General features: G+C 67.4%; 62 protein-coding genes (1 of these 62 running past the window's edge). 30 read left to right on the top strand and 32 right to left on the bottom strand.

Features of this window, described 5'->3' with window-relative positions; genetic code table 11:
- Window positions 1-236: 236 nt before the first annotated feature.
- Window positions 237-1214 carry a D-2-hydroxyacid dehydrogenase gene (locus tag KIT25_22915; GenBank protein ID UYN94837.1) on the top strand — a complete coding sequence of 326 codons (978 nt, stop codon included), beginning with the start codon at window positions 237-239 and terminating at the stop codon, window positions 1212-1214.
- On the opposite strand, the gene KIT25_22910 is transcribed toward KIT25_22915, so the two are convergent.
- Window positions 1211-2380 carry an alpha/beta hydrolase gene (locus KIT25_22910; protein ID UYN94836.1) on the bottom strand — a complete coding sequence of 390 codons (1170 nt, stop codon included), beginning with the start codon at window positions 2378-2380 and terminating at the stop codon, window positions 1211-1213. The genes KIT25_22915 and KIT25_22910 overlap by 4 nt on opposite strands.
- Complete coding sequence (locus KIT25_22905) at window positions 2358-4763, bottom strand: mechanosensitive ion channel family protein (protein UYN94835.1); 2406 nt, start codon at window positions 4761-4763, stop codon at window positions 2358-2360. Before KIT25_22905 ends, KIT25_22910 begins: the two co-directional genes overlap by 23 nt.
- Before the next feature lie 147 nt (window positions 4764-4910).
- Here KIT25_22905 and KIT25_22900 point away from each other — a divergent pair, with 147 nt between their 5' ends.
- From KIT25_22900 to KIT25_22890, 3 genes are read left to right on the top strand one after another with little or no spacing between them, the layout of a single operon-like run.
- The gene (locus KIT25_22900; protein ID UYN94834.1) at window positions 4911-5978 is read left to right on the top strand and encodes a malate/lactate/ureidoglycolate dehydrogenase; all 1068 of its coding nucleotides are present in this window, start codon (window positions 4911-4913) and stop codon (window positions 5976-5978) included.
- Between the two features lie 33 nt (window positions 5979-6011).
- Complete coding sequence (locus tag KIT25_22895) at window positions 6012-6623, top strand: glutathione S-transferase family protein (GenBank protein UYN98033.1); 612 nt, start codon at window positions 6012-6014, stop codon at window positions 6621-6623.
- 10 nt (window positions 6624-6633) lie between these two features.
- On the top strand, window positions 6634-7050 hold the full coding sequence (locus KIT25_22890; protein UYN94833.1) for a cupin domain-containing protein: 417 nt from the start codon (window positions 6634-6636) through the stop codon (window positions 7048-7050).
- 3 nt (window positions 7051-7053) lie between these two features.
- Here the strand turns inward: KIT25_22890 and KIT25_22885 are convergent, their stop codons facing one another.
- Window positions 7054-7941, bottom strand: coding sequence for an EamA family transporter (locus KIT25_22885; GenBank protein UYN94832.1), 888 nt, complete (start codon window positions 7939-7941; stop codon window positions 7054-7056).
- A 93-nt stretch (window positions 7942-8034) separates the two neighbouring features.
- Here KIT25_22885 and KIT25_22880 point away from each other — a divergent pair, with 93 nt between their 5' ends.
- A complete protein-coding gene (locus tag KIT25_22880) occupies window positions 8035-8787 on the top strand; it encodes a DUF1499 domain-containing protein (GenBank protein UYN94831.1) in 753 nt (250 codons plus the stop codon).
- A gap of 3 nt (window positions 8788-8790) precedes the next feature.
- Here the strand turns inward: KIT25_22880 and KIT25_22875 are convergent, their stop codons facing one another.
- From KIT25_22875 to KIT25_22855, 5 genes are all read right to left on the bottom strand, one after another.
- Window positions 8791-10218 (bottom strand): HAMP domain-containing histidine kinase, encoded by a 1428-nt coding sequence (locus tag KIT25_22875; protein UYN94830.1) that lies wholly within the window; start codon window positions 10216-10218, stop codon window positions 8791-8793.
- Between the two features lie 49 nt (window positions 10219-10267).
- A complete protein-coding gene (locus KIT25_22870) occupies window positions 10268-10981 on the bottom strand; it encodes an acetoacetate decarboxylase (protein UYN98032.1) in 714 nt (237 codons plus the stop codon).
- Window positions 10982-11010: 29 nt separating this feature from the next.
- The gene (locus tag KIT25_22865) at window positions 11011-12024 is read right to left on the bottom strand and encodes a patatin-like phospholipase family protein (protein UYN94829.1); all 1014 of its coding nucleotides are present in this window, start codon (window positions 12022-12024) and stop codon (window positions 11011-11013) included.
- 17 nt (window positions 12025-12041) lie between these two features.
- Complete coding sequence (locus KIT25_22860) at window positions 12042-12824, bottom strand: 3-hydroxybutyrate dehydrogenase (GenBank protein ID UYN94828.1); 783 nt, start codon at window positions 12822-12824, stop codon at window positions 12042-12044.
- A gap of 67 nt (window positions 12825-12891) precedes the next feature.
- The gene (locus tag KIT25_22855; GenBank protein ID UYN94827.1) at window positions 12892-13539 is read right to left on the bottom strand and encodes an AhpC/TSA family protein; all 648 of its coding nucleotides are present in this window, start codon (window positions 13537-13539) and stop codon (window positions 12892-12894) included.
- Window positions 13540-13657: 118 nt separating this feature from the next.
- On the opposite strand from KIT25_22855, the gene KIT25_22850 reads away from it, so the two are divergent.
- From KIT25_22850 to KIT25_22810, 9 genes are all read left to right on the top strand, one after another.
- Window positions 13658-14545 (top strand): LysR family transcriptional regulator, encoded by an 888-nt coding sequence (locus KIT25_22850; GenBank protein UYN94826.1) that lies wholly within the window; start codon window positions 13658-13660, stop codon window positions 14543-14545.
- Window positions 14546-14659: 114 nt separating this feature from the next.
- Window positions 14660-15124 (top strand): cupin domain-containing protein, encoded by a 465-nt coding sequence (locus tag KIT25_22845; protein ID UYN94825.1) that lies wholly within the window; start codon window positions 14660-14662, stop codon window positions 15122-15124.
- Window positions 15125-15139: 15 nt separating this feature from the next.
- Entirely contained in the window at window positions 15140-16360 is a 1221-nt protein-coding gene (locus KIT25_22840) for an MFS transporter (protein UYN94824.1), read from the top strand.
- 26 nt (window positions 16361-16386) lie between these two features.
- Window positions 16387-16887: a DUF302 domain-containing protein gene (locus KIT25_22835; GenBank protein ID UYN94823.1), complete on the top strand. Its 501-nt coding sequence runs from the start codon at window positions 16387-16389 to the stop codon at window positions 16885-16887.
- A 92-nt stretch (window positions 16888-16979) separates the two neighbouring features.
- The gene (locus KIT25_22830; GenBank protein UYN94822.1) at window positions 16980-17573 is read left to right on the top strand and encodes a TetR/AcrR family transcriptional regulator; all 594 of its coding nucleotides are present in this window, start codon (window positions 16980-16982) and stop codon (window positions 17571-17573) included.
- Between the two features lie 3 nt (window positions 17574-17576).
- A complete protein-coding gene (locus KIT25_22825; protein ID UYN94821.1) occupies window positions 17577-17825 on the top strand; it encodes a hypothetical protein in 249 nt (82 codons plus the stop codon).
- A gap of 18 nt (window positions 17826-17843) precedes the next feature.
- Window positions 17844-18230 (top strand): redoxin domain-containing protein, encoded by a 387-nt coding sequence (locus tag KIT25_22820; protein ID UYN98031.1) that lies wholly within the window; start codon window positions 17844-17846, stop codon window positions 18228-18230.
- Window positions 18231-18235: 5 nt separating this feature from the next.
- Window positions 18236-18700, top strand: a complete 465-nt coding sequence (locus KIT25_22815) for a hypothetical protein (GenBank protein UYN94820.1) — start codon at window positions 18236-18238, stop codon at window positions 18698-18700.
- Between the two features lie 78 nt (window positions 18701-18778).
- Complete coding sequence (locus KIT25_22810; protein ID UYN94819.1) at window positions 18779-19402, top strand: hypothetical protein; 624 nt, start codon at window positions 18779-18781, stop codon at window positions 19400-19402.
- Window positions 19403-19844: 442 nt separating this feature from the next.
- Here the strand turns inward: KIT25_22810 and KIT25_22805 are convergent, their stop codons facing one another.
- The 6 genes from KIT25_22805 to KIT25_22780 form a co-directional block, all read right to left on the bottom strand.
- Window positions 19845-21095, bottom strand: a complete 1251-nt coding sequence (locus tag KIT25_22805) for an NAD(P)/FAD-dependent oxidoreductase (GenBank protein ID UYN94818.1) — start codon at window positions 21093-21095, stop codon at window positions 19845-19847.
- A 21-nt stretch (window positions 21096-21116) separates the two neighbouring features.
- Entirely contained in the window at window positions 21117-21590 is a 474-nt protein-coding gene (locus KIT25_22800) for a DoxX family protein (GenBank protein ID UYN94817.1), read from the bottom strand.
- Between the two features lie 110 nt (window positions 21591-21700).
- Complete coding sequence (locus KIT25_22795) at window positions 21701-21949, bottom strand: DUF2282 domain-containing protein (protein ID UYN94816.1); 249 nt, start codon at window positions 21947-21949, stop codon at window positions 21701-21703.
- A gap of 106 nt (window positions 21950-22055) precedes the next feature.
- A complete protein-coding gene (locus KIT25_22790) occupies window positions 22056-23459 on the bottom strand; it encodes an FAD-dependent oxidoreductase (protein ID UYN94815.1) in 1404 nt (467 codons plus the stop codon).
- A complete protein-coding gene (locus tag KIT25_22785; protein ID UYN94814.1) occupies window positions 23456-24166 on the bottom strand; it encodes a TVP38/TMEM64 family protein in 711 nt (236 codons plus the stop codon). Before KIT25_22785 ends, KIT25_22790 begins: the two co-directional genes overlap by 4 nt.
- A 47-nt stretch (window positions 24167-24213) precedes the next feature.
- Window positions 24214-24861, bottom strand: a complete 648-nt coding sequence (locus KIT25_22780; protein ID UYN94813.1) for a glutathione S-transferase family protein — start codon at window positions 24859-24861, stop codon at window positions 24214-24216.
- Window positions 24862-24976: 115 nt separating this feature from the next.
- Between KIT25_22780 and rpmH the strand changes: the two genes are divergently transcribed.
- The 5 genes from rpmH to yihA are packed head-to-tail and all read left to right on the top strand — an operon-like array spanning window position 24977 to window position 28544.
- On the top strand, window positions 24977-25111 hold the full coding sequence (gene rpmH, locus KIT25_22775; GenBank protein ID UYN94812.1) for a 50S ribosomal protein L34: 135 nt from the start codon (window positions 24977-24979) through the stop codon (window positions 25109-25111).
- A gap of 15 nt (window positions 25112-25126) precedes the next feature.
- Window positions 25127-25492: a ribonuclease P protein component gene (gene rnpA / locus KIT25_22770; GenBank protein ID UYN98030.1), complete on the top strand. Its 366-nt coding sequence runs from the start codon at window positions 25127-25129 to the stop codon at window positions 25490-25492.
- Window positions 25493-25545: 53 nt separating this feature from the next.
- The gene (gene yidD / locus KIT25_22765; protein ID UYN98029.1) at window positions 25546-25800 is read left to right on the top strand and encodes a membrane protein insertion efficiency factor YidD; all 255 of its coding nucleotides are present in this window, start codon (window positions 25546-25548) and stop codon (window positions 25798-25800) included.
- On the top strand, window positions 25801-27672 hold the full coding sequence (gene yidC, locus KIT25_22760; GenBank protein UYN94811.1) for a membrane protein insertase YidC: 1872 nt from the start codon (window positions 25801-25803) through the stop codon (window positions 27670-27672).
- On the top strand, window positions 27672-28544 hold the full coding sequence (gene yihA / locus KIT25_22755; GenBank protein UYN94810.1) for a ribosome biogenesis GTP-binding protein YihA/YsxC: 873 nt from the start codon (window positions 27672-27674) through the stop codon (window positions 28542-28544). The genes yidC and yihA overlap by 1 nt, the downstream gene beginning before the upstream one ends.
- Before the next feature lie 45 nt (window positions 28545-28589).
- Here the strand turns inward: yihA and KIT25_22750 are convergent, their stop codons facing one another.
- A complete protein-coding gene (locus tag KIT25_22750; protein UYN94809.1) occupies window positions 28590-29261 on the bottom strand; it encodes a 2OG-Fe(II) oxygenase in 672 nt (223 codons plus the stop codon).
- Between the two features lie 132 nt (window positions 29262-29393).
- Between KIT25_22750 and argB the strand changes: the two genes are divergently transcribed.
- Entirely contained in the window at window positions 29394-30308 is a 915-nt protein-coding gene (argB, locus tag KIT25_22745; protein ID UYN94808.1) for an acetylglutamate kinase, read from the top strand.
- Window positions 30309-30350: 42 nt separating this feature from the next.
- Window positions 30351-30923 carry a peptide deformylase gene (gene def / locus KIT25_22740; GenBank protein ID UYN94807.1) on the top strand — a complete coding sequence of 191 codons (573 nt, stop codon included), beginning with the start codon at window positions 30351-30353 and terminating at the stop codon, window positions 30921-30923.
- Here the strand turns inward: def and KIT25_22735 are convergent.
- On the bottom strand, window positions 30920-31318 hold the full coding sequence (locus tag KIT25_22735; protein ID UYN94806.1) for a hypothetical protein: 399 nt from the start codon (window positions 31316-31318) through the stop codon (window positions 30920-30922). The genes def and KIT25_22735 overlap by 4 nt on opposite strands.
- A 170-nt stretch (window positions 31319-31488) precedes the next feature.
- Between KIT25_22735 and KIT25_22730 the strand changes: the two genes are divergently transcribed.
- Entirely contained in the window at window positions 31489-31920 is a 432-nt protein-coding gene (locus KIT25_22730; protein ID UYN94805.1) for a hypothetical protein, read from the top strand.
- A gap of 7 nt (window positions 31921-31927) precedes the next feature.
- On the opposite strand, the gene KIT25_22725 is transcribed toward KIT25_22730, so the two are convergent.
- The 5 genes from KIT25_22725 to KIT25_22705 form a co-directional block, all read right to left on the bottom strand.
- Window positions 31928-33292 (bottom strand): Gfo/Idh/MocA family oxidoreductase, encoded by a 1365-nt coding sequence (locus KIT25_22725; protein UYN94804.1) that lies wholly within the window; start codon window positions 33290-33292, stop codon window positions 31928-31930.
- Between the two features lie 12 nt (window positions 33293-33304).
- On the bottom strand, window positions 33305-34105 hold the full coding sequence (locus KIT25_22720) for a phytanoyl-CoA dioxygenase family protein (protein UYN94803.1): 801 nt from the start codon (window positions 34103-34105) through the stop codon (window positions 33305-33307).
- Window positions 34106-34130: 25 nt separating this feature from the next.
- Window positions 34131-34808: a GntR family transcriptional regulator gene (locus tag KIT25_22715; protein UYN94802.1), complete on the bottom strand. Its 678-nt coding sequence runs from the start codon at window positions 34806-34808 to the stop codon at window positions 34131-34133.
- Window positions 34809-34849: 41 nt separating this feature from the next.
- Window positions 34850-35884 (bottom strand): glycerophosphodiester phosphodiesterase, encoded by a 1035-nt coding sequence (locus KIT25_22710; protein UYN94801.1) that lies wholly within the window; start codon window positions 35882-35884, stop codon window positions 34850-34852.
- Between the two features lie 841 nt (window positions 35885-36725).
- The gene (locus KIT25_22705) at window positions 36726-37277 is read right to left on the bottom strand and encodes a LemA family protein (GenBank protein UYN94800.1); all 552 of its coding nucleotides are present in this window, start codon (window positions 37275-37277) and stop codon (window positions 36726-36728) included.
- Between the two features lie 74 nt (window positions 37278-37351).
- Between KIT25_22705 and KIT25_22700 the strand changes: the two genes are divergently transcribed.
- Window positions 37352-37819, top strand: a complete 468-nt coding sequence (locus tag KIT25_22700; GenBank protein ID UYN94799.1) for a nuclear transport factor 2 family protein — start codon at window positions 37352-37354, stop codon at window positions 37817-37819.
- A gap of 11 nt (window positions 37820-37830) precedes the next feature.
- Here the strand turns inward: KIT25_22700 and KIT25_22695 are convergent, their stop codons facing one another.
- Window positions 37831-38775 carry a TauD/TfdA family dioxygenase gene (locus tag KIT25_22695; protein ID UYN94798.1) on the bottom strand — a complete coding sequence of 315 codons (945 nt, stop codon included), beginning with the start codon at window positions 38773-38775 and terminating at the stop codon, window positions 37831-37833.
- Window position 38776: 1 nt separating this feature from the next.
- A complete protein-coding gene (gene dapD / locus KIT25_22690; protein ID UYN94797.1) occupies window positions 38777-39616 on the bottom strand; it encodes a 2,3,4,5-tetrahydropyridine-2,6-dicarboxylate N-succinyltransferase in 840 nt (279 codons plus the stop codon).
- Window positions 39617-39660: 44 nt separating this feature from the next.
- Between dapD and nudB the strand changes: the two genes are divergently transcribed.
- From nudB to KIT25_22670, 4 genes are read left to right on the top strand one after another with little or no spacing between them, the layout of a single operon-like run.
- Window positions 39661-40119 carry a dihydroneopterin triphosphate diphosphatase gene (gene nudB / locus KIT25_22685; GenBank protein UYN94796.1) on the top strand — a complete coding sequence of 153 codons (459 nt, stop codon included), beginning with the start codon at window positions 39661-39663 and terminating at the stop codon, window positions 40117-40119.
- The gene (locus tag KIT25_22680) at window positions 40116-41477 is read left to right on the top strand and encodes an MFS transporter (protein ID UYN94795.1); all 1362 of its coding nucleotides are present in this window, start codon (window positions 40116-40118) and stop codon (window positions 41475-41477) included. The genes nudB and KIT25_22680 overlap by 4 nt, the downstream gene beginning before the upstream one ends.
- Before the next feature lie 37 nt (window positions 41478-41514).
- A complete protein-coding gene (locus KIT25_22675; protein ID UYN94794.1) occupies window positions 41515-42084 on the top strand; it encodes a helix-turn-helix transcriptional regulator in 570 nt (189 codons plus the stop codon).
- Window positions 42085-42087: 3 nt separating this feature from the next.
- On the top strand, window positions 42088-42924 hold the full coding sequence (locus KIT25_22670; GenBank protein UYN94793.1) for an EamA family transporter: 837 nt from the start codon (window positions 42088-42090) through the stop codon (window positions 42922-42924).
- Here the strand turns inward: KIT25_22670 and nth are convergent.
- Window positions 42921-43559 carry an endonuclease III gene (gene nth, locus KIT25_22665; protein ID UYN94792.1) on the bottom strand — a complete coding sequence of 213 codons (639 nt, stop codon included), beginning with the start codon at window positions 43557-43559 and terminating at the stop codon, window positions 42921-42923. The two genes, KIT25_22670 and nth, sit on opposite strands and share 4 nt — an antisense overlap.
- 23 nt (window positions 43560-43582) lie before the next feature.
- On the opposite strand from nth, the gene KIT25_22660 reads away from it, so the two are divergent.
- Entirely contained in the window at window positions 43583-44041 is a 459-nt protein-coding gene (locus tag KIT25_22660) for a DUF2244 domain-containing protein (protein ID UYN94791.1), read from the top strand.
- Here KIT25_22660 and dapB read toward each other — a convergent pair.
- From dapB to KIT25_22645, 3 genes are all read right to left on the bottom strand, one after another.
- Window positions 44038-44811, bottom strand: coding sequence for a 4-hydroxy-tetrahydrodipicolinate reductase (gene dapB, locus KIT25_22655; protein ID UYN94790.1), 774 nt, complete (start codon window positions 44809-44811; stop codon window positions 44038-44040). The genes KIT25_22660 and dapB overlap by 4 nt on opposite strands.
- A gap of 246 nt (window positions 44812-45057) precedes the next feature.
- On the bottom strand, window positions 45058-46569 hold the full coding sequence (locus KIT25_22650; GenBank protein ID UYN94789.1) for a M81 family metallopeptidase: 1512 nt from the start codon (window positions 46567-46569) through the stop codon (window positions 45058-45060).
- Window positions 46538-47131, bottom strand: coding sequence for a DNA-3-methyladenine glycosylase I (locus tag KIT25_22645; protein ID UYN94788.1), 594 nt, complete (start codon window positions 47129-47131; stop codon window positions 46538-46540). Before KIT25_22645 ends, KIT25_22650 begins: the two co-directional genes overlap by 32 nt.
- Window positions 47132-47143: 12 nt before the next feature.
- On the opposite strand from KIT25_22645, the gene KIT25_22640 reads away from it, so the two are divergent.
- Window positions 47144-47863, top strand: a complete 720-nt coding sequence (locus KIT25_22640) for a haloacid dehalogenase type II (GenBank protein ID UYN94787.1) — start codon at window positions 47144-47146, stop codon at window positions 47861-47863.
- A 43-nt stretch (window positions 47864-47906) separates the two neighbouring features.
- Here KIT25_22640 and KIT25_22635 read toward each other — a convergent pair whose 3' ends face one another.
- The 3 genes from KIT25_22635 to dnaK all read right to left on the bottom strand — a co-directional run bounded on the left by KIT25_22635 (window position 47907) and on the right by dnaK (window position 52262).
- A complete protein-coding gene (locus tag KIT25_22635) occupies window positions 47907-49037 on the bottom strand; it encodes a hypothetical protein (protein UYN94786.1) in 1131 nt (376 codons plus the stop codon).
- A 67-nt stretch (window positions 49038-49104) separates the two neighbouring features.
- On the bottom strand, window positions 49105-50229 hold the full coding sequence (gene dnaJ, locus KIT25_22630; protein ID UYN94785.1) for a molecular chaperone DnaJ: 1125 nt from the start codon (window positions 50227-50229) through the stop codon (window positions 49105-49107).
- Window positions 50230-50324: 95 nt separating this feature from the next.
- Entirely contained in the window at window positions 50325-52262 is a 1938-nt protein-coding gene (gene dnaK, locus KIT25_22625; protein UYN94784.1) for a molecular chaperone DnaK, read from the bottom strand.
- A 187-nt stretch (window positions 52263-52449) separates the two neighbouring features.
- On the opposite strand from dnaK, the gene KIT25_22620 reads away from it, so the two are divergent.
- Window positions 52450-53040: an alpha-ketoglutarate-dependent dioxygenase AlkB gene (locus KIT25_22620; protein UYN94783.1), complete on the top strand. Its 591-nt coding sequence runs from the start codon at window positions 52450-52452 to the stop codon at window positions 53038-53040.
- Between the two features lie 3 nt (window positions 53041-53043).
- Here KIT25_22620 and KIT25_22615 read toward each other — a convergent pair whose 3' ends face one another.
- Together KIT25_22615 and KIT25_22610 are read right to left on the bottom strand one after the other, a co-directional pair.
- A complete protein-coding gene (locus KIT25_22615) occupies window positions 53044-53637 on the bottom strand; it encodes a nucleotide exchange factor GrpE (protein UYN94782.1) in 594 nt (197 codons plus the stop codon).
- 64 nt (window positions 53638-53701) lie between these two features.
- On the bottom strand, window positions 53702-54326 hold the 3' portion of the coding sequence (locus tag KIT25_22610) for a TauD/TfdA family dioxygenase (protein ID UYN94781.1). 434 nt of this gene lie beyond the right edge of the window; 625 of the gene's 1059 nt are visible here — the last part of the coding sequence; its start codon lies beyond the right edge, outside the window; its stop codon occupies window positions 53702-53704.

Here is a 54326-nt window from a genome sequence, read left to right as displayed (position 1 = left end):
GGGTCCTGCACATCGTGCAGTCTGCACGACCTCTACAATCTCGATAACCGCGGCCTGCCCGGCGTCAACATCGTCACCACCGAGTTCGCCGAGGGCGTAACGGCGCAGTCCGAATCGCTGGGCTTCGAGCCCGCCGTGGTCTACGTGCCGCATCCGATCCAGAACCGCACGACGGCCGAGATCGAGGCCATCGCCGACCAGGCGTTTGCCAAGGTGATGGAGCACTTGACCGCTCGATGAGGCTCCTGCTGTCGGCACACGCCCTGCGTACCTGGGGCAAGCGCATCGACGGCGTCGAGTTCGTGACGGCCGAGGAGGCCCTGGCCGCGCCGGGGCCGTGCGACGCCGACATCGCCTTCATGACCCGCGAGGTGACCGGCAAGTCGAGCAAGGATAACCCGACCCCCGAGCTCGCCGGCTTCGAGACGGTGCTGCGCAAGTCGCCGGACCTGCGCTGGCTGCAGATCCATCCGGCCGGCGCCGAGCGGCCGATCTATCGCGAGCTGCGCGATCGTGGCGTCAAGGTGACGACGGCCTCGGGCGCCACCGCCGTCACCGTGGCGCACAGCACGCTCGGTGCGCTGATCGCGCTCAACCGTCGCTTCCCGCTGCTGGCCGATGCTCAGCGCCGCCACGCGTGGGAGCCGCGGCTGGGCGAGCGCTCGCCGCGCGATCTCGAGGGCCAGACCGCCGTGATCGTCGGCATGGGCCCGATCGGCCAGAACCTCGCGCGACTCCTGAAGGCGCTCGACATGACGGTGATCGGCGTGCGCCGCACGCCTGCGCTCGCCCCACTGTGGGACGGCGTTGTCGCCTACGCGGCGCTCTTCGACGTGCTGCCGCGGGCCGACTGGCTGATCCTGTGCTGTCCGGCCTCCGACTTGACGCGCGGGCTCGCCGACGCCAGGGCCTTCGCTGCGATGCCGGACGGCGCGCACTTCATCAACGTGGCGCGAGGCGAGGTCGCGGTTGAAGCCGACGTGATCGCGGCGCTGCGGAGCGGCAAGCTCGCCGGCGCCTATCTCGACGTGTTCGAACGCGAGCCGCTCGATCCCGCCTCGCCGTTGTGGGACCTGCCCAATGTCCTTGTCTCGCCGCACACGGCAAGTCACAGCCGGGGGCAGAACGAGGCGATCTTCGACATCTTCCTCGACAATCTCGCCCGCTTTCGCGACGGCCGGAAGCTGCGCAACGACGTCGACGATCTGGGTTAGTTGCGCCCGGCCTTGGGAATCGAATCGGCTGCCGGCTCGTCGGTCGTGGCGCTGGTCGGTGGCGGAAGGGGCACGACGATCATCAGCTCCTCGGCCGTGGGCGGCAGGGGAATTTCCAGAGGCGGCGCATCGTTCAGCGTGTCGGAGGGCGGTATGACATCCTGCGTCGTCTCGGCGGGCGGGGCCGGCAGGGGTGCCGGCGGCACGAGGCTGGCCGGCAGGAAGGCATCCACGACGACCGCCGAGGCGATCGGATCCTCTTCCATCGGATTGTGGCCGAGCTTTTCCAGGACCTTCAGCCGGGCGCCCTTGATGTCGCGCTGGAAGCGCGCCCCGATGGCGGGCGAGGACCAGCGATCCTTGGCGCCCCACAGGATCATCGTCGGCACGTTGAGCCGCTTGAGCGGCGTCGGGTCGAGCGGTTCCTGCGTCCTCAGGCGCTGCAGCATCGCCTCGCGGTTGCCCGGAAACCGCTGCAGGTCGCTGTAGCGCACCACGCGCTCCGGCGTCGCCTCTTTCGGATCGGCGTACATGTCCTTGAGCGAGCGCCGTATCAGCATCTCGGGGTGGAACCACAGGCTGAGCCCGCCCAGCACGGGCAGGCGAGCGACGCGCAGCGACAGCGGCGCCTCGCCCTGACGCGGGTAGCCCGCGGCGTCGACGAGGATCAGATGGGATACGCGGTCGGGCCGGGTGGCGGCGAAGGTCCAGGCCACCGCCCCACCCATCGAATGACCGACGATGGCGAAACGATCGAGATGCAGGACATCGACCAGCACTTCGACGAAATCCGCGTAGGCATCGATCGTGTACTCGTCGCGGGGCCAGGCGCCCGTCAACCCGTGGCCGGGCAGGTCGACCGATATCAGGCGCGCGCGATCCTTGAGCGCCGCGGTCCATCCTTCCCAGACATGGAGCGAGGCGAGCGATCCATGGAGCAGCACGATGGGCATTCCGTCGGGATTGCCCTCCTCCCGGACATGGGCGCGCGCGCCGCCGATGTCGAGGAAACGCGACCGCTCGTCGGCATAGCGTTCGACCAGCAAGTCCGGCGGCAAGGTCGGCGCATACGCCCAGAGCATCGCGCCGGCCAGGACACCCAGGACGAGGAGCACGATCGGCGGCCAGCGCCGCGGCGGCGGTTCAACGCGGCGGCGCGGCGGCACGATCCGTCCTCAAGGCCTCGGCGATCCTGTCGAGGTCGCGCACACGATATTCGGGAGGCGGCGGCGTCGGGTTGACGATCTTTTCTTCGATCATCCTCGCGAGGATCGCACGATTGAGATCGTTGGTCACCACGATGCGGTCTTCGAGGCGGGCGACGAAGACATAGAGCTCGAACTCCAGCCCGGTCGGCGTGACCCGCACGAAGCGCACGATCGGTGCCGGCACCCGCAACACCCGGGGATGACCGAGCGCGCAATCGCGAAGGATCGCCTCCATCTTCGCCGGATCGGTCGCCAGGGCGACGGTGATCGGCAGGTCGATGCGGCTCGACGTGTCGGAATACGTCCGGTTGACCACGGGATTCTGCAGGAAGACGCTGTTGGGCACGATGACATGCGTGCGCTGGAAGGTCTCGATTTCGGTGGCACGGATGTTGATGCGCCGCACGAAGCCTTCGTGGCCGGACACCGAAATCCAGTCACCGGCCTTGATCGACCGCTCCACGAGCAGGAGCACACCCGAGATGATGTTGTTGGCGATGTTCTGCAGGCCGAGGCCGATGCCGACCGACAGCGCGCCCAGCACGATGGCAAGGTTGGTGAAGTCGATGCCGAGCGCGCCGATGGCGACGAGAAGTGCGATCGCCACGCCGGCATAGTTGAGCCCGGCATCGACCGACTGACGCATCGGCAAGGAGGCGTCGACGGTCGGCATGACCCGGTCGCGCACGATCCGCCGCACCAGCCGCACCAGAAGCATGCAGACGGCGAAGGTGATCAGCGAAAGGGCGATGTCGCGCAGGGAGATCGTGACGCCGCCGATCTTCACGCCCATCACGACCTGCGCCATGCCGCGCAGAATCGCATCGGTGTCGACGTTCCACGCCGCGGGTATCGTGAGGGCGAGCGCCACGACAAGGGCCACGTCGATCAGCAGCAAAGCGATGTGCTGCCCGCGGAGCGTGATGTCCGCAGGGAGCCCGAACAGACGCCGGACCCATGCACCGGTCGGCGTATCGGGAGCAGCCATCGTTTCCAACAGATCGCCTGCCAACCTGTGAGCCGTCAGCGCAAGCGCCACCAGCAGGCAGGTCCATGCCAGCGCCGTATGGATGTGCGTCGCGAGCACGACATAGCCCAGCAGGGCGAAGGCGATCGACGACAGCAGCACCGCGCGCAGGCCCACGCGCGTTGCCGTCCATAAGGTGCCGCCGACGAGGAAGGGCCGGTCCGAGCCTTCTGGGCGGGAGGCCTGCCACGCGGCGTTGCCCAATACCGGCAGGGCCAGAAAGGCGAGCGATCCCGCCAGGACGAGGGCGCTCAACGACGATAGCGCCGGGTATTGGCCATCCTGGACCAGCGCCAGATAGAGGAAGTCGAGGGCGGTACCGACGACGATGAGACGGCGCAGCGCTTGTGCCAGCAGGCGGGCCGCCGGGTCGGTGAGAGGAAGCACCCGCCAGGCCGGTCGGTCGGGCGCCAGCGCCGTCGTCGTCATGCCGAGCACGAGCAGGAGAACGATCAGCCGCAACACCAGCTCGGGCAACAGCATCGCGAGCGGCTGCGGCGGATCGGTCGCGACGAGCAGGCGGCCAATCAGCCATACGGCGAGGATGGGAACGAGCACCAATCCCAGCCCGTCGATCGCCGCTGCGATCGTACGGTCGCGCTGCCCGGGCTCGTTGTGGTGGCCGCGGCCGAACCGTCGGGCGAGCGTTCGGCCCAGCCACCAAAGCACCACCGTCAGGGCCGCCCAGGCGGCGAGACCGGTCAGGTCGCGCGCGCCGTCGCGCAGCGCCCGCGGACCCTCGCGCGCCCACTTCGAGAAGGCTGACATCAAGCCCTGCATGGAAGCGGCGAACTCGGTGCCGACATTGCGCAGGACTTCGCCGGACAGGGGCGAGGCGTCGCGGCGCAGCAGGATGTTTAGGACGACCTGGCCGCGAAGCCGGGTCATGTGCTCGAGCAGCTGGTTGGCGCGGGCGATCACGACTTCACTTTGCTTGACGCGCCCCTCGCTGATCGCTGCCTGCTCGGTCAGCCTCTGGCGCTCGGCCCTGACCTCATCGGTCTCGGCCGGCCGATCCGGTCCCGGTTTCACCTCCAACGGCACCAGGAGCCGACGGATGTCGGCGAGATTGCTGCGGGCGAGTTGCGCCGCCGCGCTCGCCGCGAGCCGGACGTCGGTTACCTCCTCGCGCAATGCGTCGATCTCGCCGGCCAGTACGCCCGGCTGGGTCGCCCGGTCGGCGATCCGATCGAGCTGGCGCGTCCAGACATCGACGATCTGGCCGAACGGCCGCTGCGGAACGGTCGGCGTCTGGGCCTGCGCCATCGTGCCGACGAGCAGCAGGAGAAGAAGGCAGGCGGCCCTAAAGCGCATTTCTTTCAATAACATAGCCACAGCCGATTGTCCTTCCGACGGTGTGTTGACTCCGTCGTCCGGGCGCGGAACCTTGCGCGGCGAAAAGCTGGAAACGGAGCGGGCTTGCACATGACGGACGGGCAGGGGGTAGTCGGGGAAATCCGGGTGAAGCCGGATCGGTTGCATGCGTTCACCATGGCGATCTGCCGGGCCGACGGCAGCACCGACGCGGAAGCCAGGCTGGTGGCCGACCATCTGGTGCTGGCTAACCTGTTCGGCCACGACAGCCACGGTGTCGGCATGATGCCGGCCTACATCCAGAACACCACGACCGGCCGTTGCGTCCGTAACCATCACGCAAAGATCGTGAAGGACAATGGCGCCGTCGTTGTGATCGACGGCGGCGCCGGCTACGGCCAGGTGATCGCCAAGGAAGCGATGGATATCGGCATCGAACGCGCGAAGAAGCACGGTGTCTGCGTGGTCGGCCTCAAGAACTCCCACCACATCGGACGCATCGGCCATTGGGGCGAGCAATGCGCGCGCGCCGGCATGGTGAGCACGCATTGGGTGAACGTGCATGGCCACAAGTCGCTGGTCGCGCCCTTCGGCGGCGCCGAGCCGCGCTTCACCACCAACCCGTACTGCACGGCGGTGCCGCGCAAGGGCAAGGAACCGATCGTGCTCGACTTCGCGACCAGCCAGGTGGCGATGGGCAAGGTCCGCGTCGCCAACAACAAGAAGGCGGCGATGGAGGACGGCCTGCTCATCGATTCGCTGGGCAACCCGACGACCGACCCCGGCGTGATGTACAATTCGCCTTATGGCGCGATCCTGCCGTTCGGGCTGCACAAGGGCGGCGGCTTGGCGGTGATCTGCGACATCCTCGCCGGCGCTCTCACCGGCGGCCGCACCCACAGCCCGCGCACCATCAAGAAGGACGGCACCGACATCATCAACAACATGCTGTCGATCATCATCGATCCGGCCTCGATGGGCGGCACCGAGATGTTCGAGGACGAGGTCGAGACCTTCATCACCTGGGTGAAATCGGCGCGGCCGCAGCCGGGCGTCGCCGAGGTACTGGCGCCGGGCGAGCCAGAGCGCACGCGGCGCGCCGAGCGCGAGAAGAACGGCGTGCCTATCGACACCACCACGTGGCAGCAGCTGCTCGACGTCGCGCGCAAGGTGCGCCTCAACGACACGGAGATTCCCCAGATCGCCGGCGGCTGAGCGCCGGCCGCAAGGAGACCGACGATGGCCAAGATGAAGCTCTACTACTCGCCGGCGTCGCCCTATGCCCGCAAGGTCCGGGTCACGGCGCTGGAGGCCAAACTCGACAAGAAGATCGACATGGTGAACGTCGTGCTGTCGCCGACGGCGCCGAACGCCGACGTCGACAAGCACAATCCGGTCGGCAAGATCCCGGTGCTGTCGGTCAAGGGCATGGATCTCTTCGACTCGCCGGTGATCTGCGAATACCTCGACGGCCAGCACAAGGGCCGCAAGCTGCTGCCGCGCAAGGGCCGCGATCGCTGGGTGGCGCTGCGCCTGCAGGCGATGGCCGACGGTCTGCTCGATGCCGCATTGCTGGCGCGCTACGAGACCTTCCTGCGCCCGGAGGACAAGCGCTGGAAGGACTGGATCGACGGCCAGATGAAGAAGATCGACGGCGTGCTCGATCAGCTCGAGGCCGAGACGAAGTCGCTCAAGGGCAAGCTCACGCTCGGAACCATCTCGGTCGTGTGTGCACTCGGCTATCTCGATTTCCGCTTCGCCCATCACGATTGGCGCGCCAGTCGGCCCAAGCTCGCCAAGTGGTTCGCCCAGGTCTCCAGGTTGCCGTCGATCAAGGCGACGGTGCCGCCGCCGGCGTGATCGCACCGACGTGACGGCGGACGAGATCATCGCGCGGCTCGGATTGCGGCCGCATCCCGAGGGCGGCCATTTCGGCGAGACGTTTCGCGCCCCCGACTCTCCGCGCGGGGCGTCGACGGCGATCTATTTCCTGTTGAGAGCCGGTGAACGCTCGCATTGGCATCGCGTCGACGCCGACGAGGTCTGGCACTTCTACGCCGGCGCGCCGCTCGAGCTGGCGATCAGCGACGACGGCCGAACGATCCGACATCTGCGGCTCGGCGTCGATCTGCGCATCGGCGAAGCGCCGCAGGCCGTCGTGCCGCGCCATGCCTGGCAGTCCGCGCGATCGCTCGGCAACTGGACCCTGGTCGGCTGCACCGTCGCGCCGGCCTTCGAGTTTCGCCACTTCGAGCTCGCCCCGCCGGGGTGGACCCCGGGGCAATGAATACTATCTCTTCCACAGATCGCGCGAGGCGAGCACGGCGCCGGCCGTGACGAGCGTCGCGGCGAGCAGCAACGCGGCCGTCGGTTCGGCCAGGCCGGCGGCGATGAGCAGCGCGGTCGACAGGATCGGCGTTGCATAGGAGATCGCGCCGAGCGCCCGGATGTCGCCGCGCTTGACGGCGTGATCCCAGAGATAGAAAGCGCCGCCCGTCGGGCCGAGACCGAGCGCCAGCACGGCCAGCCAGGCGACGGGTGTCGCCGGCCACGTCGTCTGCTCGAACATCAGATGCGCGAGCAGCGACAGCAGTGCCGAGGCGGCACAGAAGGAGGCGATGGCGTCGGTCGGCGTCTCGCCGAAGCGGCGCGACAGCACCGAGTAGAGCGACCAGGCGAAGGCGCAGCCCAGCGCCAGCAGGTAGCCGAGCGCATGCTGGTCGCCGAAACTCACGCCGCGTGCCACGGCGAGCAGCACGACGCCGGCGAAGCCGAGCAGCGCTCCCACGAGGTGCGTCCAGCCCAGGCGCGCGCCGGCGAGCGGCGCCGACAGGAGCACGATGAGCAGCGGCCACAGATAGTTGACGAGATTGGCTTCGGCCGGCGGCGCGATCTGCAAGGCGGCGAAGTAGAGCGCGTGGTAGCCGAACAGCCCGCCGATGCCGAGCAGCCATACCCGTGCCGGCCAGCGCGTCAGCGCAACCCAGGCCACGCCGCGGCGCCGCGCCCTGGCAACCCCGATCGCCGCGCCGACGGCGAACGTCATGGCAACCATCTGGAACGGCGGGATCGGACCGGCCAGGACGGACAACGTCGCGAGCGCGCTCCACAGCGCGATGGCAAGCAAGCCCGCCGCCATCGCGCGGCGCTGTTCGTCCGCGGTCGCGGTCGTCGTCATGGGGGGCGCATAGAGAAGGCGCGCGCGATGTGCAAGTGGGGCGGGTAGACGTCTCCGTATGAGCGGTTACCATGCCGTGACAGCGGAGAGGCGATGTTGCTGTTCGTCCGGCCGGTCAACAAATTGAGCCACCGCCTCGCACGTCTGGCCTTCATCACGGCGTGCGTGGGCGCGATCTGCGTTGCCGTCGCGGGACCGCTCTACCGCTACGTCGGTATCGATATCGAAGGCGCGCTCGGCCTGTTTCGCTACGGCTTCTATCTTTGCGCCGGCGGTGTCGCGCTCGGGCTCGCCACCGTCCTGCCGACGCGGCCCGGCGAGCGTCGCCGTGGGTTCGTCGCCGCCGTTCTCGCCATCGTGATCGGCGCCGGCGGCGCGTGGATGCCGCTGAAGTGGTTCCTCGATGCGCGGGCGACGCCGCAACTGAACGACGTCAGCACAGATACCGCCGATCCGCCGGCGCTGGTCGTCACCTTGCAGATGCGCCGGGGGGCGCACACGCCAGCGGCCTATGCGCGCGAATTCGCCGACTTGCAGCGGGCTTTCTATCCGGAGATCCAGCCGGTGAGGCTCGCCATTCCGCCGGCCGAGGCGTTTCGGCGGGCCGATCGCGTGGCGACGGAGATGGGGTGGGACATCGTGGCGCGCGCGCCCACCGAGGGTCGCCTCGAGGCCGTCGAGACGACGCGGTGGTTCGGTTTTCGCGACGACATCGTCGTGCGCATCCGGGCCGACGGACCGGGCAGCCGCATCGACATCAGGTCCAAGAGCCGGGTCGGCCGTTCCGACCTCGGCGTCAACGCCGAGCGCGTGCACCAATTCACGACGAAGCTCAAAGCCCTATAGCCGTCAAAGCGGCAGCGTGAAGCGGAAGACCGTCCCCTGGGGGCCCGTCGCGACGAGCGCGATGTCGCCGCCATGGACCTGCACGAGATCGCGGGCGATGGCAAGACCAAGGCCGGCGCCGCCGGCGCGTCCACCGGTCGTGAAGGGCTTGAAGAGCTGCGACGCCACCGCATCGGGAATGCCGGGACCGTCGTCCTCGACATCGATTTGGACGGACTCGCCATCGGCGCGGGCGCGCACGGCAACGGCCTTGGCGCCGGCATCGAAGGCGTTGCGGCCGAGATTGGCGAATACGCGGTAGAGCAGGTCGCGATCGGCGCGCACCCGCAGGTCGGCCGAAACCTCGCTGCGCCACAGACGCACGAGGTTGGGGTCGCGATCCTCGCCCTGCTCCTGCAGTGTCACGCCGACCTCGTCGACCAGGTCGGCCAGATCGAACTCGACGCGGCGGGGCGTCGGCCGGTCGCGCACGTATTCGAGCGCATCGCTCGCCAACCGCGCGGCGCGGTCGATCGTGCCGAGGATGGTCGGCGCGAGGGAGCGGGTGCGCTCGTCGCCGATGCTGGTCAGGCGATCGGACAGGAGGCGGGCCGTCGACAGGATGTTGCGGATGTCGTGGGCGATCTTGTTTGAGGCGGCACCGACCTCGGCAAGGCGCGACTTCTGGAGCAGCGAGGCGCGAATCTCGCGCTGCAGGTTCTGGAACTCCTGGTCGACCACGCCGATCTCGTCGTTGCGCTCGGTCGGACGGCGCTCGGTGCCCCCCTCCTCGGGCGCGCGGCGGAACGACGTCATGTCGGCCGACAGGCCCTGCAGCGGGCGGATCACCAGCCAGCGCAGCGCGAGGTAAAGCAGCAGCGCGGTGAAGAGCGCGATGATGATCGACAGCGCCAGGATGCGGCCCGTGTACTCGTACATGGCGATGCGCATCGGCAGCTCGTCAACCACGATCCACACCATGGCGCCGGGCAACCGCATCGATTCGCCGCCCACCCGCATGTAGTAGGCGCCGTCTCGCGACATGGCTGCGAGGGCGTCCCAGATCAGGCCGAGCGCGTCGCGATTCTTGAGGTTGAAGCCGGGCATTTCCGGCGACGGTGCGATGTTCTTCAGCATGCGTCGCGGCTTATTCGGCTCGACCAGCACGACCGCGTCGACCCTCGCATGGTTGAGCAGCGAACGCTTGACCTCCTCGGTCACCATGTTGTCGGGCGTCGCATCGAGCGCGAGCGCGGCCAGGGTCCCCGATTCGATCAGCTGCTCGAGATAGACCAGGCGAAAGCGCGCGATCGACGGCAGGAACAGCAGGACCTCGGCCGTCATCACCGCGGCGACCACCATGCCGAGGATGCGCCAGCTCAGGCCGAAGGCAGGCGTCCGCCGCCTGGCCGGGCGGGCGGTCGACGTCTGGACGGTGATGTCGGCGGCCATGGCGCGCCGACTCTATCGGAGGTGGCCTCAGCCGCCTAGCGAGGCGCGATCAACTCTTCATGTAGTCGACCAGGACCTCACCGCCGGGCAGCGTGAGATCGGCGACGAAATGGCGTCCGCCGATCACCCTGTGCACCGGCAGATCGGCGACCGGCGCGTTGACGTGCGGCACCAGATGCAGGCGCGCGGGCCCGGCCCACGAGCCCTTCACCGTGATCTCGGTCAGGTGCAGGCCGACGAGCTGGGCGATCTTCGGCCTGCCGTCGACATCGGGAATGATCTTCAGCAGGCACTGCAGTTTGCGCAGGCTGGCGGCTGTCCTGGCCGGACGACGCGACAGGTTCTCGTGCTTGTAGGCCATCGTTCCCATGGCGACTCGCTGACCCGCATAGTCGAGCGTGCCGGTCAGCGTGTCCTTGACCAGCTCGAGCCTGGGATTGGCCAGCTTCTTGGGAAAGCCCCAGATCTCGCGCCCCGCCGCGATCGGCGGATCGTCGTCGAGATACATCTGGGACACGAAGTTGGCCGGCCGCCCCTCGAACGAACAGGGGATGACGACGCCCGATTCGGTGTAGTCGCCGAAGCCCGAGGAGTCGGGCATGCGGATCCATTCGTAGAAGACCTGGTTGGACGGATCGGGCATCAGCGGCTCCGGCACGGCGGCGCGGATCGCATCGGGGTCGCTCTCGTAGACCACGACCATGTACTCGCGATCGACGAAGCGGAAGGGCGGCAGCGGATAGCTCGGGCTCGCGGCCGGCATCGAGGAGAGACCGAGGATATCCGCCCGTTTCACAGGAACTTCTCCTTGATGTCGATGGTCGAGCGTTCGCCGAGCGCGTCGAAATGGTCGGCGATCCAGCGCTCGGCGACCTCGCGGCCGATCTGCTTCAGATGGAGCAGGAAATCCATGCGCGCATTGAGCTTGCTGGACACCCCCAACCCCCGCATCTGCTTCTCGGCCTCGATCCAGTGCACGTTGACGCGCTTGTACTGGTTGGAATCGAGCTTGCCCTGATCGATCAGGTCGGTCACGAAGGAAATCGCCCGCATCTCGCGCATCAGCGACGAATTGAAGCTGATCTCGTTCAGGCGGTTCATGATCTCGGGCGCGGTGGTCGGCACCCGGTCGGAGCCGAGCGGATTGACCTGCACGATCACCACATCGGGCGATTGCGCACCGTAGATCAGCGGAAAGATCGCCGGATTCCCCATGTAGCCGCCATCCCAGTAGGGATCGCCCTCGATGCTGACGGCCTGGAACAGGAACGGCAGGCAGGCCGAGGCGAGCAGCACGTCGGGCGTGACCTCACCCGATTTGAAGACACGCACCTTGCCGGTCTTCACGTTGGTCGCGCTGATGAACAGCTTGACGGCGCGGCAACCCTCGAGGCGGTCGAAGTCGACGGAGGCCTCAAGTACCCGCCGCAGCGGATTGTGGTTCATGGGATTGAGCTGGTAGGGCGAGAGCATGCGCGTCAGCATGTCGAAGGCGACGAAGGCGGCTGAATGGTCGAGGTTCCAGCCGCCGCCCAGCCGATCGAACGGCGTTGGCTGCAGCGGCCCATACTGCGCCGCCTGGCTGATGTTGCGCCAGAACATCTCGAGGGCGTGCCGGGCCTCGGGGCGGCCGCCGCGGCCCATGCCGTCGGCGAACACCGCCGCGTTCATGGCGCCTGCCGAGGTGCCAGAGATGGCTTCGACCTCGATGCGCTCGTCCTCGAGCAACTTGTCGAGCACCCCCCAAGTATAGGCGCCATGGGCGCCGCCGCCCTGCAGGGCGAGGCTGATGCGTTTGATCTGCATGGTCCGCTCCTCCCTGCTCAGTGCGCGGTCCAGCCGCCGTCCATCGGCAGCGCCGCGCCGGTCACCGAGGCACCGCTGTCGGAGCACAGGAAGACGGCGAGGGCGGCGAGCTCGGCGACCTCGACGAAACGCTTGTTGGGCTGATTCTTGAGCAGCACGTCGGAGATGACCTTGTCGCGTGGGATGCCATGCGCCTTCGCCTGGTCGTCGATCTGCTGCTCGACCAGCGGTGTACGCACGTAGCCGGGGCAGAGCGCGTTGCAGGTGATGCCGTCCTCGGCGCCCTCCAGCGCCGTAACCTTGGTGAGGCCGAGCACGCCGTGCTTGGCCGCGACATAGGCCGCCTTATAGGGTGAGGCGACCAGAGCATGCGCAGAGGCGACGTTGATGACGCGCCCCCAGCCCTTCTGGCGCATGCCCGGCAGCACCAGCTTGGTGGCATGGAAGGCCGAGGAGAGGTTGATCGCCAGGATGGCGTCCCACTTTTCGTCGGGGAACTCGTCGATCGGCGCGACGTGCTGGATGCCGGCGTTGTTCACCATGATGTCGACGGCGCCGAAGGTGTCGACCGTCTGGCGCACCATGTGCTCGATCGCCCTGGGCTTGCTCATGTCGGCCGGTGAATAGACGATCTTGGCGTTGGTGCGCTCGGCGAGCTCCGAGCGCGTTTTCTCGATCTGCATCGCCTCGCCGAAGCCGTTCAGCACGACGTTGGCGCCTGAGCGGGCGAAGGCCTCGGCGATGCCGAGCCCGATGCCCGACGTGGATCCGGTGACGATGGCGGTCTTGCCCTGAAGCATGTGCGATCTCCTCGATGGGTTGATCGCACCGTGCGCGCCCGCCAGGCGGCGATGAAATGCCGAGTGCCTACCGTTTCGATAGCGCGTGCACATCGCGCAGCTCGTGCAGGCACGCGAGCAGCGCTTCGGGATCCGGCCAGCGCGCCGGATCGACGTCGGCGAAGGCGTAGGCCACGCGGGCACTCGAGTCGGCCACGAAGACGGCGGGCACGGGCAGTCGGTCGAAGCGACGCCCGCGTTCGCGGTGAATGCGTCGATGACCGGGCGAGAGCTCGTAGGCGAGCCCGCACATGCGCGCCAGGCTGTGCTCGGGATCGGCGAGCAGCAGATAGCGGATGCCACGTTGCTCGGCCATCCGGGCAATCGGTTCGGGGTCGTTGGGTATGACGCCGACCGCGTGCGAGCCCAGGGCCTCGATGGCCGGCCGTGCCTCCTCGAGGGCGGCCATCGTGAGTTCGCAGTACGGACACCAATCGCCCCGGAACAGGGCGAGCACCAGCGGCCCGCGATCGAGTAGCTCGCCCGACGTTCTCGTTCGCCCCGCGCCATCCTTGAGAGAGAAGTCGGGCAGCACGTCGCCTTCGCGCAAGCCGTCCTCGACCACCCGCATCATGCGCAGCCGGTCGAGCTCGTCCTCGAAGTCGGTGCGATCGCGCGGCGGCAGCGCCGCCATGTGGCGTCGGCTGAGGTCGAGCAGGGTCCGGGAGAGCGACATTCCTGTGAAATCTGCGCCCGCTTGCAGGCCGAGGGAAATACCTTCCGGTATGGCCGACGATAGCCGCAGGCTATGATCGCTTCGGGCACAATGCAGGTGCTTTGCGGGGACCGCCGCCGTGGAAATGCATCAGATCCGTTACTTCCTGGCCGTCTGCGAGACGCTGAACTTCACGCGCGCGGCCGAGGCCTGCAACGTGTCGCAGCCGTCGCTGACCCGGGCGATCAAGGGGCTGGAGGACGAACTGGGTGGTCCGTTGTTCCGCCGCGAGCGCAACAACACCCACCTGACCGGCCTCGGCGAGATGATGCGGCCGCATCTGACGCAGGTGCTGATCGAGACGGACGCCGCCAAGGAGCGCGCCAGGAGCTTTGCCAGGCTCGACGACGTCGAGCTCAAGCTCGGCATGATGTGCACCATCGGGCCGCGCCGCTTCGTGCCGTTCCTGCAGGCCTTCCGCGAGCGCCATCCCAGGGTGAAGCTGGTCGTGCAGGATGGCTCGCACGGCGAGCTTCAGGAGCGCCTGGCCGAGGGCCAGCTCGACGTCGCGGTCTACGGCCAACCCGACGAGATCGACGAGCGCTTCCACGCGCGTCGGCTCTACGATGAGCGCTTCGTGATCGGCGTCGGCCCGGGCCATCCGTTCGACGGCCAGAACGCGGTGCGCGTCGCCGATCTTCACGGCCAGGCCTACGTCAACCGCCTGCAGTGCGAGTTTTTCGACCACGCCGGCAAGGTGTGGCGTGAGCACGGCTCGAAGGTGAAGATGGTGTTCCGCTCCGATCGCGACGACTGGGTGCAGGCGATGGCGATGGCGGGGTTGGGCTTCAGCTTCATTCCCGAGTTCGCCGTCACCATGCCCGGCCTGCGCGTGCGGCCGCTGATCGATCCCGAGATCGTGCGCACCATCCAGGTCGTCACCGTGCGCGGCCGCCCGCACCTGCCGGCGGTCGGCGCCTTCGTGCGCGAGGTCCTCGCCTATCCGTGGATCAACGCCACGGCGTAGCGCGCGGCTATCGAATCAATCGACACTCGGTATTTCAGTCGCGGCGCTCGCGCTCCGATGCTGTGTGCACCGCCGCGACCGCTCCGGTTGCGGCTCAACGCACGGAGCAAAACGATGTTCATTCGCACGCTTGCCGTTTCAGCCTTGGTCGCCGCCGGTCTCGGCATCGCCTCCCCCGCTTTCGCCGGCGAGTGCCCGGCCGACAAGATCAAGGCCGACGCCGTCAAGCCGGTCGGTCACGGTCCCAAGGGTGTCAGCGACAATATCCTGTCGATGATCGACCTCGGCGCCGAGAAGATCGCCGCCAAGGGCCACTTGATGCGCTTGCGCCGCCTCGAGATCCAACCGGGCGGCATCGTCCCCTGGCACGGCCATGCCGAGCGGCCAGCGCTGATCTACGTCGTGTCGGGCGAGATCGTCGAGCACGCCAGCAACTGCACGGTGCCGATCGTGCACAAGGCCGGCGAGGTGGCGCGCGAGACGCATGCCGTCGCGCATTGGTGGCAGAACAACGGCGGCCGGCCGGTGACGCTGCTGTCCTTCGACATCGTGGCCGATCCCAAGGATCGCAACATGTAGGTCGGAGAGGCCGCCATGGATCGCTTGCTGCGCGCATTCACGATCGCGCTGACGGCCTTCCTGACGGTCGTCGACCTGTTTGCCACGCAAGCCATCCTGCCGGCGTTGACTGCCTCCTACGGGGTCACGCCGGCGGCGATGGGTTTCGCCGTCAATGCGAGCACCATCGGCATGGCGGCGGGCGGCCTGGCGGTCGCCCTGTTCGGCCGGGCGATCGACCGGCGGCGCGGCATCCTGACGAGCCTCGCCCTGCTCTCCCTTCCGACGGCACTGCTGGCCACCATGCCGGATCTGCCGTTGTTCACCCTGCTGCGCATCCTGCAAGGGCTCTGCATGTCGGCCGCGTTCGCGCTCACGCTCGCCCATCTCGGCGAGCACGCCGGCGCCGCCGACACGGCCAGTGCCTTCGCCGCCTACATCACCGGTAACGTCGCCTCCAACCTGTTCGGCCGCCTGTTCGCGGCGGGCCTGGTCGATCATTTCGGGCTGGCCGCCAATTTCTGGGTGTTCGCCGCGCTCAATCTGTCGGGCGCGGTGCTGGTCTGGTTCACCGTCGAGCGCACGCCACCCATGAAGCAGATGGACATGAGCCACGGCCCGGCGCTCACGAGCTGGCTGTCGCATCTCGCCAATCCGGCGCTGCGCGCCGCCTTCGCCATCGGCTTCCTGATCCTGTTCGCCTTCATCGGCACCTTCACCTACGTGAACTTCGTGCTGGTGGGCGAGCCGTTCGGCATCGGCATGATGATGCTGGGCGCGGTCTATCTCGTCTTTCTGCCTTCGGTGATCACGACTCCGTTCGCCGGCCGGGTCGCGGCCCGCTTCGGCACGCGGCCGACCCTGTGGGCGTCCTTCGCCGTTGCCGCGCTCGGCCTGCCGCTGCTGCTGGCCTCGAGCTTGGCGGCATTGTTGCTGGGCCTCGCACTCGTCGCCGTCGGCACGTTCTTCGCCCAGGCGACCGCCACCGGCTTCGTCGGCCGTGCCGCCACGAGCGATCGCGGCTCGGCGAGCGGCCTCTATCTCGCGAGTTACTTCCTCGGCGGCCTGGCTGGCACCGCCGCGCTCGGCCTGGCCTTCGATCGTCTCGGTTGGACGGCGACGGTGATCGGCATCGGCTTGTCGCTGGTGCTCGCTGCGCTGCTCGCGACGCGCCTCATAGCTGCCGGCCATCGACCCGATGCCGCATCGGCATTTCAGTCGAACGGACCGCGCGCTCAAGGTGGCACCACGCGCTGACGCGTCCATCCACCACGGAGAAACCCATGCCCAACTGCCTCACCCAGATCTGCGCTGCCGCCTTCCTTGCCTTCGCGCTCGCCGCCGGCTCGGCCGCACCCGCCTCGGCCGACGGCATCAAGCCGCCGGTCGCCGCTTCGGGCATCATCGCCACGAAGAGTGCCTATGCGATGGATGAGACCGTCGCCCGCCTCAAGAAAGACGTCGCGGCCAAGGGCATCAGCTTCTTCCAGGAGATCGACCAGGCGGCCCTTGCCGCCAAGGCGGGCATCGAGCTCAAGCCGTCGGTGCTGCTGATCTTCGGCAATCCGCCACTGGGCACACAGTTCATCGCCGCCAATCCGCAGGCCGGCCTCGACTGGCCGGTGCGCATGCTGGTCTACCGCGACGCTGCGGGCGCGGTGTGGGTCGCCTACACCGACTTCGGCTGGATCGCCGGGCGCCACGGCGTGACCACGCGCGATACCCAGTTCGAGATGGCCTCGCAGGTTGCCGCCTCGATCGCTTCGAGCGTCGCCAGGCATTGAGTGATCAGGCCCGGCGGCCGGTCGGCGTCAGGGTCGGGTGAATGTCCGGAAATTTTGTAGCGAGCGATCCAAAATGGTGCTGTGATCGCGCCATGGCCCGTGCCAAGGCCTTCGACGAAACCCGTGCAATCGACGCCGCCGTCGATTGCTTCTGGCTGCGCGGCTACGAAGCCACTTCGGTGCGCGATCTTGCCGATGCCATGGGGATCGGCGGCGCCAGCCTCTACAATGCCTACGGCGACAAGCGGACCTTGTTCGTGCGGTCGCTCGAGCGGTACGCCAACCGCTCGATGCGCGGGCGAATCGAACGGCTCGAGGCCGGCCACGAGCCCAAGGAGGCGATTCGCGCCTTCTTCGCGTCGATCGTCGATCGTTCCCTGAAGGACCCGGACCGCAAGGGCTGCCTGCTGGTCAATTCGGCCCTCGACGTGGCGCCGCACGACGCCGCGATCGGCAAGGTGGTCGGCGGCTATCTCGACGAGATTCGCGCTTTCTTCCGGCGCAACATTGCCGCCGCGCAGGCCGCCAGCCAGGCGCCGAAGACCATCGATGCCGACGAAGTCTCCGGCCACATGCTGGGCGTGCTGCTCGGCCTTCGCGTGCTGGCCCGCACCGGCGCGCGCCGCAAGCTTCTCGAGGCGGCCGTCCGGCCGGCGCTCGCACTCCTCGATCAACGAAAGGAATAGACCATGTCCCTTGCCGACAAGCTCGCCGCGACGCGTACCGCCAGCGCCGGCCGCATTTCACCGGAGAGGCAGGCGATCATGCATCGCGCCACCGACGATCTGCGTCGTTCCGGCGCCATGGACCGCATCGCCAAGGTCGGCAGCACCGCGCCGTCGTTCGAGCTCGTCAACCACGACGGTCAGCGCGTGAGCTCGGCCGAACGGCTGGCGAGCGGACCGATGATCGTGTCCTTCTTCCGAGGATCGTGGTGACCCTATTGCAGGCATGAGCTGGAGGCTCTGCAGACCGTCCTCTCGGATATCGTCACGCTCGGCGCCTCGCTGGTCGTGATCTCGCCTGAACTGCCCGAGCACATCACGCCCATGGCGGAACGGCAGAAGCTCGCCTTTCCCATCCTATGGGACGAGCAGTCGCGGGTCGCCGAGGCGTTCGGCCTTGCCTTCGCGCTGCCCGACGACCTACGCGAAGTCTATCGTGGCCTCGGCATCGACCTTCCCCTGCGCAACGGCGATCCGTCGTGGCGTTTGCCGATCCCGTCGCGCTTCGTGATCGACGCCACGGGTATCGTGCGCTCGGCCGAGGCCGATCCCGACTACCGCTACCGGCCCGAACCGGAGGCGGCGCTCGAGGTGTTGCGCGACGTGGTGGAAAGGTAGCGCCGATGGTCAAGCGTCTCAGCGACCTGCCGGAGGGCGAGGCTGGCCATCTGCGCCGGATCGAATGCCCGACCTATGACGACACGCCGGCTCTCGCCGGCGCGCCGCTCGGCGCGCGCCGCGTCGCGCTGATTTCGACGGCCGGCCTGCATCGCCGCGGCGATCGGCCGTTCCAACCGAGCGACGGCAGCTACCGCATCATCCCGGGAGCGACTCCGGCCGGCGAACTGGTGATGAGCCACATCTCGGTCAATTTCGACCGCACCGGCTTCCAGCAGGATCTCAACGTCGTGTTTCCGATCGATCGGTTACGCGAGCTGGCGGATGACGGGGTCGTCGGCTCACTGGCCTCGGTGCACTATTCCTTCATGGGTGCCTTCCCGCCCGCCGCGGCGGAGCCGCATGCCCGACACCTCGCCGGTCTTCTGAAGGCCGACCAGGTGGACGCCGCATTGCTCGTGCCGGTTTGACCCGCCTGCACGCGCGCCGTCGGCGCGCTCGGCCATTTCCTCGAGCGACAGGGCATCCCGACCGTCGGCATCAGCCTGGTGCGCGAACACACCGAGAGGATCCGGCCGCCGCGCGCGCTGTGGGTCACTTTCGAGCTCGGCCGGCCGCTCGGCGTTCCCGATGACGCGCCGTTCCAGCGCCGCGTCGTCGAGGCGGCGCTCGCGTTGCTCGCTCGGACCGACGGGCCGTTGATCGCCGACTATCCCGAGCATGTCGTCGGTGACGCCGACTTCACCGGCTGGGCCTGCCCGATCGACCTGGCGCCCGCGCAAACGGAGTCGCTGATCGCAGAGATCGACCGGCTGCGTCCCTGGCACGATCGGGCGGTGGAGGCCAGCCGTCGCACGACCGTCGGCGTGTCGGGGCTCGACATGCGGGCGGCCGGCGGGCTGGTTGCGCAGGCCGTCGGCGGCGAGCTGCCGGCGGCCCAGGCCCTCAAGGAGGCGATCGACGATCTGAAGGCCTACTATCTCGAAGCCGCGGCGGCCTTTCCCGATCCGGGATCGGGCCAGTCGCGCAAGGCCTGGCTATGGGGCGAGACCCGTCTCGCCGAGGCGCTGCTGACGCTCCAGCCCAAGCTCGCCGCCAGCGCCGATCCTCAGCATCGGATCCTCGGTAACCTCACCTTGATCCCGGCGAGCGAACGGCATCGGTTGGGCTAGAGCCGTTTACCGACGTCGGGAGAGTCAGATTCGCGCGAGACGTCGGAATCGGGGGGTCGAATCGCCTTCCGATGCAGACGCCATCGGCATCGGACGGAATCCATCGACCCGATTAGGTCCTCAAGGGCGCGTCGAGGTAAAATGCGCCCATGAGCACCCTGACCACACCCGGCCGCGAGGGCCGCGCGGGATTTCCCGTATCGACGTTCTGCTTCGCCAATCGTCCGCCGACCCGTCCTCCCGACCCGTGACAGGAGGTTTCCGCAGTTCCCGCAGTTTGCGCAACGCATTCCGGCGGAGAGCAGGCACACCACCCTGAGGGCGTCTCGGGCGGGTGCCCGCGACGTCGATTGTCCGGCGACACCCCGCCGGAGGTTTGCGAGGTTTCCGAGGTTTCCGAGATCGATTTCCGCGATTTGCGCGATTTCCGCGACGGACTTTCCTAGTGCGAACCGGGCCCGGTGATCAGGCGCGCTCCTGATTGGAAGGTCACGTAGGACCACATCCAGTCGAGCATCACGACCAGGCGGTTGCGGAAGCCGATCAGGAAGGAGATGTGCACGAGGCCCCACAACAGCCAGGCGAGTGTGCCGTCGAGCTTGATCCAGCCGAAGTCGGCAACGGCGGCGCGACGGCCGATCGTCGCCATGGTGCCGTAGTTGCGATAGCGGAACGGCCGCGGCGGCGGCCGGCCGGCGAGACGTGCCCGCAACACGCGCGCGACATAGGCGCCCTGCTGCTTGGCGACCGGCGCGAGGCCTGGCAACGGCTTGCCATTGCCGTCGTCGACGCTGGCGGTGTCGCCGATGACGAAGATCTCGGAATGGCCGGGCAGCGTGAGATCGGGCTGGACGATCGCCCGGCCGGCGCGATCCTTCTCCGTATCCAGCCAGCGCGCCGCGCCGGATGCCGCGACGCCCGCTGCCCACACGATGGTTGCCGCTTCCAGGCGCTCGTCGCCGATCGCCACGCCCTGGGTGTCGCAGTTCGAGACGGGGGTGCCGAGCCGCACCTCGACGCCCAGACGTTCCAGCGACCGCTGGGCCGCGGTGCTCAGCATCGGCGGAAAGGCGGCCAGTACGCGCGATCCGCCCTCGACGAGCACGACGCGGGATTCGGCGGGATTGATCGTGCGGAAGTCGTGACGCAGCGCTACGCGGGCGAGCTCGGCGATGGCGCCGGCCATCTCGACCCCGGTCGGCCCGGCGCCGATCACGACGAAAGTGAGCAGACGCCGTCGCTCCTCGGGATCGTCCGACGCCTCGGCATGTTCGAAGGCGACCAGGATGCGCCGGCGGATCGCCGTCGCATCGTCGATCTTCTTGAGGCCGGGCGCGACCGGCTCCCATTCGTCGTGGCCGAAGTAGGAATGGCGGGCGCCGGTGGCGAGCACGAGATGGTCGTAGGCGATCTCACGGCCGTCGAGCCGGACGACGCGGCGCTGCTTGTCGATGCCGGTCGCCTTGCCCAGGATCACGCGCACGTTGCCGGCGCGGCGCAGGATGGCGCGGATCGGCGAGGCGATCTGGGCCGGCGAGAGGCCGGCGGTCGCCACCTGATAAAGCAGCGGCTGGAAGAGATGATAGTTGCGTCGGTCGACGACGGTGACGTCGGCCTCGGCGCCGGCGAGCGAATGGGCGCAGCTCAGCCCGCCGAAGCCCGCGCCGACGATGACGATGTGCGGCCGGGCCATGGCGGCGCTCCTCGCTCGGCGCTAGGCGCGCCCGAACAGGTTGAAGGCGATCAGGCGGTCAATCGACAACGCGCCGGCCCCGCGCGTCAAGACATAGGCCAGAATCGACGCCCACATCAGATGCTCCGGCCAGTTGGCCGGATAGACCAGGAACTGGATCACGAGCGTCATGGCGAGCAAGGCGGCGGCGCCGAGACGGGCGAACAGGCCGAGAACGAGCAGGACCGGTGCGGTCAATTCGACGGCCGTGCCGAGATAGGCGGCCAGTTCGGGCGGCAGCAAGGGCAGTCGGTATTCCTCGCGAAACAGCGTCACCGCCGAGTCGAAGCTCTCGGCCTTGTTCATGCCTGACCGGAAGAACACCGCGCCCACGGCAAGGCGCATGCCGAACTCGATCGGCGACAGGGGGAAGCGGCGGGCGGTGGCGCGGAGCGCCTCGAGCCGGGCGACGCGGCCGGTCGAAGCCGGCGCACCGTCCATCATCATCGATGACATGGCGTATCTCCTGAAGATTTCTGAAGGTTTCGGCGCCGGGTCCGGTCGGGCCGGCCGTGGTTGGGGCGGGGGATGCCGGCCCGATCGGCCGGGCCCGGCGACCGATGGCGTTAGCTCTTGACGACGTTCAGCGAGCCGCCGACCAGCTTCTCGCAGGTGCCCTTGGGCACGGTGAGCCAGGCGTCGCCCTGGCGATCGCGCTTGGAGGTGCCGGCGCACGATGACGTCGCGGTCTGGCAGTCGTTCTTGCCGGCCTTGGCGACGCCGTAGCACTTCTCGGCGTTGCCCTGGGCCTGGACCTGGTGGGCAAGCAGCAGCGCGGCGCTGAGCGCGGCGGCGATGGTGAGCGTGGACTTCATGTGAAATCTCCTTGAGCGACGGGTTTCCCTTTCGGGCTGAGCGCACCCTGCCGCGGAGACGTCTTTTGCTGAAATATCGATGCCCTATGGCTTCGATGCGTCGGCGCTATGGCAGGCGGCTGAGGAAGCGCACCAGACGCCGCGTCATCGGACTGAAGAGCTTCGCCGTGAAGTAGCTGCCCGCGGCGCGCTTGCTCGCTTCGCCGAGCGTCGGATAGGGCGGCACGAAGCTCGCCATGGCGGAAATCTTCATCCGCTTCGAGAGGGCGAGGCACCACGGCTGGATGAGTTCTCCGGCGTGGGGGGCCGCGATGCCCGCGCCCAGCACGCGGCCGTTGCCGGCCGTGACGACCTTGACCAATCCCTCGGTCGTGCGCTCGGCCTGGGCGCGGTCGTTCTCGGCGAGCGGCCAGCGCAGGACGCGGATGCCGTCGCCGTGCTTGTCGCGAGCGGCAGCCTCGGTCAGGCCGGCCTGTGCGATTTCCGGCTCGGTGTAGGTCGTCCAGGGCACGATCGAATGATCGAGGCGCACGGGCAGGCGAAACAGCGAGCGGATGAACAGCGACGCCTGATAGCCCGCCATGTGCGTGAAGGCGTAGAGGCCGTTGCAGTCGCCGATCGCCCATACACGGCGGTTCGACGTGCGCAGGGAATCGTCTACCGTGATGCCGCGCCGGGTGAAGGCGACTTCGGCCCTGTCGAGGTCGAGTTCCTCGACATTGGGCGCGCGCCCGGCGGCGACCAGCAGGTGCGAACCGTCGATGTGCTCGCCGCTCTCCAGCACGACCGAAGTTCCCTCGACGCGCGAGATGGTCGCGTTGTCGCGCAGATCGACGCCTTCGCGCCGCAGCCGCGCCAGCGCCACCGTCGCGAGTTCCGGATCGTCCTTCGACAGGAAGGACGCGGCCTCGAGCACCGTCACGCGCGATCCCAGCCGTCGATGGGCCTGCGCCAGCTCAAGTCCGATCGGGCCGCCCCCGATCACGACGAGATGGCTCGGCAGCACGCGATTGGCGAACACGGTCTCGTTGGTGAGGTACGGCGATGCGGCGAGGCCCGGGATCGGCGGCGTGGCCGGGCGAGAACCCGTCGCCAGGACGATGCGGCGCGGCCTGATGCGGAACCCGCCGGCTTGCAGCTCGTCGTCGCTCGCGAAGCGCGCCGTCTCCTTCAGCACGCGCACGCCGAGCTTCTCGAAGCGCTCGACCGAGTCGTTGGGTGCGATGGTGGCGATGACCCCGTGAACGTGATCCATCACGCGCGCGAAGTCGACATGCGGTTCGGTCGGCTCGATACCGAAGACGGCGCTCTCGCGCTGGGCCTGCGCCGCCTTGCCGGCGGCGATCAGCGCCTTCGACGGCACGCAACCGTAGTTCAGGCAGTCGCCACCCATGGGCCCGCGCTCGATCAACACGACTTCGAGTCCGAGCTGGGCGGCGCCGGCGGCGACGAACAGACCGGCCGAACCGCCGCCGACGATGCAGATGTCGGGCCTCAGCATGTCGGTCATGTTGCCGTCCTGCGCGGGCGCAGGCGGGCGTAGATCACCGGAAGCAGGGCGAGAACGGCCAGCCCCAGCAACGGCAACAGGATGTGCCACTCGAAGATCACGCCGAGATCCGGCGTTTCGCCGCGATCGATCAGGTTGCCGAGCCCGCTGCCGACTCCGGCGTAGACGATGGCGCCGGGGATGATGCCGATGAAGGTGGCGAGCGCATAGCGGTCGAGCTTCATGCCGAGCAGGGCCGGCACGATGTTGATCAGCCAGAACGGGAAGATCGGTACCAGGCGGAGAAACAGCAGGTAGCTGAAACTGTCGCGCCGAAAGCCCTCCTCGAGGCGCGCCAGCCGGGCGCCCGCGCGCGCGTGGAACAGGTCGCGGAAGGCGGTGCGCGCCGCCAGGAAGACGGCGATCGATCCCAATGTCGCGCCGATCACCGAGAGGGTCGCGCCGAGCCACGGCCCGAACAGGAAACCGGCCACCGGCGTGGCCAGAACGGCCACGGGAAGAGAGAAGGCCACCGCCGCCGCATAGGCCAGCACGAACGCGCACGCTGCCAGCACGGCGTTCTCTTTCACCCAGGCGACGAGTTCGGCATGGTGCCGCCCCAACATTTCGAAGGAGAGATGCCGGTCGAGCCGGAACAGAACGAAGAGCGCCAGCCCGAGCAGCAGAATCGCCACGGGGATCAGCCGGCGCCATGGGGAGGACCTCATCACACGCGATTTAGGCACGCCCGGCGACGTGCTCAAAGCACGCCCGATCAACTTGTGATGACGGGGAGGCCCGGCTCGGTGGAGAGCATGCTGGGGCGACCGGCCATTCGCGCCCACCAGGCGGCCAGCCGCGGCCAGCGCTCCAACAGGGTCCGCCCCTCGGGCGCCAGGACGAAATAGGCGATCATGGCGCCGAGATGAAGGTCGGCGAGCGAGGGTGAGGGACCCACCAGGAACCGATCGTCGCCTGCCAGCTTGTCGAGGGCGTCCAGAACCTTGGGCGCGGCGTCCAAACCCTTTCGGACCTCGTCCTCGTCGCCCGTGCCGCCGGTACGCGGCCGAAACACACCATGGGCGAAGACCTGCCGGACCAGGGGCCAATAGGCATAGGAATCGACCACCGACAGGATCTGGTCCATGCGGCCGACCGCCCTGGCATCGGCCGGCTGCAGGCTCGGGCCCGCAAAGGCGCGGTCGACATAGCGGGTGATTGCGCCCGTCTCGTAGAGGACGAAGCCGTCATGGATCAGAGTCGGCACGCGGCCGAAAGGATGGAGCCGTAGATAGTCGGCGGGCATCGCCGGGTCGAAGGGATTCACTTCCTCGTGTCCGTAGGCCAACCCCTTCTCCTCGAGGGCGAGGCGGGCGATGCGCCGATAGACGCTGAAGCGATAGCCATGCAGGACCAGGGTCATGGCGCCACTCTAGCGAGTCGCGTTGACTCGCGGCACCGGCGCGCTTATTACCCTCGCCCACGGAATTCGCCCCCGCGCCTTCGCTGCGGGGGCTTGTGTTTGCAGGAGTTGCGTCATGAAACGCACCTATCAGCCGAGCAAGCTGGTGCGCAAGCGCCGGCACGGCTTCCGGTCGCGGATGGCGACGGTGGGCGGCCGCAAGGTCATCGCCAACCGCCGCCGGTCGGGCCGCAAGCGCCTCTCGGCCTAGTTTCCGTCCTTGCCCGTGGCCCCGGCGCGTCCCGGGCGACTGCCCAATCGTCGGGACTTCCTGCGCGTACAGGCCGGACGGCGTTGTGCCATGCCAGGCTTTGTCCTCCAGGTCGCCCCGGCGCCGACGGATCCCGCGCCGGCCACGGCGCGGGTAGGTTTCACGGTCAGCCGCAAGGTCGGCAACGCCGTGGTTCGAAACCGGGTGCGCCGCCGCTTGCGCGAAATTGCCCGGCTGGTGATTCCGGCCCAGGGGCGGCCCGACCTCGACTACGTGCTGGTCGGTCGGCAGGGTGCGCTGCGGCGCGATTTCGACACCCTGCGCGCGGAGCTCGTTGAGGCTCTGAAGCGCGTCCGGGCCCTCGGCGTCGCGACGCCATGACCGAGCCCGGAAAGCTTGCGCTGGCCTCGACGAATCGCCAGTTTCCGGGCCGCATGCTGACATCGCTGGCATCGCGGTCGCTGCTGGGAGCGATCCGCCTCTATCAACTCACGCTCGCCTACTTCTTTGTGGGTGCCTGCCGCTACGAACCCTCGTGCTCGGCCTATGCGACCGAAGCGGTGTCGCGCCATGGCCCGCTCCGGGGCGGTCTGTTGGCTGCCGGCCGCCTTTGCCGCTGCGGTCCCTGGGGCGGCTGCGGCTACGACCCCGTTCCTCCGCTTTCCTGCTCGCCGGCAAAAGTTCGATAAATGGACCAGAAGAATTTCATCCTCGCGATTGCGCTCTCGGTGCTCATCATCGTCGGCTGGCAAGCTGCTTTTCCACCGGCCAAGCCGCCGCAACAGCAGCAACAGCAGCAGGCGAACGGCGCAACGCCGGCGCCCGGGGCGCCCGGTGCGCCACCGGCCCCGGGTCAGGCGGCGGCGCCCGGTGCGCCGGCCGCGGCGGGCGCCGCCCGGGGCGTTGTCAGCCTTCAGGACGCGCTTGCGCGTACCCCACGCGTCACCTTCAGCACGCCCGAACTCATCGGCTCGATCTCGCTCAAGGGCGCGCGCATAGACGATGTGCGGCTGGCCAAGCACCACGTGTCGCTCGATCCCAAGAGCCCGCCCGTGCAGGTGCTGGCGCCCGAAGGCACCGCGCATCCCTATTACGCCGAATTCGGCTGGTCGACGGCGGACTCCGCGATCAAGGTGCCGGGTCCGGACTCGGTGTGGACGGCCAGCCAGTCGACCGTCGCGCCGGGAAAGCCCGTTCGGCTCACCTGGGACAACGGCCAGGGTTTGATCTTCGCCATCGACGTGGCGATCGACGACTACTTCATGTTCGACGTCAAGCAGAGCGTCGAGAACAAGAGCGACAAGCCGGTGACGCTCTTCCCGTGGGGCCTCATCGTGCGCTTCGGTCAGCCGGCCTATGAGGGCATCTACATCCTGCACGAGGGACCCTACGGCGTCTTCAACGACAGCTTGAAGGAGTTCAGCTACTCCGACTTCGAGGACAACAAGGCGCAGCGTTTCGCCACCACCGGCGGCTGGGTCGGCATCACGGACAAGTACTGGATGGCGACGCTGATCCCCGACCAGAAGACCAAGGTCGACATCACGCTCAAGGGCTCGGGCGCGGGCGCCACCGGCAAGTATCAGGTCGACTATGTCGGTCAGGGTGTCACCGTCGCGCCCGGCGCCACCGGCGGCAACGAGTCCCATCTTTTTGCCGGCGCCAAGATCGTGCGCGTGATCGACGGCTACTACGAGAAATACGACATCACGCGCTTTGATCTCACCATCGACTGGGGCTGGTTCGCCTTTCTCACCAAGCCGATGTTCTGGTTGCTCGAGTGGCTCTACGTCCATCTCGGCAATTTCGGCCTGGCGATCCTGTCGCTGACGGTCATCGTGAAGCTCGTCTTCTTCCCGCTCGCCAACAAGTCCTATACGGCGATGAGCAAGATGAAGGCGCTGCAGCCGGAGATGGAAAAGCTGAAGGAGCGCTACGGCGAGGACCGGCAGCGGATGAACCAGGAGCTGATGCAGCTCTACCGTCGGGAGAAGGTCAATCCCGCGGCTGGCTGCCTGCCGATCCTGGTGCAGATCCCCGTGTTCTTCGCGCTCTACAAGGTGCTCTACACGTCCATCGAAATGCGTCACCAGCCGTTCTTCGGCTGGATCAAGGACCTGAGTGCGCCCGATCCGGCGACGATCCTGACAGGTTTCGGCCTGTTCTCGTGGCACGTCCCGGAGATTCTGCACTTCTTCAACATCGGCCTGTGGCCCATCATCATGGGCATCACGATGTATCTGCAGCAGAAGCTGAACCCGCAGCCCACCGATCCGATACAGGCGCGCGTGTTTCAGTTTCTGCCGATTCTCTTCACCTTCATGCTGGCGCCCTTCTCGGCTGGACTGGTGATCTATTGGGCGTGGAGCAACGTGCTGTCGATCGCCCAGCAGTACTACATCATGCGCCGGCACGGCGTGCCGATTGGCAACAAGGGCGCCGTCAAGCCGGCCCCCGCCGTGGCGGCCGCTCCGGCCACCCCGGCCGATGGCGGCAGGGCAGCAGCCCCCAAGAAAGGCGGGCAGGGTACGGGCAAGGGCGGCTCGTCCAAGAAGCGGTGATGGGCGACGCGGCGGATGAGAAGCGCACGCCAGAGGAGATCGAGGCGGCGCGCAAGCTCTTCGCCGGCCCCTGCGAGTTCGTGTCGGGTGCGGCGTCGGTGGCATCGCTGCCTGGGGAGAGCCTGCCGGAGGTCGCATTCGCCGGCCGTTCCAACGTCGGCAAGTCGAGTCTCGTCAACGCGCTGACCGGACGGCGCACGCTCGCGCGTGTTTCGTCGAAGCCCGGACACACGCGGCAGATCAACTTCTTCGACCTGGCCAGCCGACTGATGCTCGTCGATCTGCCGGGCTACGGTTTCGCTCAGGTGTCGCGATCGATGAAGGAAACCTGGCAGGATCTCGCGTCGGCCTATCTGCGTGGCCGCACGACCCTGAAGCGCGTCTGCCTGCTGGTCGACGCCCGGCACGGCGTGAAGGAAGCCGACCGCGAGACCATGAAGAATCTCGACGCCGCCGCCGTGTCCTATCAGCTGGTGCTGACCAAGGCCGATCAACTCCGGCAAGCCGACATTCCGCGCGCCATCGCCGCCGCCGAGGCCGTCGCTCGCAAACACGGCGCGGCCCATCCACGGGCGCTGGCGACGAGCAGCGAGACCGGATTCGGCATTCCCGAGCTTCGGGCCGAGATCGTCACGCTGGCGAAAGCGCTGCTGGTCGCGGTCGTCGTCGGCGCCGGCCTGACGCTGCCGCCCAGGGATGCCGGCGCGTCCGAACCGCTGCCCCCGTCGAAGCCTGCCGTGGTGTTCCCGCTGGCGGACAAGCCCCTGCCCGCGCCGTCGGGTTCGGAGCGCGGCCCGGAGCCGCAGAAGCGCGAACCGGCCCGCCCGCCGAGCGGCCAAGGCCTGATGACGCCGCCGGCCGGCCGCCAGTGAGACCGCGGGCCTGGAGGTCCGCAGCCCCATGTCCGCGACATCGGTTTATGCTGCGTCGTGGAAGATGATGCCGAGCGTGAAGCGCTCGCCCGCGCGCAGGCTCGACACGCCGTGCCTCATGCCGACGCGGTGATAGCCGCGGGTTCCCCTCGCTGGTCGCTCGTTCACGGCGAAAATCACGGCGTCGCCCTGGCCGAGCGGAACGACCTCGCCGCGCGACTGCATGCGCGGCCGCTGCTCGACCAGTAGGAACTCACCACCGTCGAAGTCGCGGCCCGGGGCGCTCAGCAGGACGGTGGCCTGCAGCGGAAAGACCAAATCGCCATAGAGGTCGCGATGCAGGCAGTTGTAGTCGCCGGTACGATAGCGCAGCAGCAGAGGCGTCGGCCGCTTTTGCCCACCCTGATGGCACTGCCGCAGCCAGGCTTTCAGAGTCGGCGGGAAGCGCCTGTCGTCGCCGAGCGCCGCGTTCCAGCCGTTGGCGACCGCGGCGAGCGCGGGATAGAGCGCCTGGCGCAGACGTTCCACGAGGCCGGGCAGCGGATAGGTGAAGTATTGGTACTCGCCCTGCCCGTAGCCATGCCGCTGCATGACAACGCGCTTGCGAAATGCCTCCTCCTCCGGCCACAGGGTTGCCAGCGTGCGGCACTCGGCAGGCGAGATCAGCTCCCTGGCGACGGTGAAGCCCCGGTCGGCGAGTGAAGTATGGTCGATCATGTGGACATCCTGACGCGGCCCTCTTGCCGTGCGGACCGGCTTTCTTCTATCCGCGAGCCGCCTGATATATGATGCGAGCTTAAGCCCTCTCCCGGCCCGGAGAGGGCTTTTTCCGAGCAAGGGTGGAAACAAATGGCCGAGCCGGTCCAGACCGACAAGGAGCAAAAGCGGCTCATCCGCATGGCGGAGACCATCTCCAAGGCCCTGCCGTACATGCGTCGGCACAACGACGCCACCTTCGTCGTCAAGTACGGCGGCCATGCCATGACCGACCCCAAGCTCGGCGATCTCGTGGCGCGCGACGTGGTCCTCATGAAGCAGGTCGGCATGAACCCGATCGTCGTCCATGGCGGCGGCCCGCAGATCAACAAGATGCTGGAGCGGGTCGGCCTCAAGAGCCAGTTCGTCAACGGACTGCGCGTCACCGATGCCGCCACGATGGAGATCGTCGAAATGGTGCTGGCCGGATCGATCAACAAGGCGATCGTGGCCGACATCAACGAATGCGGCGGCATTGCCGTCGGCATCTGCGGCAAGGACGGCAACCTGATCCTCGCGCGCAAGGTTACCCAGATGCGCGACCCCAAGACAGGCGAGATGCTGAAGGTCGATCTCAAGCAGGTGGGCGAGCCGGCCAAGATCAACGTCATGGTGCTCGAGCAGCTGCGCCGCGCCGACGTCATTCCGGTGGTGGCGCCGATCGGCTTCGGCGTCGACGACGAGCTCACCTACAACATCAACGCCGACACCTCGGCCGGTGCCATCGCCGGCGCCATGAAGGCCAAGCGCCTGCTCTTCCTCACCGACGTTCCGGGCGTCCTGGACAAGAACGGCCAGCTCATTCCGGAGATGACCGTGGAGCGGGCGCGCGCCCTGATCGCCGACGGCACGATCTCGGGCGGCATGATTCCCAAGGTCGAGAACTGCATCGACGCGGTGAATTCGGGTGTCGAGGCCGCCACTATCATGGACGGCCGCGTGCCTCATGCACTGCTGCTCGAGGTATTCACCGAGTCGGGACTCGGGACGATGGTGACCCGAACCTGAATCGGCCTTGAAACGCCTGATTTCACTGCATATTTAGGCACGATGGCGAAGTTGCCCATCCTCACGGCGCCCGATCCGCGCCTGAAGAAGAAATCCAAGCCGGTCGAGACGGTCGATGCCGACGTGCGTCAACTCATGGACGACATGTTGGAGACGATGTACGCCGCCCCGGGCATCGGGCTGGCGGCGCCGCAGGTCGGCGTGCTGAAGCGCGTCATCGTGCTCGACATCGACCGCGAGGACGTCAAGACCGGGCCGCTGTTCATGGCCAACCCCGAAATCGTCGAGGCGTCGGACGAGGACGCCACCTACGAGGAAGGCTGTCTGTCGGTGCCCGAGCATTATTCCGACGTCGTGCGCCCGTCCAAGGTGACGGTGCGCTATCTCGACCGCGACGGCCAGCGTCAGGAGCTGGCGTGCGAAGGCCTGCTCGCGACCTGCATTCAGCACGAGATCGACCATCTCGACGGGATCCTGTTCATCGATCACATCTCCGCGCTCAAGCGCAACATGATCCTGCGCAAGCTCCTGAAGGCGCGGAAGGAGAAGGAACGCGACGATGCCGAGGGCAAGCCCTTGGCGGCCAAGGACAAGGAGCCGGCGCCGGCTCTCTAACCGCTCGCGGCCGCCTGCTGCGGCGGACACTGGTCATCGAGCCAGGCCTGCGCCTTCTCGGCCGAGTCGAAGAGTCGGACGGGCCGCGGGGCCGGCGCCAGGTTCAGGCAGCGCATCACGAGATCGTGGACCGCGGGCTTGGTGACGACGAAGGCAATCGGCCCGAATTCCATCACCGAGGCGTAGGCCTGCATGCGCGCGCCGAACATGAGGTAGTCCTGCTCGGTGGCCGCCTCCGGCCCGACCTCCGTGACGTCGAACAGACGCCCATAGGACAGCGCATTGGCCACGACGACGGCGTCGTAGTAGGCCTCCAGTTCCTGCAGGGAGACGAAGCCCTTGGCGGTGACGCTGATCAGGCGGTCGGGGTGGGAGATCGTCCAGGACAGCGGCATGGTAATGGGACGCTACCGTTCTTCGCGTCCTGGTTGAAGCGGATTCTGTCGAGCCTCGGTGGTGGACTCGATCGACTGTGGTAGGTGCACGATCTCGGCTGTCGTAGAATGGCTGTCGTGGGAGGAGCCTGTTCGATGGACGACTTCAAGCGCGCGGGACATGCACTCGAATGAGACGCCCCGTCCTCGTGGCCATCGCGACACTCGTATTCGGCTGCGCTGCCGTCTATCTCGGCTTCATCGCCTGGGACTCGGCACAGCCCCGACGGGAGTTTTCCGTCGTGGTGGCCAGCGCCCATATTCGCGGCAAGGTCGAGCCAGGCGATCGCACCCGCTTCGTTCAGGCCTTTGTGCAATTCGCCCGGAGCGAGGGCTTCGCGCCGCTGCCCGGGACCCCTGAGGTGCCCGAGGCGGACAAGAAGGACGTGGCTCTCGAGTACGCGAGGCGCGACTCCATGCGACTGTCCATGAAGCTGGCGCCTGCCAACGATTTCACGCTTCTCGCCTTCGACCAGGCCAATTCGGCGGCCGGCGGCCGGCTCGCGGAACGCCTTGTCAAGATGATCGAGAGCGACTTCGACGCCACCGTGCGCCTGGAGTAGCCCGAGCCTACTGGGCGGCGATCTTCGCCGCCACCGGTGCGAAGGTGCGCTCCATCTCGCGGCGCAACCTCACCGCGGTCAGGCTCTCGTCCATCGCCACGTCTGAATAGGTCAGCGACTGGCCGGCCTTGATGGGCTTCAGCAGCTTGACGTTGTGCGCCAACCCGAGCGGCAGGCTGCCGAGCGACGTCGATTTCTCCGACGGGAAGAGCTTGCCGTAGACCGTGTAGCCGCCCTCGCCGTCCAGCATCTCGCCAGGCTCGAGGTCGCGCTTGGCGGTGGCGATCACGTCGGCGTGGAAGCCGATCGGGCAACCGGTCGGTTCCTGGCGCAGCCCGACCGAGGCGACCGACATGCCGACCTCGAGCCCGATCAGATGCCAGCGCTTGTACATGACCGAGTAGCGGCCCGACGGATCGGTGCAGAGCATGTACTCCTCGAAGCAGTTCTTCTGGTACTCCGTCGCCGCCTCGAACACGACCCACACGCCCTTGCGGATCTCGTAGGGGATGGCGCGGCCGTCGCGCTCCAGCGAACTCGCGACCTCGACCTGGCCCTTGTGATGCAGCTGGCCACCCTCAGACGCCGGACGCATCACGAACGGCAGGTCCTCGACCGAGCAGGGCGGGAAGGCGAGCCCGTCCGGTGCCGGCGTAAGGCCGGTTGCGTTGGCGACTGCGGTGCTTTCGATGGCGGGCTTGGAGCCGTCGAGGAAGGAGTTGAACATCTTCGGATTGAGTCCGCCGCGCCTGGCCTGCTCCTCGTTGAGGCCCCAGTATTTCCACACCGTCTCGGGCGTCGACTGCGCGAAGTGCGGCAGCCACTTGTGGCCGCGACCGGCGGCCGTGACCTCGAAGCCCGACGTGCGCGCCCAGTCGACCAGTTCGCAGATCAGCGCCGGCTGGTCGCCGTAGGCAAGGCTGTAGACCACACCCGCCTCGGCCGCGCGCTTGGCGAGCAGCGGACCGCAGAAAGCGTCGGCCTCGACCGTCACCATGACCACGCTCTTGCCGTTGCGGAAGGCTTCGAGCGCGTGCTCCACGGCCGCGATCGGATCGCCTGTCGCCTCGACCACGATGTCGATCTCCGGGTTGGTCACCAGGGCGCGCCAGTCGTCGGTCAGATGGGTGTTGCCGTGCCTGCGCGCTTCGGCGAACGAAAGGGCCGCCGTCACACCGGGCTTCCAGCCGAGACGCGCCAGGTTCTCCCGGGCGCGCGTGGGCGAGAGATCGGCGATGCCGACCAGATGGATGCCCGGTGTCGTCGGGATCTGGCTGAGATACATGGCGCCGAACTTGCCGGCGCCGATCAGGCCGATGCGCAGCGGCTTTCCGCCCGCCGCGCGCTCCAGCAGCATGCGATGCAGGTTCATGGACTCCTCCCGTTATTCGGCGGCGGCCTTGTGGCGCGCGGCGCGCAGGACCGCGTCGTCGCTCCACGCATCGATCGGCGTGAAATCACGATGGGCGATGTAGGCCGGCCGCTTGAAGCGGCGGATGGCGTTGGAGACGGCGTTGTAGGTCACGTAGATGATCTGGCGGTCCCACGGCGACATGTTGGGCGGGCTGCCGTGCACCAGCGTACCGTGGAAGAAGATCGCCGAGCCCGGTCCGCCCTTGGGCGCCACGATGCCGCCCTGGTCGACCAGCTTGGCGATGGTGTCGTTGTCGATCACCCACAATGGATAGGACGTCGTGGTGAGGTCGTGTTTGGCCTCGATGGCGCCCTTCTTGTGGCTCTTGGGGATGAACCACAGCGGGCCGTTGAATTCGTTCACCTCGTCGACGAACACCGCGAGGTTCATGGCGCGCGCCTCGGGCATGTCGTCGTCGGCCCTCCAGGTGCCGTAGTCCTGGTGCCACTGCCAGACGTCGCCGTCGAAGGCGGCCTTTCCGTTGATCTTGAACTGGTGGATGTAGGTCTTGTCGCCCAGCAGTTGCTCGGCCGGTTCGACGAAGCGCGGGTGATGGATCAGCGCCTCGAACACCGGATGATAGGTGTGCACGGCAAACGCGGTGCGCACCACGTCGCCTGTCTTCTCGCGCACGTTCTCCTCGCGGCGCTGCGCGAAGACCTCGGGGATCGAGCCCTTCAGGAGGGCCGTTTCTTCGGCTGAGAAATAGTCGGGGAAGAAGAGGTAGCCTTCCTCGTCGAACTGCGCGAACTGCTCCTTGGTGAGCTTCATGGCGGTTCCTCCGTTGTCGTTGTCTCTAGGCGGCGCGCGAGATCGCGACGCGCAGCCGCCCGGTGAGAATGTCGGCCATTTGCTCCGCATGGCCGCGGGCGAGCGCCTCTGCGTCGGCGACGTGGCCGGCCTCCAGGGCGCGCAGGATGCCTTCGTGCTCGTCCCACACGCTGATGCGCAGGTCGCCTTCGCTCAGGGCGGCTGCCATGACGCGACGCAGGTGTTGCCAATGCGGCTGCGCCGTCTCGCCGATCAGGGGATTGCCCGAGGCCTCGTAAACGAAGAGGTGGAAGTCGATGTCCGCCTCGATGATCGATGGCACGCTGCCGCTGGCGGCCGCGCGCCGGCCGACATCGAGCAGGAGCCGGCCGCGATGGGCGAGTTCGGGCGTGTAACGTGCCGCCGCGAGCCGCGCCGCCGCACCGTCGAGCGCACCGCGCACGACGTAGAGGTTATGTGCCTTCTCGACGTCGAGCGGTGCCACGCACACGCCCTTTCGGCCGGTTTCGATCAGGAATCCCTCGCGGCGCAGGATCATCATCGCCTGCAGGACGGGCTGTCGGCTGACGCCGAATTTCTGGGCGAGCTCTTCCTGGGTGACGCGGGCGCCGGCCTTCAATCGGCCGGCGCAGATGGCGTCGAGAATGGCGTCGTGGATGCGCTCGGAGAGATCTGGCTCTGGCTGGATCGGTCGTACGGGCATGGCTTCTGTATACAGAACACAGATGCCCTGGAGTCAACCGACTAGCGAATTTTCACCCCTTTCTGGGCCAGTACGACGACGGCGCGGTCGGGATAGTCCGTGATCAGGCCGTCAACTTTGAGATCGATCAGGCGAGCCATCTCGGCGGGAGCATTCACGGTCCAGGGAATGACCTTGAGGCCCAGCGCCTGCGCCTCCGCGACCAGTTCCGCGGTCACGTTGCGCCAGAACGGCGACCAGGTCGCGCATCCCGCCGCCTTGACCAGCTTGGGAACGGAGCCGCCGTGCTGGGAGAGGTCGAGGCCGCCAAGCCACGGCGAAGGCGCACCGGCATTGCGCCTGACGGTGTCGAAATTCGACGATTCGATCGTGAGGCAGGCGGTCTCGATCTCAGGTGCCAGCTTCCGCAGCGTGATCAATGGACGCCAGTCGAAGGACTGTACCGTGGTCCGGTCTTCCGCCCGGGCCAATCGCACGGCCTCGACGGTGCGTCGCACGAAGGTCTCCGGGTCGACGGTCTCGTCGGGGCGGTTGGGATCGATCTTGATTTCGATGTTCAGCCGCACGGTCGGCCCGGCAAGTGCGTAAAGCTCGGCCAGGGTGGGAATTCGCTCGCCGTCGGCGGGCTTTTGCTCGCGATACTGCTGGGCGTAGCGGCTGTCGGGCTTCAGCCGACCGATGTCGTAGCGTTTGAGTTCGTCGAGCGTGAGCGAGCGGATGGTCGGGCCGGGCCCCTCCAGCCACTTGCCCTCGGGATCGCGCGTCAGATCGGCATTGAGGCGGCGATCGTGATAGAGCACGACGACGTCGTCCTTGGTGATGCCGAGGTCGGTCTCGAGCGTGCTGACGCCGAACGACAAGGCGGTGCGGAAGCCGTTCAATGTGTTCTCCGGGGCGAGACCGCGCGCCCCGCGATGGCCCTGCAGATCGAAGGCCGCCGCCGCGCCGGCGCTAAGCGCCCAGATTGCGCAGGCGAGCCACGCGAGCCTCGATCTCGGGATGGGTCGCCATGAGCGCCGACGTCTTGGGCGTGACACGCTGCACGGGGTTGACGATGAAGAGGTGCTGCGTGGCATGGCTCACTCCGGGAAACGGCTGCGCCGCCGCCTCGAGCTTCCTGAGAGCCGAAATGAGGCCCTCGGGGTTGCGCGTGAACTGGACGGACGTCGCATCGGCAAGATACTCGCGCTGGCGCGACACTGCCATCTGCACCGCCTTGGCGGCCAGCGGTGCCAGTACGGCGACGACCAGCAGGATGACGATCAGGATCGCATTGCCGCCGCCCTTGCGGCCGCCGCTGCTGCGCCGGCCGCGGTAGCTGCCCCATTGCAGCGAGCGCAGGATCATCTGGGCGACGAGAGCGATCAGGCCCACGGTGACGCCGACCACCGTCATGTAGCGCGTGTCGAGGTTGGCGATGTGGCCCATTTCGTGGCCGACCACGCCCTGCAGCTCGTCGCGATTGAGGGTGTCCAGGAGGCCGCGCGTCACGGCGATGGCGGCATTGGAGGTCGAGGTGCCAGTGGCGAAGGCATTGGGCACCTCGGTTTCCATGACCATGACCTTGGGCATCGGCACGCCCGAGGCGATCGCCATCTCCTCGACCACGTTGTAGAGCTGCGGTGCGTCTTCCTTGGCGATCTCCTTCGCCTCCGCCATCGACAACACCAGGCGGTTGCCGAAGGCGAGCGACATCGCGCTCCAGCCGACGCTGGCGGTCGCCATCGCGCCGGCGGCGACAACGCCGAAGCCGCTGACCGCCGGCACGGCACCTGTACCTTCGCTCTCGACGACCCAGCCGACCAGATAGCCGAACAGTGCCGCCAGCGTCGTCAACACCGCGAGCAGAACGAGCGTATTACGCCGGTTGGCCGCCTGCGCCGCGACGAAGTCGGTGGTGGCCGTGGCCATGCGCCGTCACCGCAACGCCACCTTGGGTACCTCTCGTTCGGCGTCCGGCATGTTGAACAGCTCGATCGGCCCGAAGCCCAGCGACGATGCCGCCAGCACTGCCGGGAAGCTCTGGCGGCGGACGTTATAGGCGTTGACCGAGTCGTTGTAGAATTGGCGCGCGAAGGCGACCTTGTTCTCGGTCGTGGTCAGCTCTTCCTGCAGCTGGCGGATGTTGTCGTTGGCCTTGAGCTGCGGATAGCTCTCGACCAGGGCCAGGAGCCCGCGTGTTGCCTGCGTCAGCGCCGCTTCGGCGGGCCCCGCTTGCGCCGGGCCCGACGCAGCCGCGGCCGCGTTGCGTGCCTGGATCACCTTGGCGAGCGTCTCCTGCTCGTAGCCCATGGCGTCCTTCACGACCTGCACCAGGTTGGGGATGAGATCGTGGCGGCGCTTGAGCTGCACGTCGATCTGGCTCCACGCCGTCTGTGCCTGGTTGCGGCCGCTGACCAGCCCATTGTAGACGGCGATCAGCCACAGCCCGATCGCCACGATGACGCCCAAGACGATCCAAGTGCTCATGCGGGCCGCTCCTGTCGCTCCCTTGCCGAGCCGTCGAGTTTAGTGATGATTGGGTCAACCCGGGAGGACCAAGGATGGATATCTCAGCGCTTCTGAAGGCATTCTGTTCGGCCGTCGAGCATCGCGACGGCAAGGCCTTCGCCGAGCTGTTCACCGAGGACGGCGTCTACCACGACGTGTTCTACGGCGATTTCAAGGGCCGCGCGAAGATCGCCGAGATGATCGACGACTGGTTTCATCGCACCGCCCGCGAGTTCCGCTGGGACATGCATCGGCCGGTGAGCGACGGCGAGATGCTCTACGCCTATTACACCTTCAGTTACGTCTCGACCCTGCCCGAGGCCAAGGGCAAGCGTGTCGGCTTCGAGGGTGTATCGATGATGACCTTGCGCGACGGCAAGATCGCCGACTATCGCGAGGTCGCCAATGTAGGGCCGGCCTTCGTCGATCTCGGCTTCGCGCCCGAGCGCACTGCCAAGATCCTGGCCAAGGAAGGCGCCCATCTGAAGACGCAGCCGGAATGGAAGCGGCACGCAGTCTGACTTGGCCGCCCTTAGCCGTTGTAGGTGCGGCTGCCGCTGTCGCGCAGCCATAGCCGCACCAGCAGGCGTTTGCGTTCAGGCTCTGGCCAGTCGCGGAATCCCGTGCGCTTGTGGCCGAGCGCGCGGTTGTCGATGATCTGCATCTGGCCCGGCTCGAAGTGGAAGCGCGCCGCCATGCCGGGCTCGTTGAGGATCGCCTCGAAGGCTTCCAGCGCCGCTTCGCCCTCGGCGTCGAGTGCCTGACCGGCGAGGTTGTAGCCGTTCCGCACCTGGAAGCGCGACAGGCGCGCGATCAGGCGGCCGCCATGATCTTCCAGCATCGGATGGAAGGTCGTCATCGTGTCGCCGGGCGCGTGCTCACGCTGGCGATCGAAGTAGAACGGCTCGAAGAGCCGCGGCAGCAGATCGGGATGGCGTCGCTTCATCTCCTCGCACGCGGCAGCGAAGCTCACGATGCCGCTCACGCCGCCTTCCATGGCCGTGCGCACGCACAGCAGGCCGACATAGTGCGGCGGCATGTTGTTGTAGCTGTTGTCGGTGTGGAAGTTCTGCTCGTGGTTCGTGACATCGGGCCGCACGCCATTGCCGGGCGGCCGGCCGAGATCGGTGACGTCGTAGATCGACGTGCCGTCCCACTTCTGCGCCACCGGCCGCGCCACCAGCGATGCCAGCAGCCACCAGGCTGCGCGCGCTCCATCGATCGGCCAGCGCTCGACCGGCAGGCGATCGACGATGGCGAAACCCACGCCCTCGTCGAGTTCGCGCTTGACCTCGCGCATGAAGGTGCGCGCGGCGTCGAGCCGGAAGTCCTCCGGACGCAGCAGCAACAGCGGCAACGGGTCGCGCTCGAGGGACGCGACGACTTCGTCGAGTTCGCCCAGCACCCGGGCCGGCAGCGCGATCCGCCCGGCATCCGCCGGCAGGGTGTCGCCGCGCCAGAGCAGGCGGTCGCCCACGTCAGTCGCGCAGCAGCTCGTTGATCGAGGTCTTCGAGCGCGTGCGCTCGTCGACCGTCTTGACGATGACCGCGCAGTACGTCGACGGCCGATCCGGTCCGCCGCCGATGTTGCCCGGCACCACCACCGAGTAGGGCGGCACCTTGCCGACATGGATCTGGCCCGACGCACGATCGACCACCTTGGTGGTCGCCGAGATGAACACGCCCATCGACAGCACCGCGCCGGTGCCGACGATCACGCCCTCCACGACTTCGGAACGCGCGCCGATGAAGCAGTTGTCCTCGATGATCACCGGGTTGGCCTGCAGCGGCTCCAGCACGCCGCCGATGCCGACGCCTCCCGAGAGATGGCAGTTCTTGCCGATCTGTGCGCACGAGCCGACGGTCGCCCAGGTGTCGACCATGGTCCCGGAGTCGACGTATGCGCCGAGATTGACGAAGGACGGCATCAGCACGACCGATGGCGCGATGTAGGAGCCGCGGCGCACCACCGAGCCCGGCACGGCGCGGAAGCCTGCCTTGGCGAAGCGCTTGGCGTCCCAACCCGTGGTCTTCAGCGGCACCTTGTCGAACCACGGCGCCCCACCCAGGCCGGGGAACGATGCGCCGCCGTCCATCGGCACGGAATCGTAGAGCCGGAAGGAAAGAAGCACGGCTTTCTTCAGCCATTGGTTGACGACCCATTCGTCACCGAATTTTTGGGCGGTGCGGAAGGAGCCGTCGTCCAGACCGGCGATCGCCGCCTCGACCGCGTCGCGCACCGGGCCCCTGGTCGCGCTGTTGATGCCGTCGCGCTGCTCCCACGCCGCGTCGATGGTGGCCTGAAGTTCCTTGCTCATTGTCCCCTCGGAAAACTGACGCCGGACCTTATATGCTGGCAGCAATGGCCTTCAAGCTTCCCGAATCGGTGCTGGTGGTGGTTCATACGCCCGCCCTCGACGTACTTCTGCTGGAGCGCACCGACCGGGGATCGTTCGGCAATTGGGGCGCCTGGCAGTGCGTGACCGGTTCGCGCGAGCCGGACGATCCCGATCTCGAAGCCACGGCACGACGCGAACTCCTGGAGGAGACCGGCCTGTCCGTCGGGACCCTGACCGACTGGAAGCTCACCAACCGCTACGAGATCTGGCCGCAGTGGCGCGCCCGTTATGCGCCCGACGTAACGCACAACGTCGAGCATGTGTTCGGCTTCCTGGTGCCGCGGATGACGGTGGCGACTCTGGATCCGGCCGAGCACGTCGCCCAGCTCTGGTTGCCGTGGCAGGAGGCCATGAACAAGACCTTCTCGCCGACGAATCGCGACGCGATCCGGCAACTGGCGCGTAATATGAAATCGACATGACCAAGGAAGCTTCCCGACTCGGCCAGTTCAGCTGGGCTATGTTCGACTGGGCGAACCAGCCGTTCTTCACCGTCGTCACCACGTTCATCTTCGCGCCCTACTTCGCCAATGTGATGATCGGCGATGCGGTGAAGGGCCAGGCCGCCTGGGCCTTCACGCAATCCACGGCGGCCATCTTCGTGGCGTTGCTCAGCCCCTTCCTCGGCGCCATGGCCGACGCGGGCGGGCGGCGCAAACCCTATATCTTCTTCTTCCAGCTCATGGTCGCGCTGGGCTGCGCCGCGCTCTGGTGGGCGCTGCCCGGGCGGCCCGATCTGGTGGGCATGATCGCCTGGGCGGTCGTGATCGCCACGATCGGCGCCGAAATGTCGATCGTGTTCAACAATGCCCTGCTGCCGACCATCGTGCGGCGCGAGCGCATGGGCCGGTTGAGCGGCTTCGCCTGGGGCTTGGGTTATTGCGGCGGGCTGCTCGCCCTTTTCGTCGTCCTCGCCGCCAGCATGCCGGCGATGTTTGGCCTCGCGCCCAACAACGATCGCCCGCTGTTCGGCCTCGATCCCGCCACCAGGGAACTGGAGCGGATGGTCGGCCCCGCCTCGGCGGTGTGGCTGGTCGTCTTCGTGCTGCCGATGTTCCTGTTCACGCCCGACACGACGGCGCCGCGGCGCCTGTCGCTGCTCGAGGCGGCACGGCAGGGCGCGCGCTCGCTGCTGCAGACACTGCGGCGGGTGCGCCACTACAGGAACTCGGCGACCTATCTCCTTGCCTTCATGCTCTACAACGATGGCCTGGCCGCCATCATCGCCTTCGGCGGCATCTATGCCTCTGCGACCTTCGGCTGGAGCACGGTCACGCTTGGCATCTTCGGGATCATCATCACGGTGTTCGCCATTCCCGGCGCCTTCCTCGGCGGCAGGTTCGACGACGCCATCGGCAGCAAGCGGACGGCGCAGATCGCCATCGGCGGTGTCATCCTCGCCACCATCGGCATCGTCGGCGTGACCGGGGACCGCGTCTTCTACGTCGTGCCGACCGAGCCGCTCGACCCGGCGCGCGGTCTGTTCGGCTCCCTGCAGGAGAAGGTCTTCATGGGCTGCGCCCTGCTGCTCGGCTTTTGCATGGGGCCGATGCAGGCGGCGAGCCGCACCCTGATCGGCCGCCTCGCCCCGCCCGGCATGACGGGCGAGTTCTACGGCCTGTTCGCCTTCTCCGGGCGCGCGACGGCCTGGATGGCGCCGCTCGCCATCGGCGTCATCACCACGGCCACCCAGTCGACGCGGCTGGGCGTGATTTGCGTGCTTGTATTCCTGATCGGCGGCTTCCTGTTGCTGTGGCGAGTACACGAAAAGGGGGCTTGATCGGCCATCCTGTATAGTGGATTAATATTCTATTAAAATGGATATTAATCAATTGCTCGCGGCGCGTATCCGACAGATCCGGATTGCGCGCGGTCTGTCGCTCGAAGCGCTGGCCGAGGTCGCCGGGGTCAGCCGTTCGATGATCTCGCTGATCGAGCGCAGCGAGAGTAGCCCGACCGCGGTGGTGCTGGACAAGCTCGCGACCGGGCTCGGCGTGCCGTTGGCGTCGCTGTTCGACGTGCCGGCGGCGGCGTCCGATCCGGTATCGCGTCGCGCCGATCAGGTCGAATGGCGCGACCCCGCGTCGGGGTATGTCAGGCGCAATCTGTCGCCGCCCGGCTTTCCCTCGCCGATCCAGCTGGTCGAGGTTTCCTTCCCAGCGGGGGCGCGCGTGGCCTACGAGACGGCGGCGCGGCCGGGTGTCGTGCATCAGCAGATCTGGGTGCAACAGGGCACGCTCGAGGTGTCGCTGGGCGACGTGCGGCATGAGCTGCGGGCGGGCGATTGCCTTGCCATGGTGCTCGATCGGCCGGTCACCTTCCACAATCCCACATCGAAACCCGCCCGCTACCTCGTCGTGATCGTGGCCCTGCCGGCGCACGGCTGAACGATGGATCTCGTTCACGTCGCTGCTGCGCTGCTCAGCGCTTTGCTGCATGCCGGCTGGAACGCGGCCGTGAAGCGGCACCGCGATCCCGCCGGTGCCATGACGGCGCAGATGCTGATCGGCGCCGTGTTGTCCGTCCCGGCGCTGTTGCTCACCGGCCTGCCCGATCCGGCGTCCTGGGTCTGGATTGCCGTCTCGACGCTCACCAACGTCGTCACCGTACTGGCGTTGCTGCGGGCCTACGAGCTCGGCGGCTTTGGCGTCGTCTATCCGATCGTGCGCGCGGTGGCGGTATTGCTGGTCGTGCCATTGGCCGCGCTCGTCGCCGGCGATCGCCTGGGTGTCGCCACACTGGCGGGTATCGCCATCATGGCGCTGTCGCTCATGGTGCTGTCCTACGATGCCGGCAGTGGACAGGGGATGGCGCTTCGTGCGCTTGGCTGGGCACTGTTGGCCGGGCTCGGCACCGCAATCTACGTGATGTGCGATGCGCAGGGCGTGCGGGCTTCGGGCTCGCCGTGGGCCTACGGCTTTGCCGTGTCGATCGCCAACGCCGCGGCCATGTGGCTGCGCCAGCGTCGTGCCGGCTCGCCATGGCGCCAGATGGTCGATCACGCCGCGGTCGCGGTGCCGGCGGCCTTCGCATCCATGGCGTCCTACCTGCTGATCCTCTGGGTGTGGAGTGTGGCGCCCATCGCTCCGGCGGCCGCGCTGCGCGACACCAGTGCGGCCTTCGCCATCCTGATCGCCGTCCTTTGGCTACGCGAGCCCTTCACGCGCCGGCGCATCGCCGCTGTCCTCCTGGCGGCGGCGGCGGTGCCACTGTTGCGTCTGGGTTAGAGCGCCGTCGTCTTGCCCTTGAACCGGCAGAGATCGTTCACGACGCAGCGCGGGCATTCGGGCTTGCGCGCCTTGCAGGTGTAGCGGCCGTGCAGGATCAGCCAGTGATGGGCGTGCAGGCGATAGGCCTCGGGCACGCGCTTCAGCAGATTGAGCTCGACCTGCAGCGGGCTCTTGCCGGGGGCGAGCCCGGTGCGGTTGCCGACACGGAAGATGTGGGTGTCGACTGCAATGGTCGCCTCGCCGAAGGCGACGTTCATCACGACGTTCGCGGTCTTGCGCCCGACGCCGGGCAGGGCCTGAAGTTCCTCGTGCGTGTGCGGCACGTCGCCGCCGTGCCGCTCGATCAGCAACCTCGACAGCGCGATCACGTTCCTGGCCTTTGTGCGGAACAGCCCGATGGTCTTGATGAAGGCAATCAGCCTGCGCTCCCCCAGCGCCACCATTTGCGCCGGCGTCTTGACGACCTCGAACAGCGGTTTGGTAGCCTTGTTGACGCCTGCATCGGTGGCCTGAGCCGACAGCACGACGGCGACCAGCAGCTGATAGACGTTGTCGTACTCGAGTTCGGTTTCCGGTTCGGGGATGGCATGCCGCAGCCGCTCGAAAAACTCGGGGATGACGGCTGGTTTCATCAGGACCATAACAAGCTCATAGCATGACCGGGACCGTTCACTTTTCCACTTCCCTGCGGCCGCATCGCAGTCTGTCGCCCGAGGGCTTCCGCTGGCTGATCGGCGCGGCCGTGCTGGCCAGCCTCGCGATCGGCGTGCCGATGCTGGCGGTCGGGGCCTGGCCGGTGTTCGGCTTCATGGGGCTCGACGTCCTGCTGCTCTACCTGTTGTTCCGGCACAGCTATCTCGACCTGCGCCGGCGCGAGACGGTGGTGCTCACCGACCGGGAGCTGATCGTCGAGCGCGTGGCGCCGGATGGCGAGCGCGAGGAGCATCGGCTCGATGCCTATTGGATGCGCCTGGAAATGGACGCGGACGCCGAGCGGCTGGCGGCGGTATCGCGCGGCAGCCGGCTCGTGCTCGGACGCTTCCTGTCGCCAGGCGAGCGCCGCCAGCTCGCCGAGGAGCTCGAGACGGCGCATGCCCGGCTGCGCGGCCGCTAGAGTCCCAGCACGTCCTTCATGCCGTAGAGGCCGGGCTTCCGGCCCTTGAGCCACTGCGCCGCCAGCACCGCGCCGGCGGTATAGCCCTCCCGGCTGAACGAGCGGTGGGTCAGCTCCAGCCGCTCGCCGGCCGAGGCGAACATGACCGTGTGCACGCCGACCTCCTCGCCGCCCCGCAAGGCGGCGAAGCCGATCTCGCCGGTCGGCCGCGCGCCGGTATGGCCGTCGCGGCTCTTGCGCCAGACCTTGTCGAGTTCGACCTTGCGGCCGGCCGCCGCCGCGCGACCGAGCGCCAGCGCCGTGCCGGAGGGGGCGTCGATCTTGTGGCGATGGTGCATCTCCAGAATCTCGATGTCGTAGGCGGGATCGAGCATCGCCGCCGTCTTCTCGACCAGCGCCATCAGGATGTTGACGCCCAACGCCATGTTGGCCGCCCACACGATGGGGACCTTCTTCGCGGCGTCGTGGATGGCCTTGCTCTGCTCGGGACTGAGGCCGGTCGTGCCGATCACCATGGCAACGCCCTTGTCGGCGGCGATCCGGGCGTGCGCCACGGTCGCGGCCGGCACGGTGAAATCGATCAGCACGTCGGCCCCGCTTATTGCAGCCGCAGCGTCCGCGATGGCTTTGATCCCGCCGACGTCCGAGCCGATGGCATTGCTGGTCGGCGACTCGATGGCGCCGACCAGGCTGCAGCCCTCGGTGGCGGCGATGCGGCGGATCAGCATCTGGCCCATGCGCCCGGCGGCGCCGGCGATCGCGATCTTCATGTCATTTCCCCTTGGATCGGCTGACGTCGAGCCTATGCTCTTTATGGTCGTCGAGAAATTCAAGAATCAGGACGGTAAGGCCGTCTATCGCAAGCTGCGCGATTCGAGTCGCTGTCTATGGAGATCGCTGACGTCACCCCGCTCCGGCGCCGGATCGCCGAAGGGCAGGACCTCGTGGAGTTCGAGGTCGTGCCGGCGGTCGACGACAAGACCACGTGCGAGGCGCTCGAGCCACCGCTGTAGCCCTCATTTCCAGGGATCGGAGACCTTCGGCCAGAACGGCGTCTTGCGCTTGGTGTAGGGCAGGCGCGTCACGTCGGGGTCGGCGGCGCCGGGCGAGGCGACGTAGAGGATCTCCTTCGCGATGCCCACGAAGCCGTTGTAGAAGTGCTGCGCCGATTTCACCACGACGACGCGGTAGTCGGAGGGCTCGGCGCCGACCGCTCGGAAGGCATCGGCATGGAAGGTCTGGTTGCGCCGGGTGCAGATCGCCACGTCGACATGCTCGGATGACAGCAGCGCCATGTCGCCGAGCGGCGACATCACGGGACCGTAGGGCTGGAAGACGTCGCGCGCGATCTTCTTGACCGTGACGTCGAGGTCGATCGGATCGCCGCTCACCGTGCCTGACTTGCCGCCGAGCCGCATGCGCAGGCGCGCGCCCTCGCCCGCCTCCTCGGCGACGCGGAAGGCCATCGGGTCCCACATCACGCCGAACAGCGCCGGGCCGATCTTGCGCTCGACCAGCGCCTTCAGGAGGAACGTCGAATCGCCCGGCGCGCCCGAGCCCGGATTGTCGGCCCGGTCGGCCAGCACCAGCGGGCCCTGCCCCTTCTGGATGGTGTTGGGCGAGGCGGCGCGGTCCATCGCCTCGGCGATCGACAGATACTTCGTGGCGTAGCGATCGCGGTTGGCCCATAGCTCCACGCCGAGCTGGCGGGCGAGCTTCTCGGCCTTCGTCTTGTCGCGGTCGGCGACGACCAGGGTGCGGGTGCCGACATCCTCGACATCGGCGAAAGAAAAGCCGTGGCTCAACGATACCGAGAGGATGCCGTCCCTGCCTTCGAGCGACTTCATGCGGGTGACGAACTCGCTGATCGGCGGCACCGAGGTGCGGTACTGGGCGATCATGCGGCAGTCGTGGCGCGCCATCACCGGCTTCACCTTGCCATCGACGGTATCGGCAATGATGGCGAACAGCTCGGCGGCGCGCTCCATGGTGTCGGTGTGCGGGTATTCCTTGTAGCCCACCAGCACGTCGGCGCTGTCGAGCATGAGCTGGCTGAGATGGCAGTGCAGATCGAACTCGGCGCCGATCGCCACCGTCGGGCCGACGACCGCGCGCACTTTCGAGAGCAGGTCGCCCTCGCAGTCGTCGTAGCCGCCGGCGACCATGGCGCCGTGCACGTTGATCAGCACCGCATCGAGCGGCAGCGCCGCCCTGACGCCGGCCAGGATCTCGTCCCGGAAGCCTTCATAGACCGAACGCACCGTGGTGCCGGACGGCGCGGCGAAGGTCGCCAGCCCCTCGATCACCGTCCAGCCACGCGCCTCGGCTTTCTTGCGCCAGGTGTGCAGCGGCGCGGTGAAGTTGGTCGGCTCGTGCCTCGTCGCATCGCCGCGCCAGATGCCGTGCTCCTCGTAGCCGCGCAGGCCGGTCGGGAACGGCACGAACTGGTTGGTCTCGGTGCCCAGGGCGGCGATGTAGACGCGCTTGCTCAATGGGTTACTCCCGATGGCGGTGGCAGCCCACGACATGGTCGTCGACCATGCCGGCGGCCTGCATGAAGGCATAGCAGATGGTCGAGCCGACGAACTTGAAGCCGGCCTTCTGCAGCGCCTTGGACATGGCGTCCGATTCGGGCGTGCGGGCCGGCACGTCCTTGAGGCTCCTGGGCCGGCGGCGGATCGGCTTGCCGCCGACGAAGCTCCACAGGAACTTCGCGAACGAGCCTTCGCGCTCGACCAGCGCCAGATACGCCCGGGCGTTGCTCACACTCGCCTCGATCTTGCCCTTGTGGCGGATGATGCCCGGATCGGCGAGCAGCTTCGCAAGTTTCGCCGGCGTGTAGCGTGCGATCTTCTGCGGAACGAACCCGTCATAGACCTTGCGGTAGTGCTCGCGCTTGCGCAGCACGGTGATCCACGACAGGCCGGCCTGGCAGCCTTCGAGCGTCAGGAGTTCGAACAGCGCGCGGTCGTCCCGGAGCGGCCGCCCCCACTCCTTGTCATGATATTTCTGGTAGAGCGGGTCTTCCGAAACCCAGCCGCATCTCGGCTTGCCGTCCGCCCCGGCAACCTTATCGTGCTTCCAAACCATATGGGGAAACTAATGCCCAAGGATCTTTCGGACCTCAAGGTCTGCATTTTCGACGTGTTCGGTACGGTGGTCGACTGGCGCGGCAGCCTGATCGAGGACCTGCCCGGTCTCGGTAGAAAACATGGACTGGAGACCGACTGGACGAGCTTCGCCGACGACTGGCGCGGCCTCTACCAGCCGCAGATGGCGCGCGTCCGGAAGGGCGAGTTGCCGTGGACGCGCATCGATGACCTGCACAAGGAAGCCTTCGAGATGCTCCTGAAGAAGCGTGGGCTGAGGCATCCCGGCGAGGAAGGGTCGTGGGAATTCACGCGGCTCTGGCACAAGCTCCGGCCGTGGCCCGATTCGGTGGAAGGCATCGGCATGATGAAGAAGAAATTCGTCGTCGCCACCTTGAGCAACGGCAACGTCGCGTTGCTCATCAATATGGCCAAGCACGCGGGCATTCCCTGGGACCACTGCTTCTCCGGCGAGACCTACCGGCATTACAAGCCCGATCCGCAGTCCTACCTCGGCGTGGTCGACACCATGTACCTGAAGCCGCATCAGGTCATGCTGGTGGCGGCCCACAACGGTGACCTTCGGGCGGCGCAGAAATGTGGCCTGGCGACCGGGTTCGTCCATCGCCCCGAGGAGCACGGCCCGAACCAGAAGACGGACCTGAAAGCCGACGGCGACTGGGACGTCGTCGGAGGCTCGATGGTGGAAGTGGCGAGGAAGCTCGGCTGCTGAGCTTGCTCCCTGACGGGACACCCAATGAGCCGCCCAACGAATTCTACCGGTCTCCGTCGGGGCTTTGGGGGCCGTCGAGACGGGCGACCGGTGCAAGGACCTGACGCCTGGTCGAGGCAACTCCGACAGCAAGCGTCGTGACGATCATGAGCCCGGTGACGACGATCAACGCCGTGCCGAGAGAAACCGCGGTCAACAGCGCGCTCGCGACGATGACACCGCAAGCGTTCGCGGTGCGCAGCAGGGCAAACACTTCCGGTCGTCGCTGCGGCGGGGTGAGTGTGTCGACGATGAGCGAGTAGTAGGTGGCCAAGGGCGCCAGCACGGCGCCGATGAGAACGGCTCCGACAACGGTCGCCGCGAGGGATAGATCGAGTGCCGCGAGGGCCGATCCGAGCGTCATGACGCACAGTTGGGTGAGGACGGCTCTCCGAGATGCCATGCGGTTGCGCACGCTCACCCATATCCCGCCAGCGACCGAAGCAAGGCACAGCGGCACGGTGAACACGATCGCCAGGGCCGGCTCGTAGCCGAAGTTCAGGGCCAGCGCGACCGCTCCGATCTCGATGGATGCAACGGCGGCGCCTCCGGCTGCCGCACACAGCAGCCAGAGCAGGATGGACGGTGTGAGAAGCGCGCTTCCGGCGCCGTGCACAGGGCCGATGTGGGTCGAACCCGCATGTGGGACCAGCAGCGCCGGAACGGCACCGATGGCGGCGAGCGCCAGCACGGCGAAGACCGGCGAAAGGCCGCCCAGGCCGGAGGCTGCCACCGGCGCCAGCACGAAGGTCACTTCGTTCAGTGTGGCGGCGATTCCGAGCGCGCGTGGAAACCCCGACGCGGGTGTCAGCCGGTTGAGCAGCGCGCGCAGATAGCCGAACGCCGCGCCGTTCACCAGTCCGGCGAGCGCTGCAAGCACGATGAGCCAGGTGAACGGTGCTTCGTAGGCGGCGCACACGGCAATCGACGCGAGGGCCACGGTGCGAAGGGCGACCAGCCACCTCAGGTAGGTCGCCAAAGGCAGTGTCCTGCCGAAGCGCGCCACAGGAATGGCGCCTGCCACCTGGGCAAGCGTCATGGCGAGGATCATTGCGGCGCCGCCACTGGTGTCGCCGGTAAGGCTCAAGGCGACGAACGCGAACGCAATGGGCCCGGCGGCTTGCGGGAAGTTCAACGTGGCCGACGAGATGAACCAGCGAAGCAGTGGCCACCGGCTCGACGGCCCGTCGGCCGGAGGAGCGTCAGTCGCCGCCGAACATCTCCTTCACCTTGCTGAAGAAGCCTTCGGATTCGGGGCTGGTCTTGCCGGCCTTCTCGAATTCCTTGAGCAGGTCCTTCTGCTTGGGCGTGAGGTTGACCGGCGTCTCGACGGCGATCTCGATGTACATGTCGCCGCGCTGCGCCGAGCGAACCACCGGCATGCCCTTGCCGCGCATGCGGAACTGGTGGCCGCTCTGCGCGCCGGCCGGGACGTTGATGCGCGCCATCTTGCCGTCGAGGGTCGGCACTTCAATGTTGCCGCCGAGGGCGGCCTGGATCATCGAGATCGGCACGCGGCAATGTACGTCGGCGCCCTCGCGTTCGAACAGGCCGTGACGGCGCACCGAGAGGAAGACGTAGAGATCGCCGGCGGGCCCGCCGCGCGTCCCCGCCTCGCCCTCGCCCGACAGGCGGATGCGCGTGCCGTCCTCGACACCGGCCGGGATATTGACCTTCAGCGTCTTGTCGCGCCGCACACGGCCCTGGCCGGCGCAGGAGCGGCATGGCTTGTCGATGACCTGACCGGCGCCATGGCAGACGTGGCACGTCCGCTCGACGGTGAAAAATCCCTGCTGGGCGCGCAGCCGGCCGCGGCCATGGCAGGTCGGACATTGCTGCGGCTTGGACCCGGCTTCCGCGCCGCTGCCGTCGCAGGCCTCGCACGACACCGAGCTCGGCACGCGGACCGTCGCCTCGGTGCCGCCATAGGCCTGCTCGAGGGTAATCTCGAGATTGAAGCGTAGATCCTGGCCGCGCGTGTCCACCCGGCCACTTCGGCCGCGCGGGCCGCCGAACATGTCTTCGAAGATGTCGCCGAACACCGAGCCGAAATCGAAGCCCTGGCCGCCAAACGGTCCGCCCGGGCCATTGGGACCGGCGCCGCCCTCGAAGGCCGCCGCCCCGTAGCGGTCGTAGGCGGCACGCTTCTCGGGATCCTTCAGGATGTCGTAGGCGTGATTGAGGTCCTTGAACTTCTTTTCGGCTTCCTTGTTGCCCTGATTGCGGTCCGGATGGTGCTGCATGGCGAGCTTGCGGAACGCCTTCTTGATGTCGTCCGCACTCGCCGTGCGTCCGACGCCCAGCAACTCGTAATAGTCCTGCGACATGACCTCTTACGCAGCCCCCGCTTCCCCACCGACCCATTGGAGAACCGGCCTCCCGCGTTGGCGGGAGGCCGGTTCCTTCGTCCTCGTGCGCCGGCTCAGCCGGAGCCTGTCTTCTTGTTCTTGTCGGTGACGTCCTCGAACTCGGCATCGACCACTTTGTCGTCCTTGCCCGCCTCGTTCGCGGCGTCGCCGGTCCCGCCGGCCGCGGCACCCGCCTGGGCGTCGGCCTGCTGGGCCTTGTACATCGCCTCGCCGAGCTTCATCGCGGCCTGGGCGAGCTCGTTGGTCTTGCCCTTGATGGCCTCGGCGTCCTCGCCCTTGAGCGATTCCTTCAGGCCCTCGAGTGCGCCCTCGATCTCGGCCTTCTCGGTCGGGCTCACCTTGTCGCCGAACTCCTTCAGGTGCTTGTCGGTCGAGTGCACCAGGGCCTCGCCCTGGTTGCGCGCGTCGATCAGCTCGCGCTTTTTCTTGTCCTCCTCGGCGTGCAGCTCGGCGTCCTTCACCATCTTCTGGATGTCGGCCTCGCTCAGCCCGCCCGAAGCCTGGATGCGGATCTGCTGCTCCTTGCTGGTGGCCTTGTCCTTGGCCGAGACCTGGACGATGCCGTTGGCGTCGATGTCGAACGTGACCTCGACCTGGGGCATGCCGCGCGGCGCCGGCGGGATGCCGACCAGATCGAACTGGCCGAGCAACTTGTTCTGGGCGGCGATCTCGCGCTCGCCCTGGAACACGCGGATGGTCACCGCCGTCTGGTTGTCCTCGGCGGTCGAGAAGACCTGGCTCTTCTTGGTCGGGATCGTCGTGTTGCGCTCGATCAGGCGGGTGAACACGCCGCCCAGCGTCTCGATGCCGAGCGACAGCGGCGTCACGTCGAGCAGCAGGACGTCCTTGACCTCGCCCTTCAGCACGGCCGCCTGGACCGCGGCGCCCACCGCGACGACCTCGTCGGGGTTGACGTTGCGCGCCGGCTCCTTGCCGAAGAACTGCTTCACCGTCTCGATCACCTTGGGCATGCGGGTCATGCCGCCGACCAGGATGACCTCGTCGATCTGGCCGGCCTGCAGGCCCGCGTCCTTGAGCGCCGCACGGCACGGCTCGAGCGTGCGCTGGACCAGGTCGTCGACCAGCGCCTCGAGCTTGGCGCGCGAGAGCTTGATGACGAGATGCTTGGGGCCGCTCGCGTCGGCCGTGATGAACGGCAGGTTGATCTCGGTCTCCTTGGAGTTGGAGAGCTCGATCTTCGCCTTCTCGGCCGCCTCCTTGAGGCGCTGCAAGGCGAGGCGGTCGTTGCGCAGGTCGATGCCCTGCTCCTTCTTGAACTCGTCGGCGAGGTAGCCGATGACGCGGCCGTCGAAATCCTCGCCACCCAGGAAGGTGTCGCCATTGGTCGCCTTGACCTCGAACACGCCGTCGCCGATCTCGAGGATCGACACGTCGAACGTGCCGCCACCCAGATCGTAGACCACGATGGTGCCGTTCTTGCGCTTGTCCATGCCGTAGGCCAGCGCCGCGGCGGTCGGCTCGTTGATGATGCGCAGCACGTCGAGGCCGGCGATGCGGCCGGCGTCCTTGGTGGCCTGGCGCTGGGCGTCGTTGAAGTAGGCCGGAACGGTGATGACCGCCTGCTCGACCTTCTCGCCGAGATAGGCCTCGGCCGTCTCCTTCATCTTGCCGAGGATGAAGGCCGAGATCTGGCTCGGACTGTATTGCTGGCCGTTGACCTCGACCCAGGCATCGCCGTTGCTCGCCTTCACGATCTTGAAGGGAACCAGCGCCATCTCCTTCTGGACCATCGGGTCCTCGAAGCGGCGGCCGATCAGGCGCTTGACCGAGTACAGCGTCTTCATCGGGTTGGTGACGGCCTGGCGCTTGGCCGACTGGCCGACCAGTCGCTCGCCGCTGTCGGCGAAGGCGACCATCGATGGCGTCGTGCGCGCGCCCTCGGAATTCTCGATGACCTTGGTGTCGCCGCCTTCCATGACCGCGACGCACGAATTGGTGGTACCCAGGTCGATGCCAATGACTTTCGCCATGATTCTACTCTCTCGCTAGGCGGATCGCGCCGACCCCATCACAGGCCCCGGACCGACCCCCGTTAAACGTTACCTGCCGGAAAACCCGGCTCAGGACAGGGGCTATATAGGTCCTGAGCCGCTGCCTGCAATGGCGCAGGAGGGTCGAAGTGGCGAAAATCACGTCATCGGACCGGAACCGCCCACCATGCGCCTGTTGCCCGGCTTTCTCGACCTCGACACCCAGCGCCGCCTGCTGGGAGATATCCGCCGCGCCGTGGCCGTTGCGCCCTTGTTCAGTCCGGTGATGCCGCGGTCGGGCAGCCCCTATTCGGTGCGCTTGTCCAACTGCGGTCCCTTGGGCTGGCTGTCTGACCGGACGGGCTATCGCTATGCCGCCGTCCATCCGGTGACCGGCGAGCCATGGCCCGCGATACCGGACTTGGCGCTCGGCGTGTGGCGCGCCGCGACAGGTGTTGGTTACGATCCCGAAGCTTGCCTCATCAACTACTACGGGTCGCACGCCAGGCTGGGGTTGCACCGGGATGAGGACGAGCAGGCACGCGACGCTCCGATCGTATCGATCTCGCTCGGCGACACGGCTCTCTTCAGGATCGGTGGTGCCGAGCGGCGCAGCCCGACCCGTTCACTCAGGCTGGCCAGTGGGGACGTGGTCGTCCTCGAAGGATCCTCGCGGCACTGGTTCCATGGTGTGGACCGCATCGTGGCCGGCACCAGCCGGCTGCTGCCGGAAGGAGGACGCTTCAACCTGACCCTGCGGCGGGTGACGCTTCCCTGAGAGTCAGCGTTCGTCGTTGGCGACTTCGCGCGCCGGGCCGCCCTTGGAAACCGACACCATCGCGGCGCGCAGCAGGCGACCGGCAATCAGATAACCGGGGATCAGTTCCTGGACGATGGTGCCGGTCGGCACGGTCGGATCCTCGACCTCCATCATCGCCTGATGGAACTCGGCGTTGAACGGCTTGCCCAGCGCCTCGATGCGCGCGACGCCGTGCCGCTCGAGGATGGCCAGCAGCTCGCGCTCGGTCGCGCGTACGCCCTGGATGACGTTGCGCAAGGCAGGGTCGGCCACGTCGGAGTCGCCGGGCAGCGCCGTCAGCGCCCGCCCGAAATTGTCGGCCACCGAAAGCACATCCCTGGCGAAGCGCTCGATGCCGAACTTGCGTTCCTTCTCGACATCCTGCTGGGCGCGTCGGCGGATGTTCTGGGCGTCGGCGGCGGCCCGCAGGTACTTGTCCTGCAGGTCGGCCTTTTCGGCCTGAAGCTGCTCGACGAGCTGCTCCAGCTCGCCCGGTGAACGACCGCCGTCCTGGCCGCCCGGCGGATCGACCGGCATGTCGGTCGGGACATCGCCCGCGGTCGAATCGCTGGCCATCGCAGAATCCCTAGTTCGAGTGGTTTCTTTTGCGGCCTTCACTTAGGGAGGCGGCTCGCCGGGGTCAACCCTCGGCGGCCAGCGGAGCGTGCAACCGTGTGCCGCGCACGATGATGCCGCCGCGGTCGCCGATCGCCACGCTGCCATAGCGCTGGGCGAAGACCTCGGGAAGGGGCCGCGCCCTGTCCGCCGCCAGCCACAGCCGCAGCAGATGCCGACGCCGCTCCGGCTCCGGCCAATCCTCGAACGCCGTGCGGTCATGCAGCATCGTGTGATTGTGCACCAGCTGCACGTCTCCCGGCCTGAACTCCATGAAGAGATTGAGAGTTGGATCGTTGGCCAGCGAATCGAACAAATCGAGCGCCTCGATCTGCACCGGCGAGAGGCGCGGCGCGTCGGCGAAGCGCTGGGCGGAGTCGATGTACTGGCGCTGGTAGATCGCGCTGAGGAAGCCTTCGTGCCAGTTGAACACCGGAATCTCGAAGTAGGGCTTCTGTCCTTCCGGAACCTCGCCTCGCCGGTCGGTGGCGAGTGGCTCGAACAGATGCTTCAGCAGATCGGGGCGCCGGCGGCGCATCTCGTTGAAGATCGTCGTCGAACTGACGAGCGCCGAGAGGCCCCCGCGCTTGGCCGTCTTGAGGCACAGCAGGCCGACGATGTCGCAGGAGTCGGTGTGGTAGGTCTGGCGC

The organism is Enhydrobacter sp., from assembly GCA_025808875.1.
GTDB lineage: Bacteria > Pseudomonadota > Alphaproteobacteria > Reyranellales > Reyranellaceae > Reyranella.
Note: the sequence above shows the minus strand (reverse complement) of the source record. Positions and strands in the feature narration are given on the sequence as shown.

Coding starts and splice junctions, on each gene's coding strand:
- KIT25_22915 (UYN94837.1), top strand. CDS start 237: ATGAGGCTCCTGCTGTCGGCACACGCCCTGCGTACCTGGGGCAAGCGC.
- KIT25_22905 (UYN94835.1), bottom strand. CDS start 4,763: ATGCGCTTTAGGGCCGCCTGCCTTCTTCTCCTGCTGCTCGTCGGCACG.
- KIT25_22895 (UYN98033.1), top strand. CDS start 6,012: ATGAAGCTCTACTACTCGCCGGCGTCGCCCTATGCCCGCAAGGTCCGG.
- KIT25_22885 (UYN94832.1), bottom strand. CDS start 7,941: ATGACGACGACCGCGACCGCGGACGAACAGCGCCGCGCGATGGCGGCG.
- KIT25_22880 (UYN94831.1), top strand. CDS start 8,035: ATGTTGCTGTTCGTCCGGCCGGTCAACAAATTGAGCCACCGCCTCGCA.
- KIT25_22875 (UYN94830.1), bottom strand. CDS start 10,218: ATGGCCGCCGACATCACCGTCCAGACGTCGACCGCCCGCCCGGCCAGG.
- KIT25_22870 (UYN98032.1), bottom strand. CDS start 10,981: ATGCCGGCCGCGAGCCCGAGCTATCCGCTGCCGCCCTTCCGCTTCGTC.
- KIT25_22865 (UYN94829.1), bottom strand. CDS start 12,024: ATGCAGATCAAACGCATCAGCCTCGCCCTGCAGGGCGGCGGCGCCCAT.
- KIT25_22860 (UYN94828.1), bottom strand. CDS start 12,824: ATGCTTCAGGGCAAGACCGCCATCGTCACCGGATCCACGTCGGGCATC.
- KIT25_22855 (UYN94827.1), bottom strand. CDS start 13,539: ATGTCGCTCTCCCGGACCCTGCTCGACCTCAGCCGACGCCACATGGCG.
- KIT25_22845 (UYN94825.1), top strand. CDS start 14,660: ATGTTCATTCGCACGCTTGCCGTTTCAGCCTTGGTCGCCGCCGGTCTC.
- KIT25_22840 (UYN94824.1), top strand. CDS start 15,140: ATGGATCGCTTGCTGCGCGCATTCACGATCGCGCTGACGGCCTTCCTG.
- KIT25_22835 (UYN94823.1), top strand. CDS start 16,387: ATGCCCAACTGCCTCACCCAGATCTGCGCTGCCGCCTTCCTTGCCTTC.
- KIT25_22830 (UYN94822.1), top strand. CDS start 16,980: ATGGCCCGTGCCAAGGCCTTCGACGAAACCCGTGCAATCGACGCCGCC.
- KIT25_22825 (UYN94821.1), top strand. CDS start 17,577: ATGTCCCTTGCCGACAAGCTCGCCGCGACGCGTACCGCCAGCGCCGGC.
- KIT25_22815 (UYN94820.1), top strand. CDS start 18,236: ATGGTCAAGCGTCTCAGCGACCTGCCGGAGGGCGAGGCTGGCCATCTG.
- KIT25_22805 (UYN94818.1), bottom strand. CDS start 21,095: ATGGCCCGGCCGCACATCGTCATCGTCGGCGCGGGCTTCGGCGGGCTG.
- KIT25_22800 (UYN94817.1), bottom strand. CDS start 21,590: ATGTCATCGATGATGATGGACGGTGCGCCGGCTTCGACCGGCCGCGTC.
- KIT25_22795 (UYN94816.1), bottom strand. CDS start 21,949: ATGAAGTCCACGCTCACCATCGCCGCCGCGCTCAGCGCCGCGCTGCTG.
- KIT25_22790 (UYN94815.1), bottom strand. CDS start 23,459: ATGACCGACATGCTGAGGCCCGACATCTGCATCGTCGGCGGCGGTTCG.
- KIT25_22785 (UYN94814.1), bottom strand. CDS start 24,166: ATGAGGTCCTCCCCATGGCGCCGGCTGATCCCCGTGGCGATTCTGCTG.
- KIT25_22780 (UYN94813.1), bottom strand. CDS start 24,861: ATGACCCTGGTCCTGCATGGCTATCGCTTCAGCGTCTATCGGCGCATC.
- rpmH (UYN94812.1), top strand. CDS start 24,977: ATGAAACGCACCTATCAGCCGAGCAAGCTGGTGCGCAAGCGCCGGCAC.
- yidD (UYN98029.1), top strand. CDS start 25,546: ATGCTGACATCGCTGGCATCGCGGTCGCTGCTGGGAGCGATCCGCCTC.
- yidC (UYN94811.1), top strand. CDS start 25,801: ATGGACCAGAAGAATTTCATCCTCGCGATTGCGCTCTCGGTGCTCATC.
- yihA (UYN94810.1), top strand. CDS start 27,672: ATGGGCGACGCGGCGGATGAGAAGCGCACGCCAGAGGAGATCGAGGCG.
- KIT25_22750 (UYN94809.1), bottom strand. CDS start 29,261: ATGATCGACCATACTTCACTCGCCGACCGGGGCTTCACCGTCGCCAGG.
- argB (UYN94808.1), top strand. CDS start 29,394: ATGGCCGAGCCGGTCCAGACCGACAAGGAGCAAAAGCGGCTCATCCGC.
- def (UYN94807.1), top strand. CDS start 30,351: ATGGCGAAGTTGCCCATCCTCACGGCGCCCGATCCGCGCCTGAAGAAG.
- KIT25_22735 (UYN94806.1), bottom strand. CDS start 31,318: ATGCCGCTGTCCTGGACGATCTCCCACCCCGACCGCCTGATCAGCGTC.
- KIT25_22730 (UYN94805.1), top strand. CDS start 31,489: ATGAGACGCCCCGTCCTCGTGGCCATCGCGACACTCGTATTCGGCTGC.
- KIT25_22725 (UYN94804.1), bottom strand. CDS start 33,292: ATGAACCTGCATCGCATGCTGCTGGAGCGCGCGGCGGGCGGAAAGCCG.
- KIT25_22720 (UYN94803.1), bottom strand. CDS start 34,105: ATGAAGCTCACCAAGGAGCAGTTCGCGCAGTTCGACGAGGAAGGCTAC.
- KIT25_22715 (UYN94802.1), bottom strand. CDS start 34,808: ATGCCCGTACGACCGATCCAGCCAGAGCCAGATCTCTCCGAGCGCATC.
- KIT25_22710 (UYN94801.1), bottom strand. CDS start 35,884: ATGCCACGCAGCACCTCTTCATCGTCAACCCCGTGCAGCGTGTCACGC.
- KIT25_22705 (UYN94800.1), bottom strand. CDS start 37,277: ATGAGCACTTGGATCGTCTTGGGCGTCATCGTGGCGATCGGGCTGTGG.
- KIT25_22700 (UYN94799.1), top strand. CDS start 37,352: ATGGATATCTCAGCGCTTCTGAAGGCATTCTGTTCGGCCGTCGAGCAT.
- dapD (UYN94797.1), bottom strand. CDS start 39,616: ATGAGCAAGGAACTTCAGGCCACCATCGACGCGGCGTGGGAGCAGCGC.
- nudB (UYN94796.1), top strand. CDS start 39,661: ATGGCCTTCAAGCTTCCCGAATCGGTGCTGGTGGTGGTTCATACGCCC.
- KIT25_22680 (UYN94795.1), top strand. CDS start 40,116: ATGACCAAGGAAGCTTCCCGACTCGGCCAGTTCAGCTGGGCTATGTTC.
- KIT25_22675 (UYN94794.1), top strand. CDS start 41,515: ATGGATATTAATCAATTGCTCGCGGCGCGTATCCGACAGATCCGGATT.
- KIT25_22670 (UYN94793.1), top strand. CDS start 42,088: ATGGATCTCGTTCACGTCGCTGCTGCGCTGCTCAGCGCTTTGCTGCAT.
- nth (UYN94792.1), bottom strand. CDS start 43,559: ATGAAACCAGCCGTCATCCCCGAGTTTTTCGAGCGGCTGCGGCATGCC.
- KIT25_22660 (UYN94791.1), top strand. CDS start 43,583: ATGACCGGGACCGTTCACTTTTCCACTTCCCTGCGGCCGCATCGCAGT.
- dapB (UYN94790.1), bottom strand. CDS start 44,811: ATGAAGATCGCGATCGCCGGCGCCGCCGGGCGCATGGGCCAGATGCTG.
- KIT25_22650 (UYN94789.1), bottom strand. CDS start 46,569: ATGTCGTGGGCTGCCACCGCCATCGGGAGTAACCCATTGAGCAAGCGC.
- KIT25_22645 (UYN94788.1), bottom strand. CDS start 47,131: ATGGTTTGGAAGCACGATAAGGTTGCCGGGGCGGACGGCAAGCCGAGA.
- KIT25_22640 (UYN94787.1), top strand. CDS start 47,144: ATGCCCAAGGATCTTTCGGACCTCAAGGTCTGCATTTTCGACGTGTTC.
- dnaJ (UYN94785.1), bottom strand. CDS start 50,229: ATGTCGCAGGACTATTACGAGTTGCTGGGCGTCGGACGCACGGCGAGT.
- dnaK (UYN94784.1), bottom strand. CDS start 52,262: ATGGCGAAAGTCATTGGCATCGACCTGGGTACCACCAATTCGTGCGTC.
- KIT25_22620 (UYN94783.1), top strand. CDS start 52,450: ATGCGCCTGTTGCCCGGCTTTCTCGACCTCGACACCCAGCGCCGCCTG.
- KIT25_22615 (UYN94782.1), bottom strand. CDS start 53,637: ATGGCCAGCGATTCGACCGCGGGCGATGTCCCGACCGACATGCCGGTC.